This window comes from Rahnella aquatilis CIP 78.65 = ATCC 33071, from assembly GCF_000241955.1.
In the GTDB taxonomy this organism is placed as follows: domain Bacteria; phylum Pseudomonadota; class Gammaproteobacteria; order Enterobacterales; family Enterobacteriaceae; genus Rahnella; species Rahnella aquatilis.
The window spans coordinates 572276-629946 of the sequence record NC_016818.1; the positions used below are offsets into that span (position 1 = coordinate 572276).

39 protein-coding genes and 1 pseudogene (2 of these 40 running past the window's edge) are annotated in these 57671 nt (G+C 52.5%); 12 read left to right on the forward strand and 28 right to left on the reverse strand.

The window, feature by feature from the left end; all coding sequences use genetic code 11:
* The 3 genes from treC to treR form a co-directional block, all read right to left on the reverse strand.
* On the reverse strand, positions 1 to 551 hold the beginning of the coding sequence (gene treC, locus RAHAQ2_RS02660; protein ID WP_014333740.1) for an alpha,alpha-phosphotrehalase. 1093 nt of this gene lie to the left of the window's left edge; only the first 551 of its 1644 coding nucleotides appear in the window; the start codon lies at positions 549 to 551; its stop codon lies off the left edge, out of view.
* A 22-nt stretch (positions 552 to 573) separates the two neighbouring features.
* Positions 574 to 1992 (reverse strand): PTS trehalose transporter subunit IIBC, encoded by a 1419-nt coding sequence (treB, locus tag RAHAQ2_RS02665; protein ID WP_014333741.1) that lies wholly within the window; start codon positions 1990 to 1992, stop codon positions 574 to 576.
* 125 nt (positions 1993 to 2117) lie between these two features.
* Positions 2118 to 3074, reverse strand: coding sequence for a trehalose operon repressor TreR (gene treR, locus RAHAQ2_RS02670; protein WP_014333742.1), 957 nt, complete (start codon positions 3072 to 3074; stop codon positions 2118 to 2120).
* Between the two features lie 343 nt (positions 3075 to 3417).
* Between treR and mgtA the strand changes: the two genes are divergently transcribed.
* The 4 genes and pseudogenes from mgtA (at position 3418) to RAHAQ2_RS25675 (ending at position 8497) form a co-directional block, all read left to right on the forward strand.
* On the forward strand, positions 3418 to 6120 hold the full coding sequence (mgtA, locus tag RAHAQ2_RS02675; protein WP_086935261.1) for a magnesium-translocating P-type ATPase: 2703 nt from the start codon (positions 3418 to 3420) through the stop codon (positions 6118 to 6120).
* Between the two features lie 242 nt (positions 6121 to 6362).
* Positions 6363 to 7014: pseudogene (locus RAHAQ2_RS02680) on the forward strand (hypothetical protein).
* A 636-nt stretch (positions 7015 to 7650) separates the two neighbouring features.
* Positions 7651 to 8109 carry an IS200/IS605-like element IS1541D family transposase gene (gene tnpA / locus RAHAQ2_RS02690; protein ID WP_014333746.1) on the forward strand — a complete coding sequence of 153 codons (459 nt, stop codon included), beginning with the start codon at positions 7651 to 7653 and terminating at the stop codon, positions 8107 to 8109.
* Positions 8110 to 8341: 232 nt separating this feature from the next.
* Positions 8342 to 8497, forward strand: a complete 156-nt coding sequence (locus RAHAQ2_RS25675; protein WP_156105442.1) for a hypothetical protein — start codon at positions 8342 to 8344, stop codon at positions 8495 to 8497.
* A 42-nt stretch (positions 8498 to 8539) separates the two neighbouring features.
* Here RAHAQ2_RS25675 and sstT read toward each other — a convergent pair whose 3' ends face one another.
* The 5 genes from sstT to RAHAQ2_RS02715 all read right to left on the reverse strand — a co-directional run bounded on the left by sstT (position 8540) and on the right by RAHAQ2_RS02715 (position 13564).
* A complete protein-coding gene (gene sstT / locus RAHAQ2_RS02695) occupies positions 8540 to 9751 on the reverse strand; it encodes a serine/threonine transporter SstT (RefSeq protein WP_014333747.1) in 1212 nt (403 codons plus the stop codon).
* A 135-nt stretch (positions 9752 to 9886) separates the two neighbouring features.
* Positions 9887 to 10855: a TerC family protein gene (locus tag RAHAQ2_RS02700; protein ID WP_014333748.1), complete on the reverse strand. Its 969-nt coding sequence runs from the start codon at positions 10853 to 10855 to the stop codon at positions 9887 to 9889.
* 410 nt (positions 10856 to 11265) lie between these two features.
* Positions 11266 to 12012, reverse strand: coding sequence for a glutamine amidotransferase (locus tag RAHAQ2_RS02705; protein WP_014333749.1), 747 nt, complete (start codon positions 12010 to 12012; stop codon positions 11266 to 11268).
* 26 nt (positions 12013 to 12038) lie between these two features.
* Positions 12039 to 13025, reverse strand: coding sequence for a Gfo/Idh/MocA family protein (locus tag RAHAQ2_RS02710; RefSeq protein WP_014333750.1), 987 nt, complete (start codon positions 13023 to 13025; stop codon positions 12039 to 12041).
* A 32-nt stretch (positions 13026 to 13057) separates the two neighbouring features.
* Positions 13058 to 13564 (reverse strand): M48 metallopeptidase family protein, encoded by a 507-nt coding sequence (locus RAHAQ2_RS02715; RefSeq protein ID WP_014333751.1) that lies wholly within the window; start codon positions 13562 to 13564, stop codon positions 13058 to 13060.
* A gap of 170 nt (positions 13565 to 13734) precedes the next feature.
* Here RAHAQ2_RS02715 and rlmG point away from each other — a divergent pair, with 170 nt between their 5' ends.
* The gene (gene rlmG / locus RAHAQ2_RS02720) at positions 13735 to 14886 is read left to right on the forward strand and encodes a 23S rRNA (guanine(1835)-N(2))-methyltransferase RlmG (protein ID WP_014333752.1); all 1152 of its coding nucleotides are present in this window, start codon (positions 13735 to 13737) and stop codon (positions 14884 to 14886) included.
* 88 nt (positions 14887 to 14974) lie between these two features.
* Here the strand turns inward: rlmG and tssJ are convergent, their stop codons facing one another.
* The 13 genes from tssJ to RAHAQ2_RS02785 form a co-directional block, all read right to left on the reverse strand.
* Positions 14975 to 15514: a type VI secretion system lipoprotein TssJ gene (gene tssJ / locus RAHAQ2_RS02725; RefSeq protein ID WP_014333753.1), complete on the reverse strand. Its 540-nt coding sequence runs from the start codon at positions 15512 to 15514 to the stop codon at positions 14975 to 14977.
* Complete coding sequence (tssG, locus tag RAHAQ2_RS02730) at positions 15501 to 16583, reverse strand: type VI secretion system baseplate subunit TssG (RefSeq protein ID WP_014333754.1); 1083 nt, start codon at positions 16581 to 16583, stop codon at positions 15501 to 15503. Before tssG ends, tssJ begins: the two co-directional genes overlap by 14 nt.
* On the reverse strand, positions 16547 to 18310 hold the full coding sequence (tssF, locus tag RAHAQ2_RS02735) for a type VI secretion system baseplate subunit TssF (RefSeq protein ID WP_014333755.1): 1764 nt from the start codon (positions 18308 to 18310) through the stop codon (positions 16547 to 16549). Before tssF ends, tssG begins: the two co-directional genes overlap by 37 nt.
* An 8-nt stretch (positions 18311 to 18318) precedes the next feature.
* A complete protein-coding gene (locus RAHAQ2_RS02740; protein WP_014333756.1) occupies positions 18319 to 21654 on the reverse strand; it encodes an ImcF-related family protein in 3336 nt (1111 codons plus the stop codon).
* Positions 21651 to 22796 (reverse strand): hypothetical protein, encoded by a 1146-nt coding sequence (locus tag RAHAQ2_RS02745; protein ID WP_014333757.1) that lies wholly within the window; start codon positions 22794 to 22796, stop codon positions 21651 to 21653. Before RAHAQ2_RS02745 ends, RAHAQ2_RS02740 begins: the two co-directional genes overlap by 4 nt.
* A gap of 5 nt (positions 22797 to 22801) precedes the next feature.
* A complete protein-coding gene (locus RAHAQ2_RS02750) occupies positions 22802 to 23071 on the reverse strand; it encodes a PAAR domain-containing protein (RefSeq protein WP_014333758.1) in 270 nt (89 codons plus the stop codon).
* A gap of 102 nt (positions 23072 to 23173) precedes the next feature.
* Positions 23174 to 24280, reverse strand: coding sequence for a putative type VI secretion system effector (locus RAHAQ2_RS02755; RefSeq protein WP_014333759.1), 1107 nt, complete (start codon positions 24278 to 24280; stop codon positions 23174 to 23176).
* 45 nt (positions 24281 to 24325) lie between these two features.
* The gene (locus RAHAQ2_RS02760) at positions 24326 to 25435 is read right to left on the reverse strand and encodes a putative type VI secretion system effector (RefSeq protein ID WP_014333760.1); all 1110 of its coding nucleotides are present in this window, start codon (positions 25433 to 25435) and stop codon (positions 24326 to 24328) included.
* Between the two features lie 12 nt (positions 25436 to 25447).
* Positions 25448 to 28213 carry a T6SS effector BTH_I2691 family protein gene (locus RAHAQ2_RS02765; protein ID WP_014333761.1) on the reverse strand — a complete coding sequence of 922 codons (2766 nt, stop codon included), beginning with the start codon at positions 28211 to 28213 and terminating at the stop codon, positions 25448 to 25450.
* Positions 28210 to 29241 carry a DUF4123 domain-containing protein gene (locus tag RAHAQ2_RS02770; RefSeq protein ID WP_014333762.1) on the reverse strand — a complete coding sequence of 344 codons (1032 nt, stop codon included), beginning with the start codon at positions 29239 to 29241 and terminating at the stop codon, positions 28210 to 28212. Before RAHAQ2_RS02770 ends, RAHAQ2_RS02765 begins: the two co-directional genes overlap by 4 nt.
* A 12-nt stretch (positions 29242 to 29253) precedes the next feature.
* Positions 29254 to 31626: a type VI secretion system Vgr family protein gene (locus tag RAHAQ2_RS02775; RefSeq protein WP_014333763.1), complete on the reverse strand. Its 2373-nt coding sequence runs from the start codon at positions 31624 to 31626 to the stop codon at positions 29254 to 29256.
* Between the two features lie 157 nt (positions 31627 to 31783).
* On the reverse strand, positions 31784 to 32416 hold the full coding sequence (gene tssL / locus RAHAQ2_RS02780) for a type VI secretion system protein TssL, short form (RefSeq protein WP_014333764.1): 633 nt from the start codon (positions 32414 to 32416) through the stop codon (positions 31784 to 31786).
* 559 nt (positions 32417 to 32975) lie between these two features.
* Positions 32976 to 35012 (reverse strand): NADPH-dependent 2,4-dienoyl-CoA reductase, encoded by a 2037-nt coding sequence (locus tag RAHAQ2_RS02785; protein ID WP_014333765.1) that lies wholly within the window; start codon positions 35010 to 35012, stop codon positions 32976 to 32978.
* Between the two features lie 395 nt (positions 35013 to 35407).
* On the opposite strand from RAHAQ2_RS02785, the gene RAHAQ2_RS02790 reads away from it, so the two are divergent.
* A complete protein-coding gene (locus RAHAQ2_RS02790) occupies positions 35408 to 36274 on the forward strand; it encodes a crotonase/enoyl-CoA hydratase family protein (protein ID WP_014333766.1) in 867 nt (288 codons plus the stop codon).
* A 29-nt stretch (positions 36275 to 36303) separates the two neighbouring features.
* On the opposite strand, the gene pdeR is transcribed toward RAHAQ2_RS02790, so the two are convergent.
* The 4 genes from pdeR to malT form a co-directional block, all read right to left on the reverse strand.
* A complete protein-coding gene (gene pdeR / locus RAHAQ2_RS02795; protein ID WP_014333767.1) occupies positions 36304 to 38322 on the reverse strand; it encodes a cyclic di-GMP phosphodiesterase in 2019 nt (672 codons plus the stop codon).
* 282 nt (positions 38323 to 38604) lie between these two features.
* Positions 38605 to 40902: a beta-glucosidase BglX gene (gene bglX, locus RAHAQ2_RS02800; RefSeq protein ID WP_014333768.1), complete on the reverse strand. Its 2298-nt coding sequence runs from the start codon at positions 40900 to 40902 to the stop codon at positions 38605 to 38607.
* A gap of 381 nt (positions 40903 to 41283) precedes the next feature.
* The gene (locus tag RAHAQ2_RS02805) at positions 41284 to 41568 is read right to left on the reverse strand and encodes a YjcB family protein (RefSeq protein WP_013573866.1); all 285 of its coding nucleotides are present in this window, start codon (positions 41566 to 41568) and stop codon (positions 41284 to 41286) included.
* Between the two features lie 252 nt (positions 41569 to 41820).
* The gene (gene malT / locus RAHAQ2_RS02810) at positions 41821 to 44547 is read right to left on the reverse strand and encodes an HTH-type transcriptional regulator MalT (RefSeq protein WP_014333769.1); all 2727 of its coding nucleotides are present in this window, start codon (positions 44545 to 44547) and stop codon (positions 41821 to 41823) included.
* Between the two features lie 322 nt (positions 44548 to 44869).
* Here malT and malP point away from each other — a divergent pair, with 322 nt between their 5' ends.
* The 4 genes from malP to RAHAQ2_RS02830 all read left to right on the forward strand — a co-directional run bounded on the left by malP (position 44870) and on the right by RAHAQ2_RS02830 (position 51247).
* Positions 44870 to 47272: a maltodextrin phosphorylase gene (gene malP, locus RAHAQ2_RS02815; RefSeq protein ID WP_014333770.1), complete on the forward strand. Its 2403-nt coding sequence runs from the start codon at positions 44870 to 44872 to the stop codon at positions 47270 to 47272.
* A gap of 9 nt (positions 47273 to 47281) precedes the next feature.
* Positions 47282 to 49372, forward strand: a complete 2091-nt coding sequence (gene malQ, locus RAHAQ2_RS02820; protein WP_014333771.1) for a 4-alpha-glucanotransferase — start codon at positions 47282 to 47284, stop codon at positions 49370 to 49372.
* 200 nt (positions 49373 to 49572) lie between these two features.
* Positions 49573 to 49914 carry a helix-turn-helix domain-containing protein gene (locus RAHAQ2_RS02825; protein WP_014333772.1) on the forward strand — a complete coding sequence of 114 codons (342 nt, stop codon included), beginning with the start codon at positions 49573 to 49575 and terminating at the stop codon, positions 49912 to 49914.
* Positions 49904 to 51247, forward strand: coding sequence for a type II toxin-antitoxin system HipA family toxin (locus tag RAHAQ2_RS02830; protein ID WP_014333773.1), 1344 nt, complete (start codon positions 49904 to 49906; stop codon positions 51245 to 51247). Before RAHAQ2_RS02825 ends, RAHAQ2_RS02830 begins: the two co-directional genes overlap by 11 nt.
* A gap of 121 nt (positions 51248 to 51368) precedes the next feature.
* Here the strand turns inward: RAHAQ2_RS02830 and malG are convergent, their stop codons facing one another.
* From malG to malE, 3 genes are all read right to left on the reverse strand, one after another.
* Entirely contained in the window at positions 51369 to 52259 is an 891-nt protein-coding gene (malG, locus tag RAHAQ2_RS02835) for a maltose ABC transporter permease MalG (protein ID WP_014333774.1), read from the reverse strand.
* Between the two features lie 13 nt (positions 52260 to 52272).
* Complete coding sequence (gene malF, locus RAHAQ2_RS02840) at positions 52273 to 53817, reverse strand: maltose ABC transporter permease MalF (protein ID WP_014333775.1); 1545 nt, start codon at positions 53815 to 53817, stop codon at positions 52273 to 52275.
* Positions 53818 to 53888: 71 nt separating this feature from the next.
* The gene (gene malE / locus RAHAQ2_RS02845; protein WP_014333776.1) at positions 53889 to 55088 is read right to left on the reverse strand and encodes a maltose/maltodextrin ABC transporter substrate-binding protein MalE; all 1200 of its coding nucleotides are present in this window, start codon (positions 55086 to 55088) and stop codon (positions 53889 to 53891) included.
* A gap of 366 nt (positions 55089 to 55454) precedes the next feature.
* Between malE and malK the strand changes: the two genes are divergently transcribed.
* The gene (gene malK / locus RAHAQ2_RS02850) at positions 55455 to 56564 is read left to right on the forward strand and encodes a maltose/maltodextrin ABC transporter ATP-binding protein MalK (RefSeq protein WP_014333777.1); all 1110 of its coding nucleotides are present in this window, start codon (positions 55455 to 55457) and stop codon (positions 56562 to 56564) included.
* Positions 56565 to 56590: 26 nt separating this feature from the next.
* Positions 56591 to 57671, forward strand: partial view of a maltoporin gene (locus RAHAQ2_RS02855; RefSeq protein ID WP_169314500.1) — the 5' portion only. The gene runs 218 nt beyond the window's last position; the window shows 1081 of its 1299 coding nt (coding positions 1–1081); the start codon lies at positions 56591 to 56593; its stop codon lies off the right edge, out of view.

Genomic DNA, 57671 nt, shown 5'->3' on the forward strand with positions numbered 1-57671 from the left:
TTCAGAGCCTCGCGCACCGGCGGGTATTCCCAGTTGAGATCGGCCTGCTCGGTGGCGAACAGATGCAGATAATACTGACCGCTGGTTTCATGCCACTGCCAGGCGCCGCCACCGAATTTGGATCGCCAGTTATTCGGTGGTCCGCCTTCAGCCGCGCCGTCACGCCAGATATAAAAAGGCCGGAACGGACTGCCCGCATCCTGCGACTGCCGGAACCACTCGTGATGCGTCGAGGTGTGATTAAACACCATATCCATCACGATGCGGATCCCGCGCTGATGTGCCTCAGCGGTCAGCCGTTCGAAATCTTCCAGCGTGCCGTAAGCCGGGTCAATCTCGCAGTAATCCGCCACGTCGTAGCCATTATCAATCTGTGGCGACAGGTACATCGGCGTCAGCCATATCGCATCAACGCCGAGGGTTTTCAGATAATCCAGACGCTGTGTAATGCCGTTGATATCACCGGTGCCGCTGCCCGTGGTGTCCTGGAAACTCTTTGGGTAAATCTGGTAAATCACGCCGTTTTTCCACCACGGCAATTCGCTGTTCATTCCATTTTCCTTCTTGAATGACTTACACCACTGCCAGCTCACCCCGACGGGCTTTTCGCTGATAAACCAGCACGGTCAGAATAACCGGCACCACAATCGCCACCAGCATGGCCAGCGCGTAAATACTCCAGAACTGCGGTTTGATGGACAAAATGCCCGGCAAACCGCCGACGCCGATGCCGTTGGCCGTGACGTGGAACAGGCCGCAAATCAGACCGGCACAGGCGGAGCCAATCATCGCGCACAGCATCGGGAAGCGGTATTTCAGGTTGATCCCGTACATGGCCGGTTCGGTTACGCCGAGGAAGGCGGAGATGGCGGCAGGGACGGAAATCTCACGTTCGTTGTGTTTACGACTGACGATAATCACCCCGACCACGGCGGAGGCCTGCGCAATGTTGGAGAGCGCGATCAGCGGCCACACCGGTGTTCCGCCGGTGCTTTGCACCATCTGCATGTCAATGGCGAGGGTGGTCTGATGCACACCGGTAATGACCAGCGGCGCGTAAAGGAAACCAAACAATGCGGCACCGATTGGCGCGAGGCTGCCGGTCATGATGAATTTCACCGCGAAGGCCACGCCGTCGCCCACCATGCGACCAAACGGCCCGATCAGCGTGTGCGCCAGGAAGACGGCAATCAGCAGTGAACTGACCGGCACAATCACCAGATACAGATAATTAGGCACGATGCGTTTCAGGCCATTTTCGATCATCGCCAGCGCCATACCGGCGAGCACGGAAGGAATAACCTGCGCCTGATAACCGACCTTTTCGATGGTGAACCAGCCGAAATTCCACACCTCGGGGATTTGCTGACCGAGGTTGTAAGAATTCATCAGTTGCGGCGACACCAGCGTGATACCCAGCACAATGCCGAGGATTTCGGTACCGCCCATTTTTCTGACCGTCGACCAGCAAACCGCCACCGGCAGGAACATAAACACCGCTTCGCCGAGCAGCCACAGGAAATCGTAAATCGACTGCCACAGCGGGTGCATCTGCGCCAGCGTCTGGCCGTCGCTCATCGGGATTTCACCGATGACGTTGCGGAAACCGAGAATTAAACCGCCGCTGATCAGCGCCGGGAGCAGCGGGAAGAAGATTTCCGCAAAGTGCGAAATGCTGCGTTCAAACCAGCTCATATTCTGGCGGGCGGCGATTTTTGCCTGCTCTTTGCCCGCCTGACTTTTACCGGTGCTGGCGAGCAGCACTTTGTAGTAATCGTCCACTTCCGGCCCGATCACCACCTGGAACTGTCCGGCATTGGTAAAGCAGCCTTTGACCATTGGCAGGGCTTCGAGGCCTTTCGGGTCGGCTTTAGACGGGTCATTGAGGACAAAACGAAGACGCGTAATACAGTGAGTCACCATCGCGATATTGTCGCTGCCGCCGACAAGGGCGATCAACTGATCAACATCCTGTTGCTTAACTTTGCTCATGGGAAGTGGCCTGTGATGTGCGTGAGTGTAGGGTACGGTTCAAGCATAGCGAAGGCGGCGGGAACTTGTCCGGGAACGTTCCCGGTTTTGCCGGGATGATCACAAAGTTTCTGTATAGCGGCAGATCAGAAAGCGAGTTTTCCGGGAATAATCAGCTGTCTCACGCTTGCGGAACCGCTGAGCTGCGCCAGCAATTGTTTTGCCGCCGCTTCGCCGCCCGCCCCATAGCCGAGTTCCACCGAATACGATTCAGGAAACAGGAAATGCAGCAGCGGGTTGTTGCCAATACCGCACACCTGCACGCCACGTATTTGCTGTTGTTGCAGGTATTTTTGGGCGCCGATAGCGATAGTGTCGGACGCACACACCACTGCCTGAATGTCATTTTTCAGCAACTGCGGGATCAGGTCGAAGCCGCTCTGATAGGTCAGTTCACCCAGCGCAATGTGTGGCGTCAGGCCGTGCTCTTTACAGAAAGCCCGAAAGGCCGCACTGCGGCGCTGGCCGGTAGTGGTGTCTTGCGGCGAAACACCGATAAAGCCAATCTCGCGGATATTCTGTGCCAGCAGTTTTTGCATCAGCAACTGTACCGCGCCCGCATCGTCATAACACACCGAAGACAACCCCGGCATATCGCGCGCCAGCACCACCATTTTGTCCTGCCACGGCGTCAGCATTTGGGCTGAAAGTCCGGTGAAACCAAACAGCACAATGCCGTCGATATTGCGCTGTTTCAGCACCTGCAAATGCTCTTTAACGCGCTCTGCACTGAACTGGCTTTCCAGCACAATCGGGTCGTACCCTTGCTGATAAAACAGCGGCAACATGGCGCGTACTGCCAGATTTTCCGAAGGGGAATCAAGACGCGACACGATGATCGCCACAATTTTATCGCTGAACCCGCGCATCGCCCGCGCCGATTTCGACGGGCTGAAATGCTGTTGTTCGATCACCTGCAACACCCGTTCCCGGGTTTGCGGGCTGACGTTGCCTTCGTTATTTAAAACGCGGGAAACCGTGGATTTTCCGACACCGCTAAGGCGGGCAATATCATTAATGGTCAGGCGATTTTGCTGGGTCATGTTTTAAGGTGAATGAGGGTCAGGTTTAAATTTGGTTGTAGTTAACCGGCGTATACTGCGCTCGCCGGAGATGAAGTGCGCGTCATCCGTGTCGTTACCCTAACGGATTTTTATACCCGTTGCGTATGAATTTCCAAACCGTTCCTTACCGGAGGTGAAAACCCATGGAACCCGACCCCAATTCAGTAGGTCCGTTGTGATCCGGTAAGCACCCGCATTTTTGCTGCTGCTTGCCGTGACTTTACCTGGCAGGCAGTGGCGCACGTCTTTTCGTTCGCCCTGTTTTTAATAACCCTTTTGCCATGCTCATGGCGGCTTCGCCGTGGGCGCAACAAAGGTGCGAATGATGTTCAAAAATTTCACTTCCCGGCTGCTCAGTGCGCTCAGCCGTAATTTACCGCGCCGCTTAGTCCGCCGCGATCCGATGCTGGAAAACGTATCTGCCCGGGCAGCGCAGGCGATCCCTGCTGCGATGTCGGCGCATTGTCAGGCCTGTGCCCGTGCCACCGAAGATCAGTTGTATCTGCAATTCGCCAGTCATCCGGAAGGGCTGACGGCGCACGAAGCCGACGCGATCCGCGAAGTTTCCGGTCTGAATCAGACCGGCGATCAGCAACCGGCGCCGTGGTGGCGGCATTTGTGGCACTGCTACCGCAATCCGTTCAACCTGCTGCTGACCGTGCTCGGCCTGGTATCTTACGCCACCGACGATTTAACGGCAGCGCTGGTGATTGGCGCGATGGTGTTTATTTCCACTTTCATGCATTTCATTCAGGAAGCGCGTTCCAATAAAGCCGCTGATGCACTGAAAGCGATGGTCAGCAATACCGCGACCGTGCTGCGCAGTGACGCGCAAACCGGGCGCAGCGAAACGGTGGAAATCCCGATCAGCCAGCTGGTACCGGGGGATCTGCTCAAGCTTTCTGCGGGGGATATGATCCCGGCTGACCTGCGCATTCTGTCTGCCAAAGATTTGTTTATCAGCCAGGCGGCACTGACCGGTGAATCCCTGCCGGTGGAAAAACACGCCTGCGAGAAAAAACCGATTGCGGCTGATCCGCTTGAACTTAACACCCTGTGTTTTATGGGCACCAACGTGGTGAGTGGCACGGCGATTGCGATGGTGATCGCCACCGGCAGCAAAGCCTGGTTCGGGCAGCTTGCCGAACGTGTGGTGCAGGAAGACACGCAGCCAAACGCGTTCCAGGCCGGGATCAGCAAAGTCAGCTGGCTGCTGATCCGCTTTATGATGGTGATGACGCCGGTGGTGCTGGTGATCAACGGCTACACCAAAGGCGACTGGTGGGAAGCGGCGCTGTTTGCGCTCTCGGTGGCGGTCGGGCTGACGCCGGAAATGCTGCCGATGATTGTCACCTCGACGCTGGCGAAAGGCGCGGTCAAATTGTCCCGCCAGAAAGTGATCGTTAAACGTCTGGACGCCATCCAGAACTTTGGCGCAATGGACATCCTCTGCACGGATAAAACCGGCACACTGACACAGGATAAAATCGTGCTTGAGCGCCACACTGATGTGCTCGGTGAAACCAGCGACGACGTGCTGCATCTGGCATGGCTGAACAGCCATTACCAGACCGGCCTGAAAAATCTGCTGGATGTCGCCGTGCTGGAGGCGGGCGATGCAGGTACGGCGCATAACTCACTGAAAATTGATGAAATTCCGTTTGATTTCGACCGCCGTCGCATGTCTGTGGTGGTCGCCGAAAACGACCAGAATCACCGCCTGATCTGCAAAGGCGCGCTGGAAGAAATGCTGTCGATTTGTACGCTGGTGCAGCTCAACGGTGAGATTGTGCCGCTGACCGATGTGTTGCTGGCGCGTATCCGCCGCATTACCGACGATCTCAATCAGCAGGGCCTGCGCGTGGTGGCGGTGGCGCATAAAGTGATGCCATCGCGCACGCAGGGTTATGGCGTGACCGATGAATCCAGCCTGATCCTTGCCGGTTACATCGCGTTTCTCGACCCGCCAAAAGAAAGCACCGCACCGGCGCTGGACGCGCTGCAACGCAAGGGTGTGACGGTGAAAATCCTCACCGGCGATAATCCGCTGGTGGCGCGCAAAGTCTGCAAAGATGTGGGGTTACAGGCCGATAACGTGCTGATCGGCAGCGATATTGATGCCATGGATGACAGTCAGTTGCTGCGGGTCGCCCGTGATACCACGGTGTTCGCCAAACTCACGCCGATGCACAAAGAACGCATTGTGCGCGTGTTGCGTGGCGAAGGGCATGTGGTCGGGTTTATGGGCGACGGCATTAATGACGCCCCGGCGCTGCGTGCGGCAGACATTGGCATTTCGGTGGATTCGGCGGTGGATATCGCCAAAGAAGCGGCGGATATCATTTTGCTGGAAAAAAGCCTGATGGTGCTGGAGCAGGGTGTGACAGAAGGGCGCAGAACCTTCGCCAACATGCTGAAATACATCAAAATGACCGCCAGTTCTAACTTCGGTAACGTGTTCAGCGTGCTGGTCGCCAGCGCCTTCCTGCCGTTCCTGCCGATGTTGCCGCTGCATCTGCTGATTCAGAACCTGATTTACGATGTGTCTCAGGTGGCGATCCCGTTTGATAACGTGGATGAAGAACAACTGGCAAAACCGCAGCGCTGGAACGCGGGTGATATTGGCCGCTTTATGGTATTCTTCGGGCCGATCAGTTCCGTGTTCGATATCCTGACATTTAGTCTGATGTGGTGGGTGTTTAAAGCCAATACCGTTGAAGCGCAAACGCTGTTCCAGTCCGGCTGGTTCATTGAAGGACTGCTGTCGCAGACGCTGATCGTGCACATGATCCGCACCCGCAAAGTGCCGTTTATTCAGAGCCGCGCCTCCTGGCCGCTGTGCATCATGACGCTGATGGTGGTGATCACCGGTATCGCGCTGATCTACTCGCCGGTGGCCGGATTCCTGCAACTGCAGGCGCTGCCGCTGAGCTACTTCCCGTGGCTGATCGCGATCCTGGCAGGCTACATGGTGCTGACCCAGTGCGTGAAAGGCTGGTTCGTGCGCCGTTACGGCTGGCAATAAGGGTTTCGCGTTAATCATAAAGGCGGTGATGGTTAACGCAGTCACCGCCTTTATTTTATATGTTTCGTTTAAAGAAATTCTAATAAGTGTGTATTTTACACAATAAGTGAACTTTCAAATAACGAAAATCAAGAACAAGTAATGTCAGTTTTCCTGATCTCCATTGTAAGTAAAAAATCTAGTGCGTACGTGTATAATGCAATACCAATATAATGGGAATGAATCACAACTAAGGGATTAATATGGCTGACATTGATGATATAGCCACGCGCATTGCTGGGATTATTCTATCCCCCGAATCAGTAAATGGCCTCATAAACGGTGCGTTCACCGTGCCGCTTGATATGGGCTATATGGTATATGGCGTGTTTGATACAGACTCACGGTTCAGGCGTGAAACAGCTAGAATTAGAATAGCTGGCGCTATAAGAAACGATATCTTGAATTATGACCCTATCATAGATGTGATTAAGATAATTTTTACTAAGTTTAACCTCTACGTTACCGAGACAGAGCAGGACAATATATAGAGGCGTAATTACATCATTTGTGGGAAGGATGGGGACTAATACAATCATGGCTATGATAACGGCTGCAGTATTAGAAAGAGTTTCTTTTATCTCAGCTACATTTAAATCGAAACCCATAGCTGTATTAACTGGAACGTTGTTAATTGGTGGTATGACTGAGCGCTCAATACGAACCTCTGAACGGTTGGAGGCTGAGAACCCAGAAATATATAATTTATTGAGCCCCAAAGACTATGATCTCCTTTACTTCTTATTTGAGCCATCCGTTCAACCTTTTGTAGATGCAATGCATATCAGAATGACGCAAGGCGAACCTGCATTCAGAAAAATAATTGATTTGGTGAGGAAGGAAATAAATGCCTAAAAACGGGGTATTTTTTAAACTCTTCAGGATGGTGCTTACTGCAATCGAAAAAGTAGTTGCATTTATAATTTATTATTTATTTGAATTCGCATTTGCACCATTGATTATATTTGGGACAATACTTTGCATTATGTACATCGAGCCGTGGCCGATAAAGTTTGCAGGTATAGGAACTTGGCTCATATTTCTATACGTCTTGTACAAAGTGATTGATAAAATCACAGGCAGAGACAAACGTGATAATTAACTTTATAAGGATATAACATGTCAATTCCAGCTTATTTATTTCTAACGCGACGGTAATATCATACACAAGGACGGATGGAATGAGAGAGCCACAGCGTAGCGTTGCCAGCCAAAGCTCCTCCTCGGTCAGTTGGAGGGGCTCGTAATCGGAGTTGAGTTATGTCGATGGAAATAAGCTTTGATAAACTTCATTGAAAATAAGACAGCTAAAATAATAAATGGGCGTGGTATCCGCCCATTCGTTATTGTCTATAGAAAACCCCCAGCTAGGCTGGGGGTTCCGTAAAGCTTCCAGCTTTGAGCCGGATATAAAAACCCCTTTTGATTTGTTAAAACACCTTGCGGTCTGGCAACTGCATTGGTCAAACAAGAAATCAAAAGGGGGTCCCAATGGGGGACGAAAAGAGCTTAGCGCACACCCGATGGAACTGTAAATATCACATAGTTTTCGCGCCTAAATACCGAAGGCAGGTCTTCTACGGCGAGAAACGCCGTGCAGTAGGGAGTATTTTAAGAAAACTGTGTGAATGGAAAAATGTGCACATTCTGGAAGCAGAATGCTGTGCAGATCACATCCATATGCTTGTGGAAATCCCGCCGAAGATGAGTGTATCGAGCTTCATGGGGTATCTGAAGGGCAAAAGTAGTCTGATGCTATATGAACAATTTGGTGATCTTAAATTCAAATACAGGAACAGGGAGTTTTGGTGCCGAGGGTATTATGTAGATACAGTGGGTAAAAATACATCGAAGATCCAGGAATACATAAAGCACCAACTGGAGCAGGATAAACTAGGGGAACAGTTATCAATCCCGTATCCAGGGAGCCCGTTTACGGGCGGTAAGTAACGAATTTGGATGCAAATGTCAGATTGCTATGCGCCTGTTAGGGCGCGGCTGGTAACAGAGCCTTACAGGCGCATATGAAAAACCTCCGGCTATGCCGGAGGATATTTATTCCTGATTAATGCTATGACTTTCGCGTATTGTTTAGATCGTTACGACGGTTCACCCGGGTGTTAATCAGCAGGGTGATGATCAGAATCGAGGCGATCACGCCCAGCGATATTCCCACCGGAATGTGGAACACATCGAGCAGGGCCATCTTGATACCGGTGAACAGCAGGAACGCCGGCAGGCGCAGGCTCAGCTGGATGATGCGGCGGCGATCCATGACGAACTGGTGATCGCGATGGTGTATCCGCTGGAGGTGTTGCTGAACGGCGTGAAGCCGTAAGGCAATGCACCGGGCGGCAGGGGCTGCCCGGTGCAGGAAGGATCAGTTTTTCTGACAGGCTGCGGCGGTAAACAACACGTCGGTGGAAGAGTTCAGCGCAGTTTCCGCTGAATCCTGCAAAATACCGATGATGAAACCGACAGCCACCACCTGCATGGCGATGTCATTGGGAATGCCAAACAGGCTGCATGCCATCGGGATCAGCAGCAGCGAACCGCCCGCCACCCCTGACGCGCCACAGGCGCACACTGCCGCCATCACGCTCAGCAACAGCGCCGTCAGAATATCCACTTCAATACCCAGCGTCGTGACTGCCGCCAGCGTCAGCACTGTAATGGTGATCGCCGCGCCCGCCATATTGATGGTGGCACCCAGCGGGATCGACACAGAATAGGTGTCTTCATCCAGCCCCAGTTTGCGGCAAAGGTTCATGTTGACCGGAATATTGGCGGCAGAACTGCGGGTGAAGAAGGCGGTGACGCCACTTTCACGCAGGCAGGCGAAGACCAGCGGATAGGGGTTTCGGCGGGTTTTCACCAGCACGATCAGCGGATTAAATACCAGCGCCACCAGCAACATACAGCCAATCAGCACAACCAGCAGATGTGCATAATCGTATAACGCGCCAAATCCGCTGGTGGCCAGTGTTTCGGCGACCAGACCGAAAATCCCCAGTGGCGCAAAGCGGATCACCACACGGACAATTTTGGTGACGGCCACCGAGACATCCGTGACCAGATTTTTCGTCGTATCAGCAGCCTGACGCAGCGCCAGTCCAAGGCCAATCGCCCAGGCCAGAATGCCGATATAATTCGCATCGATCAGGGCGCGGAACGGGTTAGACACAATGCTCATAATCAGCCCTTTCAGCACCTCCGCAATCCCTCCCGGCGGCGTGATTTCGACGTTCGCGACTTTCAGATCCAGCGTCGAAGGGAACATAAAACTGACCACGACGGCAATCAGTGCCGCCGAAAACGTCCCGAAGAGATACAGAAACAGGATCGGACCCAGCGACGTTTTACGGCCTTTGGGATGATTGGTGATTGAAGCGGTAACCAGCACTAACACCAGCAACGGTGCGACGGCTTTCAGCGCGCCGACAAACAAACTGCCGAGCAGGCCCGCCGTTTTCGCCACTTCCGGCGCCAGTGCCGCGAGGATGATACCGGCGATTAAGCCGACCAGAATTTGCATCACCAGACTGCTGTCGGTGAAGCGTTTTAAAAATGACGGAGAGGATGGTGTTTGCATGATTTTCCCTTTTTTATACGTTATCACCGTTCGTGTCCTGAACGGCGAAGCAGGAGACTAGCAGAATCTAGCTCAAAAAATAACGGGCGCTTGTTAGCGCCCGCCTGATGACATTATTTTGCGATCGATGCCCGCTTATTTTTTGGATTTTGCGAGGTCAGCCCGACGGTTCACCCAGGTGTTAATCAGCAGGGTGATGATCAGAATCGACGCGATCACGCCCAGCGATATTCCCACCGGAATGTGGAACACATCGAGCAGCAGCATCTTGATACCGATGAAAATCAGGATCACCGCCAGACCGTATTTCAGCATCGAGAAACGTTCTGCCACGCCTGCCAGCAGGAAGTACATCGCACGCAGGCCGAGGATCGCGAACAGGTTAGACGTCAGCACGATGAACGGGTCGGTGGTCACCGCGAAAATCGCCGGGATGCTGTCGACCGCAAAAATCACGTCACTCAGTTCAACCATGATCAGCACCAGCAACAGCGGGGTGGCGAACAGAATACCGTTACGGCGCACGAAGAATTTCTCGCCCTGCAACTCGTCGGTCATGCGCATTTTGCTGCGCAGCCAGCGGATCATCGGCTTTTCGCCCACTTCGCCGTCGTCTTCTTTCGCCAGCGCCATCTTGATACCGGTGAACAGCAGGAACGCGCCAAACACGTACAAAATCCAGCTAAATTGCCCCACCAGCCAGCTGCCGGCGAAAATCATGCCGGTACGCAGGACGATGGCGCCGAGCACGCCGTAGACCAGTACGCGGCGTTGCAGGCTGGCAGGAATAGAGAAGTAACTGAACAGGATCAGCCAGACGAAGACGTTATCCACCGCCAGCGCTTTTTCCAGCAGATAACCGGTCAGGAACATCGTGGCCTTGGCGTCTGCCACCTCACGGCCAAACTCGCCGTTGAGATACCACCAGAAGCCGAAGTTGAACAGCAACGACAGGCCTATCCACACCAGCGACCACAGCGCGGCACTTTTCATACTCATGGTTTGCGCGCCTTTGCGACCCTGCAACAGCAGGTCGAACGCGAGCATAATTATCACTACCACGGCAAAAGAGCCCCACAACATCGGGTTGCCTACGGAGTTCATCATTGCGTCATCCTCGAAAAAACATCAAAAAAAAACGGCCAGCGTCGGAAGACGTTAGCCGCTCATTTTTGAGCTGTGAGCAAACCTCGCCTTCCGGCAAGGTCTCACTTACAACCCGTTTCCCCTTCATCTTTCGAGCCGCAGGGTTGTTGGCTGCGTTCGCTCACCCGAATCACTGACCTGTGTCAGCTCATCGGGATTCGTTCGCTTGCCGCCTACCTGCAACTCGAATTATTCGGGTAAACATTAATTAGTGGGTTGCCCCGGTAACCGGGTGGCTGAGACGGCGCTTAAGCGCGGGTCCAGGCACCGTAATGACGATTATCCGGCGAAGAAGTTACTCCCCTTTGCAGCTCGCAAATTAATGCAAAATGTGTCCGGTGTCAAACATTCAGAAACATTTTAGCGCATTAACCTGCCAGGGCCTGGCGCTTGCCGAGTGCGCCAACAAAGGAAAGCAGCAGGCTGCGGCTGAGCGGCGTTTCGCTAAGTTGCTGAGCCTGATGCGCAAAATCGACATTATCGTCTTCGGCGATGGACCCCAGCCAGGACAGATATGTCTTCATGACCGCCAGACTGAATTCAGGATGGAACTGTGTGCTGATGGCGTTCGGGCCGTAGCGCAGGATCTGATGCGGATCGTGCTGCGTTTTTGCCAGCACCGTCGCTGTCGCGGGCGGGGTGATGACGGTTTGCAGGTGGATCAGATTGGCCGCGAACTGTGCGGGAAGCTGCGACACCAGTGGATCAAGATGCCCGTCCGGCGTCAGCGTCACCTCATGGGTACCGACTTCAATACCCTGCGGATGGTAATCCACCTCGCCGCCCAGCGCGTATGCCATCAGCTGATGGCCGTAGCAGGCACCAAACATCGGTAATTCCTGCAACATGCCCAGCCGTACCCAGTCCGCCGCTTCTTCGCTCCATGCCAGATGCTCGGTAACCATGCTGCGCGAACCGGTAATGATCGCCCCGCAATAGTTTTCCGGCGGCAGCGGGCGCTCACCCGCCTGCAAATCCACAATCACCACCTGCTGCGCATCGATATCGCCCTGACGGATAAACATCTGCGGAAAGTTATCGTGCGCACGACGGATAGGTTCCGGCGCGTGGCCGGTCTGTAAAATTAACAGCGGTTTCTGGCTGGGTGCAATCATCTGTTACTCCCGATTTTTACTGAACATTAAGGCTGGTTATCGGCCGGGAACACCACGCCGGTCTGACGGCGGATTTCCGTCAGCACTTTGGCGGTGATACGCGAGACTTCCAGCCCCGGATGCGCGACAAACTGGCTGTCGACCAGAATCGCAAACGTTTCTGCTTCATACAGCATGGTGTTGATGTGCTGGGGCTGGGTCAGATCCAGCTTCTGGCTGCCGCGTGGTGTCAGACTCAGCGTCTGGCATTCAGACAGTTTTTCCATCTGCAATGTGCCGTCTTCGCCCTGGATCTCACTCGGCAAATGGGAATCACTGATTTTGGAATGATGGATCACCACTTCGAAATCATCAGCATAAGACAGGATTACGGTGCCCTGACCATCAACGCCGCTTTCCAGCAAGGTCGCGGTGGCTTTCACCGATTCCGGTTCGCCAAACAACGAAATGGCACTCGCCAGACAGTAATAACCGATATCCATAATCGAGCCGTTAGAAAACGCCGGGTTAAAGGTATTCGGGTTTTCACCCGCCAGATAGCGCGGATAACGTGATGAATACTGGCAGTAATTCAGAATGGCTTTACGCAGTTTACCGATACGGTTCAGCGCGCCTTTCATGTGCAGGAAGTTCGGCAGATAGGCGGTTTTAAAGGCTTCGAACAGCACCACGTTGTTCTCTTTCGCGCAGGCGATCAGGCTTTCGGCTTCGCGCAGATTGGACGCCAGCGGCTTCTCGCAAATCACGTGCTTTTTATGGCTGAGGAACAACAGGGACTGCGGGTAGTGCAGGGAGTTAGGGCTGGCGATATACACCGCATCAATCAGATCAGACGCCGCCATTTCTTCAAGAGAATCAAAGTAATGCCCAACCGGATAATCCTCACCCAGCTTTTTAGCGCCTTCCAGCGTGCGGGAGTAAATCGCGGTCAGCTTCATTTTACCGCTCTCGTGTGCGGCATCAATAAAACGCTGGGTGATCCAGTTGGTACCAACAACCGCAAAACGAATCATATGTATTCCGTATAGATAAGTGGAGATCTCATTTAGGTGTATAACTTACCGAATATTTCCAGATGCGTCAGATACATGCGCGTGTCGAACTCTAACTGATGATAGTCAGGCGTCATATGACAGCACAGGCTGTAGAACGCTTTGTTGTGTTCTTTTTCTTTCAGGTGCGCGAGTTCATGCACCACGATCATTTTCAGAAACGCTTCCGGCGCGCTTTTAAACACCGTCGCCACCCGGATTTCCGCTTTGGCTTTCAGCTTGCCGCCCTGAATACGGGATATCGCGGTATGCAGCCCCAGCGCGTGCTTCATCACGTGGATTTTATTGTCATAAGCCACTTTGCTTAACGGCGATGAACTGCGCAAAAATTGATTTTTCAGGTCCAGCGTATACTGATAAAGCGATTTGTCGGTGGTCAGCTCGTGCGGTTCGGGATATCGCGTCAGCAAGACGTTACCCAAACGTTCCTGGTCGATTAACTGACGCACCTGAGCCTGAAGCGACTCCGGATAGCCTTGCAGATAGGTCAATTCAGGCATAACTGTTTGCTTTGTCTCTTATTGCCGGGGAAAAGATGCCGTACCGGTCAGTGCAGTTTTTGCAACGATCGCGCGGATCAGGCAGATAAACCCCTTTTTAACTGAAAAAACGTTTTACTGATAGACCAAATTAAGGGATAAACAGCGCAAATTGAATACGAGGAGGGCCAATGAGCCAATTTGAAACCGAAACCGGTGGTCAGTTATTGCAACTGCGTCTGGAACGTTATCCGCTGGAAGAAGCGGCAACGCAGTTACAGGCATGGGAAGCGGCCGATGAATATCTGCTGCAAAACCTGAACACCGAGGCGCTCAACGGCCGTCCGCTGCTGATTTTCAACGATGCGTTCGGCACACTGGCCTGCGCATTGCAGCCGTATAATCCGACCAGCGTCAACGACTCCTTTATGAGCCAGCTGGCGATGCGCCACAACCTGCGCCTTAACGGTTTTGACGAAGACAGCGTGGCGGCACAAAGCAGCCTGGTGCCGTTGCCGATCAATCCGGGCCTGGTGATCATCAAAGTGCCAAAAACACTGGCGCTGCTGGAACAGCAACTGCTGGCACTGCGGGAAGTGGTGACGCCGGACACCCGGATTATCGCCGGTGCGAAAGCCCGCGACATTCATACGTCAACGTTGCAGCTGTTCGAGAAAATCCTCGGACCGACCAAAACCAGTCTGGCGTGGAAAAAAGCCCGTCTGATCCATTGCGAAGCCACCTTGCCTGCGCAAACTGCGGAACCGGTAATTTCTGAATGGGCGCTGGATGACAGTGAATTCCGTATCTCCAACCACGCCAACGTGTTCTCACGCGGCGGTCTGGACATCGGTGCACGTTTCTTCATGCAACATTTGCCGGAAGGCATCGAAGGGCGCATGGCGGATTTGGGGTGTGGTAACGGCGTGATCGGCATGACCGCACTGGCGCTGAATCCCGATGCACAAATGCTGTTCGTCGATGAATCCTATATGGCAGTGGAATCGAGCCGTATTAACGTCGAAAACAATTTGCCGCAGGATGTCAGCCGCTGTCATTTCGAAGTGAACAATATGCTGGCCGGTGTTGAACGTGAAACGCTGCACGCCGTGCTGTGTAACCCGCCGTTCCATCAGGGCACCGTTGTCAGCGATGACACTGCCTGGCGCATGTTCTGCGATGCCAAACGTTGCCTGCAAACCGGCGGCGAACTGCGCATCGTTGGCAACCGCCATCTGGATTACTACCAGAAGTTACGTCGTCTGTTCGGTAACTGCACGACGATCGCCACCAATCAGAAATTCGTGATTTTGCGTGCTGTGAAAACCGCCGCACATCACTGATCGCTAAATAGCAGACATGAAAAAGCCGCTGATCGGCATTGCGCTGATCGCGGCTTTTTTTCGTCTGCTGGTGCCCTGGTATTGGTCTTTATTCTTTTTCTGCTTGTAGCTGCAACACGTTTCCTTCCAGGATTATTTTCAGGGGGGCATCGGGAATGAGTTCTTCCCGTTGCAAAACCAGACGCCAGGAGTCTTTCTGAAGGTCGGGTGTTCTGAAATGTGCAACCACCGCGACATACATCGCTTCTTTTTCTATCGGCATATTCAGCGTGGCACCGCCGTCCGGGCGTACACGGATGTCTTTCCCCGCCAATATGTCGTCTTTAAGCACGGTACTGGCCTGTGTCAGCAAAGTCTGATAATCCGTCTGATCAAAGATCTTTCGGTCTTTTAGCTGATATATCCAGACGTCAGTCGCCAGTGAGGCACCTTCTTCGTCGGGATTGACTGAGGCCCGGGCGATAAAGTCCAGCTTCAGTGTTTTAATTTGCTTATAGAAAATGGCCTGGGTCATTGCAGATGTGCCATCCGAAATGGATTGTGTCAGTCCGCATCCGCCGGTCAGCCCTGACAAGAACACAAGAGTCACCACTGCCGGATATCGCCACAGGGAATTAAAAGCAGACATTTATCACCTCACGGGTCTTAAGATTGGGCTTCAGCCCCTGATAGTCACTCAACCGGATGGTGAGGGTGGCGTTCAGCGGGACTTCAGATGATGTGGATGCGGAACGCATGACGGTGGTGTAACCCAGTTGCCCTCTGAATCCACCGTCAGAAGAGGTGTGTAATCGGGCGGGGGGCAGGATGTGACGCGGCAGCGTCAGCAGAATACGGGCATCAACCCGCCATCCCAGATATACCCGTAACAAAACGAGTAAATCCTCCGATAACTGACCTCCCGGCAACCACGCCTGCGCCTCTGCCGGATTTTCCGTATAGAGTTGCAGTTCGAACATACTGTTGACCTCTTTGGCTGAATGACCGAGCACCGGCCGCAGGCCCAGCGGCGTTTTATCACCAAAACGCAGTGGCTTAATGGCAATTGTGCGCGGATAGTGAAGACGAACGCTGGCTGTTGTCTCTGAAGACAACAAATCAACCAGTGCGATGACACCTTCCGCCGTACGGGTTGGCATCCGCATATTGCTGAGTAATGCCAGAAAGCGGGACACCGGAGTGGCAATGTTTTTCGCTGTCCCCGGAATGCCCAGACCCATGAGTCCGAGCAGGCGCTGTGATGTCTCATCGGTGCCTCCCGCCTCGAAGCTGGCCGGATATGAGTATTTTCGCCATACCCGATAGAACTGGGTCATGATGCGGTGATTAAAGATATCCAGAAATTCCTCGACTGCTTCATGTCCTTCACGGCGCTGAGCGATATCATCCAGGTAGCTGGTGGGCAGAGGGGAGTCGACGCCATACAACCCCAGGAAAGTGGTTCTGACGGTGGGAGGACGTTCAGGGTGATCCCGATCGCACTCAAGTGCTTTTAACTCACTGACCGGAAAGCCCATGCCCGGATGGGGGCGAAAACGTATCAGATCATCTTTCGGGGAACTGGTACTGCCAAGCGGCGGGCGTCGGGGGGAGGATTGTTCAATCAACTGACAAAATCGGTAAAAGTTGGTGTAAGGCAATTTGTCGCCCATATCCCGTATCAGCCGGGAATATACTGGCTGTGGTTCTCTTTCCATTGCAGGCATTTTCCTGAGGGTTGAACGATAAGCGTGAGCCGGTTAAACAAATGTATATCGGCATAAAGAGCCAGGAAGCGGTTAAGTACCTCACCAAAAAGATAAATATCCCCTTCACCGTAAAACCCCGGCGATTCCACAGTGACTTCAATGTCAACGCCACGCAGCAATAAACCTTTTTCAAAGCGTTGTAACCGGAAGTGTTCGACCTTCACGATGGCATCCAGACGGCGCCGGTTATCTTCACTTTCTGTCCAGTCATAGAGCGCCAGTGTGTTACGCAAAACTTCAGCGTTATCCATCATTGATAAAAAATGGGTGCCGAGATGACTTAAAACCCGCCAGTGGAACCGATCACGGTTTGGCGGATAGGCTGGCATGGTCGGGGGGCAAAGATTGAGTATGTTAAGCGGCACTGGCAGGGCCTGCGTGGTGGCATTCAGTAATGTGCTGCGCAGTGCCAGGCGGGGCAGCTGTCCGTTTGTACCGGTCAGGCTTAAAGTCAACGTCTCGTCGGCTATCTGACGTTCCTGTTCGAACCCGTCACCGCCTAAAATCAGCCAGGTTTCATGCAGCCCGGTAACGCCCGGTTTGACGCGGGTGTGATAGTAGCGGGCGGGTAAGTGACGGCGCAGCGTACCGCCATGGTATCGAAAAGTACGAAAAGGGGTGTAAACCTGCGCATGCGTGCGTCTGGATGAAGTGACATTATCGACTGAAAATATCTCGGTACAGGCCGGCTGCTTGCACAGAGGTTGTAACAGATAGTCGGTTTCCTGATTGCTGATACTCAGCGGTTTGGCATCAAGAGAGAAAAGATTGATCACTGGAACACAGTGCAGCCGTAAGTGACTGGCATCCAATGAGAAGTCAGAGGGGAAGGGGCTGTCGAGAACGATGTCCACTTCAAACCCTGCCAGGGTTGCGGGCAGTTCAACCCGTTCAAGCCCGCAGAGGGAAACGAACATAAATTTCTCACGGAAGGTAAAATATTCCAGCAACTGTTGATAGCCGCAACAGGTCGCATCGCCTCGTTCCCAAAGATTGGCCAGTTCTCCTAATCCTTCTGCCTTAAAATGTAATGTGACCGGTTGCCTGTCGACCTGTCCGGGCAGGCGCAGGTAGCATTTTCTCACCTGATGCGTCAGCGCCAGCAACAATGCGCAGGCTAACGGAGCATCGCCGTTCAGATAGAGCGGCAGGGAGGTAAGATCAACAGACTGCCAGTTCGCCAGCCGGCTGCAGCTAAAACGCAGACGGATAATGTGCTGTCCATCGGGCTCCATTGCCAGCGAGGCGTGTGACAATATCAGGGGTTGCAACTGTAAATCACGTGTTGTGCGGTAGCGGCAGCGGGTACCCTCCGTGCCAACAGGCTGCGATATGACTTCAAAATGCGCGACAAGTGTTTCCGTCATTTTCATCTCCTGCCAGGCCGGAGCCAGTTCCACTATCGAGAGCGAAGGGATAGTTCTCAGATAGTGCGGCCAGAGCATACTGACCAGGCCTTCGGTGAGTTCCGGCAGGTCATCGTCAAGCTTTTCCCGCAGGCGTCCCATTGAGAAAGAGAAGCCCTGAAAGAGTCGCTCTACGGACGCGTCAGCACTGCCAGGCGTCATCAGCCCTATTTCAGCTGCGCGGTCAGGATGTGCTGTGGCAAACTCCTTGGCGGCTTCCCGCAGATAGCGCATTTCAGCATCGAAATATCGCAAAGTTAAATCTTCCATGAGAATCCTTAATCTGGTGTGTCGGAGCCGGATTGGTTATCACCGGCATCATTTGCAGTGGCTGGCGGAGGAAGGAAAATTGACTGCGGCATTTTGAATCCTTTCAGCGCCAGTAACGCCAGCGGGCCTTCTCCTGCCTCGGTTCGCATCAGATAGTTAAGAGGTAAACCGTCTGGCGCTTTCCATACGAGTCTGAAGGTGCTGGAATCGATTTGCGTCACTTTTGCTTTTTCCAGCAGGCGGATAAATCCCCAGATCCCCGGATAATCGGCATACAGACGGGTGCCTGCCCGGACGCTTACCCAGCTTAAGGTTACGCGGGGTTTCCATTGGCTGTCAGGCCAGTTGAAGGGCTGCCAGCTTTCCATCTGGTTAAAGTATTTCAGGTTTTGCTGATCGAGGGTCAGCTCGGTTTGCATCACGTCTTTGGCCGGTTTGGCCATCAGTTCAAAGTGCAGGCTGGCGTCGCCATGAGTGAACACCACATCGGCAAGTTCGGAAAGCTGATTCAGCGCCTGAAGGAATTCCGGGTCAAAATGTAATCCCTGTGCGCTGATAACGTCCGGTTCCCAGTGACGTCCCTGACGTTTAATCACGCCATTGAGATTGGTGGTGATAAAGCGCGCAATACGTCCGGTGTCGTTGCGAAGATATTGTGACATCAAGGCCAGAGAGACTTCACTTTGCACGGGGGCAAAGGGGTAACGGCCATTAAAATCGGCGCTCCAGTCCTGAACAATGGCGTTTCGCCACTGTGCATTAATACTTTCTGCGGTGGGGGTGAGCACTTGTTGCCAGGCCTGTTCCATCGGCTGAACAAACATAGCCTGGCCAAATCCGCTCCATTCCTGACCCAGACTGGCGGCAACCAGACTGCCGTAATCGCGGGTATCGGTGACATCCACCGATTTTCCCTGAAAGACGGTTTGTGCCAGTGCCTGGGTCATTGCCTGCGGATCAGCGGTATTGGTCACCTGTTGTAACCTGAGACGTACGCGGGTTATCCGGGTCAGGAAACTTTGCAGACTCAGTGAGTTATAGCCATCGCCGCCAGCATTGCTGTTCATTAATGTCAGTAAGGGCGTGAAAGTATCATCAAGAGGTCCCTTCGTGTTTTTATCCCGCTGATCAATGGCGGGTTTTTGATCTGCATGAATCAGATTCTGCGCGGATTTGACCAGTGATTCGGTCAATGCTTCGTTCTGCCGCCCCGTTTTTCCCTGATAATCCAGCGTATTTAACAGGGCGACCAGCGGCGATTGCCTGATGTCAGCCAACAGCGTCAGTTGATCGATGGCATCAGATAATGTGTCAGCACGACGCCAGTGAATGCTGTTCAGAAAACCGAGCCATGCACCGGAGAAATCTGCAAAGTAGCGCTCAGTCAGCCGTGCTTTCAGCGCCTGCGGTGAGATATCTTCTTTGACAGGGTGCTTGTTATCATTTAACACCCAGTCAATTTCATCCCTGCGGGTATTGACCACGTCATCAATAGCGGGCTGTACCGCCTCTTCCCAGGCCTTGCGGGTGAACATACCCGGAACCACACTGTCGGTGCTGAACAACGGGCGGGCAGAAGTATCACCCACCATATCTTCAAGGTGCATGTCGGCATAGTGACGGGCAACCTGTAGCAGCATCTTCTGATATAGCGAAGCTTCCGCGTTTCGCATGCCAATCTGGCGTAACAGCAAGGTGCGCACCTGACCCACCATCGCTTCATCTTGCGTGATTTTCCACTGCGGATGCGCAGACAAGTTCTGGGCATAAAAGCTCAGCAGTGAAGGGCCGTAATTACGCCATACCGCGTCACTCACGCCGTTGCGTTGAGGCCACTGTTTCATCATTGTCGTGGTGAAGTATTGCGCGTCCATCTTCTCAGGGCGGGCCATCATCAGATAGGCTTTGAGCTGATCATAGGCTTGTCGGGCCATCAGGCCGCGCTGCGGACTATCGGGGGGCAGACTCAGCAATGCGTTCATCTGTTGTGTCAGTTTGCTTGCGGCGGCGTCACGAATAAATGTGTTGTTAATCTTCAGATAATGCGGCCACAGCGCGGCAAGAAGTGCCTCGTTTTGATTCATGCCAAAACGTAAATACCAGGGCGCGCCGTGGACTGCCCGGTACTGCAACTGGCCTATTTTCCGTTGCAGCTCTTGCAGGTTCATCAGGCGTTTTTCCAGCGGGATAGCGGGATCAGATATCCTGACGGTGAGGTCGACGCTTTCCCTGAGTACGGCACGGTTAGCCGTAAACGACAGCACGGCAGCGAAACACCAGAAAATTAATAATCCGGCAAGGGAATAACGCAGACCTTTTGCCCAGGGGATGCCTATACGTTTTGCCCGCACAGAGGACAAGTCATTGAGGATCCCCTTCCAGCTGGCATCAGGCAGCCAGCGAAATTTATCGACGCCTTCGACGAAGCGTAATGGCTGACTAAACATGATGCCGCGTAAAGGGGCGGCATACGGGCCCGATAATAACGGCGCAAGGGTTGCGCGCAGGCGTGCAATTTCCCCGTTCAGTAACTGATGTGAGAGGCGTAACATGAAATCGTCGGCGGGCTTTTGAAGCACCTGCTGAGTCCCCTGTACCGTCAGTTGTGATGTCAGTTCCCGCAGCGCTTCTTCCAGCATTTGCGGCGTACTGTTTGCGGGTAACAAGCATCCGATGGGTTGGGTTTCACGGGACGCCGGGGGCGATTCGCTATTTTCAATCTGCCAGACATAGAGGGGAACCTGCCAGCCGAGTAATTTCGCGCGATCACGTAACTGACGTGCGGCGGTGTCGGCCAGCGAAACCTGCTGATGACGGGCATCACATACCCAGACGATGGCCTGAGGCGGGCGGCGGCGTAATTTGCGCAGCGCCGCAATACGGTTGCTGTCTGATGCTGAGGTGATGTTACCGCCCCATAACAGTACGGTGCCATCGGCTTCAATCCACTGTTGTGAAATCAGTTCGGGGGCAATCATCCCCACAAGCCTGGATTGACCGACCAGAACAACTAACCGGACTTTCGACCGCCAGAAGCGTCCATAACGATGGCGCAGATAATCACAAAGCTCTTCTGTATAAGGGGATTGTGTTTCGCCGTCAGCAGCAGAATGCGTTTCTTTTTTCGATACGGGGCTCCGGGCGGGCGGGGGCCGACGTGAGTTGCGATAAATAGCCATCACTGCGAATAACAGTGCCATGCCCAGCGCCCAGATCAGACTGCGCAGCAACGGGCTGAGCCCCCAGCGTTCGCTAAAGAAATACAAAACCGCGGCGAGAATCGCACCAAATACCATCGCCAGCAAACTGGCTCCGGAAGGGCGGGATGCAAAGGGATTAATCATGAAATGTCTTCTCCGGGAGAGACAGTCGCAAATACCAAAGCGTCAGCCTGCGACAGAACCAATGATTGCGGTGCGTAACGGTATTCGGCCATCAGCATCATGAGGGTTATCGTAAAATAGTCAGTGGCAGGGCCGGGTTTTCCCAGCCAGTACGGGATGAACTGTTGTTCTGGCACAGGGGGATTGGATGCCGGATTTTGCACGCGCAGTTGCCTGCAGCGTTTAAGCGTCAGGATATTCTGTGCGGCAATAGCGGTTTGGTTGTACCACTGGTCTGAAACGTTCATCGCCGGTGCCTGATATTTCAGGAACAAACCGGCGTTATGTTCAGCTTCCTCTGCTGTGCCTGTCACAGGCCGGTGCAGGCGACAGCGTGACCTCACCGAACCTGACCCATTGGCAGCAATTAACCATGCGATAGCACCGTCGGTGTGGATCCGGGGTTGATCATTTTCTGGCCACTGGAAAAATATCAGTAACTTAGCGTTGCTATTACCGTCATTTAGCCACTGCGTCGTCTGATCAGCCCAGGGCTTTGTCACGGCACCACTGAAGAAATCAGAGACTGCTGAAAGTGATAAACCCAGTTTTTCCCATGTCAGGGCGAAGGCCCGCCGGGCCGCTTCGTCATCGTTGCAGGGTAAATAAACGTCAAGCGGGTTCCGTAGCATTCTGAGGGAAGCGGCTAAGGGAGCCAGTAATTCTTCGAACAGATACAGAAGGGGAGGGCGCGATGGCAGTGAAAATGCCACCTCATTGTTCACTAATGTCCGGTGTTCAAAAGGGTGCGGGATTTCGGCGGGGAATATGTAGCTGAAATCCAGAATATTCAGACCTGATTGTGCCCATACCTGCCATTTTTCCTGATGCCATTCATTTTGCTGCTCCATGCTTTCGGCGTGTTCCGCATTAACGCCGTAACTGAACAACCGCCAGCCGGCAATACCCAGAAACAACACGGTGACGGTAATCACTGCGCCAAAGGTTAGCAGTAAAATCCGCGGATCTTTAAGCCAGTACCACAGGCCGCATCCGGCAGCAACGCAGAGCATCACCAGCAAGGAAACACCACGCCACCATCCGTTCCACTGAAGGGGGGCCGGATGTTTGACGACATACGGTAGCGGAATATCCCAGGACATTATCCTTATCCTTCAATATAGGTAGTGGGTAGGCTGCTCAGTACTTTGCAGCCACAGGCACAGACGGCTTGATCGAAAGCCACTTGTTTGCCGTCTGAGAGCCATGTGGGTGTGGTACTCACAATACGATTGACGCCATGACCTAAAAGAGGACAAATGACGACATCGCCAATTAACGCGGCAACAATGCCTTCAATAATCATGGTGGATGAAGCAGACATTACAACGCCACCACTGGTCAGTTTATCGCCCAGCCGTATAATTCCTTTTGGCATGATATTTTTCTCTGTTTATATGTTGGGAGTCAGAAAGGGTAAATTATTAACAATTGTCAGGGTTGTTTTAGGGGTAGTAATGAACATCAAAGTTACCTGATTTTAAGTGAGGTTATCTTTTTCTGGGTAATAGAAAACATCAAAGATTCCTTTATCTAATGTTTGTATAATTGCAGATGGTACCTTTTCATTTCCTGATTGGTTGTTGGTTTTTTTTATTTTTTTAATCTTATGTCTGGAGTATTTTGCAAGATTAAGTGTTTCACCGTTAGAGATTTCTAATACGTTGCAAATTTTCTCGAATAATTCACCTGGAGCACGATTTTCATTTTTTATTCCTCTGGTTATAAAGAAAGTGGTTGTGAATGTGAGAAAAAATATGGTCAATAAGGCATAGAAAAATTTCTCTAAAGTTGGAAATTCGAGGAGACACAAGAATATAAATATTGACGTATAAAAAATCCCGGTTAAGACTGTAAATTCTTTAACGTTTGAGTACTTTCTGCCAAAGTGACAATTTTGTGTGGTCGAAATTATCCGTGTCTTTGGGTTAGCAACAGCGTACATACGATATTCATTATTTTCCGGCATGGCAGCTATTTCTACATAGTCTCCTACCTGCATATTCGAATGGCGTAACCATCCTGAGAAGACTCTGCTATCTACTTTCCCAGTGACGTAAATACATTGACTTTCTTTTCTCCTGCCGTCATTAAATCGGGCATGAGGCGCATCCCCGGCAAAAAACTGTAATAGTAATAAAAGTGAAGCCCCCTCGTTATCCCGTTTAATTTTCTCTTCGGCGCGGGCTTTTTCGGTACTGTATTCACTGAAGTCAAAGTAACCAATGACCTTTTTAATTGAGAGTTCTTCGACTATTCCGCTGATTTTAATTAAAGGTTTGGTTGGGGGGAGTTCAGGTAAGGGAGGGAAGCTATTTTTCTCAGCTTCGACTTGCCGGAGGTATTCTTTTGCCCTGATAAGGCTAAGTCGGGTCTCCTCTATAAATATTCTGCTATACATTTGATTAGCTGGATCCTCTTTGGAACCCGGGCGGTTCATTTCGTCATATTCTTTAATTTTTCTAGTTCTGTTTTTTATGTAAAGTTCTAAACTAACAAAACATCCCTCTAATCGGTCTAAATCTTTAAATTCACTTCTCAGGCAACTGGTGTAGTTGACCAGTCGTTCATCTGTTTCTTTTTCCATTAATTTATCCTTTATCAATTACATTGACATGGTGATGTCAAATTACTATTGATTGGCATTATCTTTTACTGGGTAATAGTAAACATCGAAACCACCTTGTATTATTATTTGAGGTGTTGAAACAATCCCTTTTTCAGGTTTAATCCATTCACCTTTTTCTTGTTTATATTTTATTTTCTCTCTGGTGAATTTATCTAGATCTAAAGTATTTCCATTAGGTATGTTTAATGTCGCACAAATTCTTTCAAAGAGATCGCCAGGTGCTCGAGCATCGTTATTCAACCCCCGGAATAAAACGAAAGAGAATCCTCCAGTAAGGGACAGGTAAATTAGCACGGCATATCCCCATTCCTCGAGGCTCAGGGAGGCAAAAGATGCGTAAATAAACACCATAAAGAAAAAGAAAATCCCCGTTCCTTTTATAACGTATCTGATGCTAAATCGATTTTTTCCGGCATAACATCCGGTAGTGACCGATATTGTTTCCAGTTGAGGTTTAGCCGCAGCATAGATTTTAAAGCCATCATCTTCTGGCATTGCAGCCATTTCTACATAATCACCTACCTGAATATTGGTTTGCTTAAGCCAGCCTGAAAAAAATTTCCCGTCAACTTTTCCTTCAACATAAATACATCGTGATTCTTTTCTCTTGCCATCATTAAACCGCGCATGGGGCGCATCCCCGGCAAAAAACTGTAACAGTAATAAAAGCGAGGCACCCTCGTTATCGCGTTTAATTTTCTCTTCGGCTCGTGCTTTCTCGGTGCTGTATTCACTGAAATCAAAGTAACCAATGACCTTTTTAATTGAGAGTTCTTCGACTATGCCGCTGATTTTGATTAATTGCTTTGTTGGGGGGAGTTCAGGGGGAGTAGGGAAAGAATTAATTTCTGCCTGAACTTGCTTTAGGTATTCCTCTGCCCTGATAACACTTAGGCGTGTTTCATCTATAAACATTCTCTTATATGCTTCCGGCGAAGACTCTTCTTCCTGGATTGGATTTTTCATTTCATCGTACTCGTTAATTTTTTCAGATCTATGTTCGATGTAAATATCTAGGCAATCGAGTGATACTTCAAGTCGTTCTAGATCTCTATATTCGCTTCTTAGGCAACTAGTGTAGTTGACTAGTTGCTCATCTGTTTCTTTTTCCATGGAAGTATCCTGTCAATATTTCAGTCGAAAATGGGTGTTAATATCCTGTTGGCGTTTTCTTCTCTCGTCTTCTGCTTTTTTAATTTCTTCTTCAGAAAGAGGTAGGTTAAATACTATCTGCATAGCAGTATGTAATAATTCTTCCTGTTTTTGTACTAACGCAGATATGTCGTATGCAGTTAAATACATTGTATTATGATTATTTGATTTTGTTCCGAACACGGTTTGTTCACACCAGTCCTGAATTTCATTATCAGTCCACATTTCGTATAGCATCTGAGCGAAAACTATAGCAACCATCACCTGCCAGGTTGACATAAACCCAACTAGTCTTGTTACTCCTAATCCTATTCCTTCAGTAGCTGTCGATAAAAGTGTAAACTTAAGTCCTTGTTTGCCCATCGCAGCCAGTACTTTGTTCTTACTGAGCAAAATGTCATTGATCGTACTGAGAGCAAATGCTGTATCTGAAGAAAACTTTGCAAATGAAAGAACGACTGACCATGAAACCCAACCTTTCTTTTCCCCTTTGTCAAAAATATCACGGATATCCATAATAACCGTGAGTCCGGCCGCAACGCTCCCCAATGAGGCTGCTCTCATTTTCCAGATATTTGCCTTAATCTCAATTTCAATGACGTTCCTGTATGCTTCTTCAATCATGGCTGCGAGTGAACTGCCTGCAAATAACAAAGGGATGCTTAGTGCCGTTATATCTTTAACAGATCCCTTACTGCTTTCTGCCAGGCTTAATGCCAGTATTGAATACATTATTATGCCCAAAGATTTAATGCGAAATAACTTTATCGTTTCTTTACCTTTGACACTCTCATTGAGTTTATTATATTTATTTTTGAATTCATCTAAGTCGCTAAGGTTTTTATCAATCTGACTCAATTTATTATCACGGATCTTCTGTATATTCTCCCTCGCCTCAGCCGTGAATATACTCTCTCCCGCAGGATGGGCGATTGCGTCATTCATCATTTTGACTAGCTGGTCTTTTGCAACGCCGGAATCCAAAAGAAATAATGCCCTGAGCGCTTTACCCTGAAAGGTATCCACCACGGTGCCGGCCAGTACCTGATTGGTCATGGTGGTGAGGGCGCGGTCACCAAACCCCATAATCCTTTGTGTCAGGGATTGCGCCTGGCCGGATGACATCATGGCGGTTAATGCCCTGTCCACGGCGTCAGCATAAACTCCCAGGTTATTGAGGATAAACTGCGTATCTGTTTTTATTTGCTCACCTGCCGAGGGCGCTTTCTGGCTTTTTATCTGTGCCAGTAACGGATTGACGGAGGTCATGACCGCCGGGCTGTTAAAAAACTGATAGCGCCAGAGCAGGTTCTTATTGTCCAGCGTGGAATAGCTGTCAGCCCACGTATTAATCTGCGCCTTTCCCGTCTCACTCAGATTTATCGACGCCAGCGCGTAACCGACCATTTCCCGGTAATTAAGGTGGTCCTGAGTCAGGTCAGAGTTGAAATCGTCAATGCAGGCAATAAACAGAGGATGCTGTAACCACAGCAGGCGCAGCCCGATAAGGATGCCTGTTTTTTCCTCTACGGTACGGGTCAGTTCCCCGTAAGCGATTTCAAAATCCGTGATCCAGCGCTGTTCAAACTTATCCGCGTATTTCTGCCAGGCTTTGTTCACTGCATTGAGTTTCCATTTCGCCCGGCTTTCTGCGTATATTTTTTCCAGTTCTTCATAGGAGGGCGTCGTCCCCTTCAGGTCGAATCCGGCCCCGTTCAGCACCGTTTCAATACTGTGCCGTGAAGCCTTCTCCGGGAAGGTCTGGTCAAACTGCTGTTCTTCAGCCTGTCTGATGACCCGCTCCAGCCCTTTGATATCGTAATAGGTCGCAAACTCCACGCCCAGCTCATCGCGGTAGCGTTTATGCATCAGCGTCATGTCATCACACCAGCTGGTCAGCTCATGCGCGATGCCAATCGGGTCATTGACTGCCATGATAAGCGGTTTTACCGGCGTGCCGTCGGGTAACGTGCCGCGCGATGCTAAAGCGGTCAGGGTCACGCTTTCTTTTCCGGCACGTTCAGTGCTCCAGGGGTAAAGCGTGGTGCGCGGACGAACAGCATCGGCCGCAAAAGTGTAAAACGGCGGGGGGTCGGGTATGTCGCTGATACTGGAAATGTTGCTGATACGGGAAATATCAGTGGAAAAAGGTAACTTCCCGGCGGGACAGGCAGGCCCCGGCGGCTGATAATCAAGTACGGTTTGCAGGGGCGCCTGCGTGGCCTGTGCAATGCCTTTTTCCTCTTCGGGAGCGGTCCATTGCCAGGGTTCTACCTGCTGCATACGCGCCTTTCGTTTACCGGCATCAGTGGCATAAATGTCCAGCAGGGCCGGGTTCCATTTAGCCGGTGTATAAGCCAGCCAGAGCGTGCTGGTGAGAGCCAGCTTATCCAGCACAATGAATTCAATATTGGCGGATTTATGGAAACCTCTTTCGCAATCCGACGTGTATTTGGGCTGTGCGGAAAGGGCGTCATTCTGCTTCCACAGTCCGCCATCTGGCGTGATGCTCCAGGTTTCCCAATGTGCATCGGCTTCGTACCAGACGTATAAAAAACCGGCGCGCATGGCGCGTAAACCGTAGTCATAACCGGTGGTTTTAGGGAAATCGATTTCAGGTTTAGCCCATCCCGGCAGTTTAGGGGAGAGTGAGTCCGGTATCGGGGCATAACGCACCGGCAGGATGGCCGGGCCGCCCGGCTGACAGCGGGGACAAATTACGACTTCAGGCTGACTCATGACAACAGCTCCTTGTTTTTGTGCGTGGCGGCAGTTAAGTGCTGACATTCATCCGCCAGCCGCTGCCAGTCCTTTGATGTGAGTGCGCAAATGCGCTGGCGATAGCGTATATCGACCGGCTGAGTCTCTGTGGATAGCAGATATTGAAACTCAGGGCTCAGATCGATGTGCGGGTGATAGCGCAGGACGTGAAAGGCAAATAATGCGCGCTCATCAAAGGTGGTAATGACGGGCGAATGGGCAATGCGTTGCAACGCGAGTTCTGCCATGCTTCGTAATGCAGCCTCGCTCCTGCGTGAATCGTGCCTGGTCAGATCGCGGTATTGCCTGAGCGCCTGATTAATGATCCCGACGCGTTCCAGCATTGCATTGTCATTTTCCTGCAAGGCCAGGGAGAAGGTCAGCAAAGGTTGCGGGGATGTGGTGTGTCGGCGGGAAACAAGCCGGCCGTCGCCGTCCGGGAAATGCCACCCTGACAGGATGCCCAACATGCGCTGTTGCTGGAAACTACTCAGGTGCGGCCATAGCGTGTTATTCACTGCCGGATCAAAGTAACGCAGCAAAATATTGCCGCCTTCCTTCAGCTTTTGTACTGCAGTACTGCCTAACTGACGGGCAACAACGCTGGCAGGCTGCATGCTGGTCAGCCAACCGCACAGGGTGCGACCGCAACCGGCCATCAGTTTTGCCGGATCGATTTCCTGCAGTGACCGGATGATACTTTCCTGCAGCAAGGTTTGATCCTCTGGCCGGGTGAGGTCGAGTGTTATCAGCCACGGGTAATAAGATTGTGGTATTGAGGCATGCCGCAAGGCGACGGGTTCCGGGCGGCGTTCTGTCAGGGTGATAAGCCAGGGAGACGTAATGTTAAGTTCCAGTTTCGCCGGATCAATCAACAGAAATACGTTTTCTCCGTTTCGGAGCAGATGTTCACTCAGTTCGTTAAAGATTGTTGTCGCTTGTTGTTTAATTGCCGTATCGCCGTAATCAAACAACACCTTTTCTTTGTCATATTCCAGAGTCGTCATTTCATTCATCCTTTAACTCAGGCTTACCGTCGGTCCCTGACCCGCCGCCGCTTCGTCTATCATCGAAGCGCAGTGTTCCGGTAATTTCAGCGATGCATTCTGGCTGTCCGGCCCGACTTTTTGCAGCGTGGCACTTTTCACCGACACACTGCCCGGCCCGCCGATTTCCACGTTACCGCCTTTGATGCGAATAAAACCGCCGCCGCATTCAAGCAGCAGTTCGGTTTTGGCTGAAACAGTCACTTTGCCGTCGCTGCTGGCGATCGACATGTCTTTCTTCGAGAACATATCCAGTGCATCACTTTGCGCCTGGATCTGTATCCTGCCGGCGGCGGCAAACATTTTGATGCCCATGGCTTTGGCGAACAGACTGAGAATTTCCCCTGAGGCGATACGCAGTTTTTGCGCGATGCTGATATCGGCATTCTTGCCTGCTGTGGCAATCAGGTTTTCACCGGCGGAGAGTTGCAGGCTGGCTGGGGTAACTTGCGCGATCCCGGCGGGTGCAGAGAGAAGCAGGGCGCGCTGTTGTAATTGTTTAAGCGTGTCATTCATCAGGCTGGCCTGTTTTTCGATATCGGCCAGCTCTGCTTTGGCCATTTTCGCGGCGGTGTGAAGGCTGATCGCTTCACGATGTGCCGCTTCCAGTTCGTCAAGCGCTTCATGCATATCGAGAACTTTTCCCTGCGCCTGAAGCTGACCGTCGGCACTGATAAAAATACCTTTGGCGGCACGGATGGCACCCCAGTGATCTGTTCGCAGTTCGAACCCTTCACCACGCTGTTCTTTCTTGTTATCCACCAGGTGCCCGATACTGACCTGACTTTTACCGTATTCCGTGGCGACTTTGACATGCTCTTTACCGCGTTCGTCATCGAGCCTGAGTTTGTTGTTTGCCGGCGTGCGCAGTACGTTTCGTTTATAGTTTTCAATAGTCACATGATCAGGGTGGCGGGAGTCGTGAAGGGCATGAGCGATATACGGCTTATCGGGATGCCCGCCGTCGAAGGCTACAGCCACTTCCGTCCCTGCCAGCAAAACCAGATGTAACCCGTAAGTATCCCCGGCATAGGCACGGGCCAGACGTATCCACGGGCTTTCATAGCCATCTTTCCAGGTATCGAGGTCAAAGTTGAAATTCAGGCGATAGCGGCCATCTTTATCGATATGGCTGTAGATGTCGTTCGGGCTGATACTGGTGATACGTGCCGGTAAGGTGCCGATTATTTTCGGACGCGCCCGCAACGCAGGACGAAATCCGACGGTTTCACTGTATGGAATGCCGGTGAAAGTCACCTGATAGGACGTGCTTCGTGATGCGCGGGCAACGGTTCCGGTGATCAGAATGCCTTTCCCGTAGGCCTTCGGAATAATGCCGTCGATTTCTAACATTTGCCCCGGTGCCAGTCGGGTAGCGTTGGTTTTACCCCATAGCTGATGCTGATCGTTCAGGTCACGTTCATGGCGCAGAAAGGCATAAAACCCGGCGCTGTCCGGTTCTGGTTTCTGTACGCCGCCTGTTTTCAGAAAGCCTTCGGCATAGTGATAAATATTGCCAGTGGTGGTTTTATCCTCTGACACCACACTGTTTTCCACCGTCAGCGTATTTGCTGCATCGCGATAGTTGTAATCCTTTACCCTGACGGCACTTTCGACGATCTGATGCAGTGCTGACAAAGACCAGACGGACTCTGCGGCGTTATCGTTCATGCCCGAGACATCTTTCACCGGCAGTTTGACATCAAACTGGTAGTACTGCTGGGCATCGCCAAATATCACCACTTCTTCCCTGAGGCGGTTGTCCATTTCGAAAGTAAACCAGATCCCCACTTCGGAAAGCAGGCGGCGGATAAAGTCGAAATCGGACAGTTGCCACTGGGTGACTAACTCACGACGCGGATAACTCTGGCTCAGACGAAACTCAAACTGCCAGCCCTGATAACGGTGATTATCCCGCAAGATTTTTTCAACGATTTCCGGTACTGACATGTTCTGATAAATGGCGCAGCGGCGTGTGTGGTCGAGCAGGACCAAATGTGGTTCAAGGGTCAGGCGGTAGTGTGCTTCATCGCGGGATTCTGACAAGCGGGCAAACTGAGTGATAACGCCGTGCACCGTGCGTTGTACCTGTGGCGGCGTGAAAATATTGAATGCTGTGGCCGGTAAGGATTGCATGATGAACGAGGCGTCCTGCATCAGAATAGTCTGCGGATCGATGTCCTGAATCACGCTGGTGACGTCGACGACATAACGGTAGGCCCGGCTCAGATGTTCTCTGGCGACAAAAGACTCAACATCGAGGGGGGCAGTACTGTTGTGTACGGCGAGCTGATAGCGGTTTAGGGAGCTGACAATGTTCAGTGGCGTTGAGGAGGCAATATCCATTTCTGAATTCCTTAAGTGTGATAAACGTTTCAGTAAGATGTCGACACGCTACCGCCCCTAGCCGTAAACCGAGGCCCATGAGGTCGTGTCTGCCCGATGTTCTGGTGACGGACCCCGGGGCATTTTCCGGTCCGTCGGAAAGGTGAAAATCAGCCGCCTATCTTTCGGGTAGCCACTGATGTAATAACTGTTCCAGTTGCAGGTTCAGCCCTCCGCTCAGAAGCAGCGTTATCAGCAGCAGTCCACATCCGATTAACCAGGGAGAACGCAACCAGCCACCGCGCCTGATAAAGCGGCGGTTTATGATTACCGGCGTATTCAGAGGGAAATCAAAGTCAGGAACTAATTCGTTGAGTTCATTGAGAAGTGCCTGACGGGCAGGGGTTGGCTTATCGCGATAGATGCCCTGAAATCCGAGCGCCAGTGCACGTTGAAAACACGTCAGGACGCGGATATCGGGCGAAGGCTGCTGCAGTACCTGACGAATGCGGTCATACAGCTCTTCGCCAGCCTGGAATGTCTGAAAGAAACGAACTTGCAGGGGCTGATTCTGCCAGACGACACGTTGACGGGTATTTCCTGAAGCGGATTCATCAAGCAAAGCACATTGTGTGTAAGTGATATGATCAATATTCTCAACCGAGATATTTTGGTCTTTAAGTGCTTTACGTACCGCATCAACCTGAATAATGCCCTGCTGATAAAAAGGTTCCCCTGTCGGCTGATCGTTTCGTCTTAGCGATATAACCAGTAACCAGGTGCCCTGAAGCAATCCATCAATAGATGTCATGAGTGAATATATCCGTGAGGTTAAAAATAAGACCGGCAATAAAATTAACCTGTCAGGGATTAAGCTTATAACGACACAACAGGGAGGGATATAAAAATGAATATGGCCTGTTTAATTTAATTCATGAATGTTCAGAGGGTTGCAGGGAGAGGTTTTGCGTCCGGCCCCCTTCCGGCGTGGCCTGTAGCGATGTTGTTTTGTCATTCAGGCCTGTGCGTGAAGTTTTTCAGACACACGGGTGCGCTGATTTTCAGATAATTAGTACCGCCTTTATAATTTTCAACTCAATAATTTTCAATATTTACATTCGCTGGGTGAATGATTTAAATTATCGGGCGGTAACCGGGTTAGTAAATACAGGATAAATTATTTTGGTATTTCGTGATGTTTTTATCATGATTTTTAATTTTTTTTAGACTGTTAATAGAAACGCGTTAATAGAATTAAGTCAGCGTTTTAAACATCCGGAATAATTATGTTTGAATGTTTTTGCCCGTGGATATGAAAAAGCCGCTGATCGGCATTGCGCTGATCGCGGCTTTTTTTCGTCTGCCAGTGCCTAAATTTTCAGTGCCAGCCGCGTGCCCTGATCGATAGCGCGGCGGGCATCGAGTTCGACGGCCACGTCTGCGCCGCCAATCAGATGTACGGTTTGACCGGCCGCCTGCAGCGGCTGATACAGTGCGCGCTGCGGTTCCTGCCCGGCGCAGATAATAATGTTATCCACTTCCAGACACACCGGTTCGCCGTTCATCATCAGATGCAGCCCGGCATCGTCAATGCGTTCATAACTGACACCACTTTGCATTTTCACGCCACGTTGCAGCAGACTGGTGCGGTGGATCCAGCCGGTGGTTTTTCCCAGCCCTGCGCCAACTTTAGTGGTTTTGCGTTGCAGCAGCACGATGTCCCGCGCCGCGGGTTCCGGCTGTGGCCCGATGGGTGACAGACCGCCGCGATATGTCAGGCTCTGGTCGATTCCCCATTCGTGGCTGAAAGCCTGAGGGCTGAGACTCGACGACGAGCCGCTGTGGCTCAGATATTCGGCGGTATCAAAACCAATACCGCCCGCGCCAATAATCGCGACACGCTGCCCGACCGGTTTTTTATCCCGCAGCACGTCCAGATAGGTCAGCACACTCGGGTGATCAATACCGGCAATATCCGGCAGGCGCGGTGAAATACCGCAGGCGAGGATCACATCGTCGTAGCCGGTGAGCTGGCTGGCATTCACGGTTTCCCCCAGACGCAGTGTCACGCCCAGTAATGTCAGCTGACGCGCGTAATAACGCAGCGTCTGATAAAACTCTTCTTTACCGGGGATCTGTTTGGCGATATTAAACTGCCCGCCGATTTCATTGTGTGCCTCAAATAACGTGACGTGATGCCCGCGGCTGGCGGCGGTGGTGGCAAACGCCAGTCCGGCAGGCCCTGAGCCTACCACGGCCAGACGCCGGGTGATTAGCGCGCGGGTGACCGGTAACTGCGTTTCCCGACAGGCGCGCGGATTCACCAGACACGAGGTAACTTCCCCGGCGAAGATCTGATCGAGACAGGCCTGATTACAGCCGATGCAGGTGTTGATTTCATCAGCCCGTCCCTGCGCGGCCTTTTCGACAAACGCCGGATCGGCAAGGAACGGGCGCGCCATCGAAACCATATCCGCACAGTCTTCGGCGAGGATTTTCTCCGCGACCTCAGGGTCATTAATACGGTTGGTGGTGATCAGCGGGATCCCGACTTTGCCCATCAGTTTTTGCGTCACCCAACTGAACGCCGCGCGTGGCACCATGGTGGCAATGGTCGGAATACGCGCTTCATGCCAGCCGATGCCGGTATTGATCATGCTCGCCCCCGCCTGTTCGATGCGCTGCGCCAGTGTTTCGACTTCCTGCCAGTCCGAGCCTTCCTCGACCAGATCCAGCATGGATAAGCGATAAATAATGATGAATTCCCGGCCGCAGGTTTCACGCACACGACGCACGGTTTCGGTAGCAAACCGCATGCGGTTATCAGCAGAACCGCCCCAGCGGTCCGTGCGCTGGTTGGTGCGCGCGGTGAGAAACTGATTAATCAGATAACCTTCTGAGCCCATGATTTCCACACCGTCATAACCCGATTCTTTCGCCAGCCGCGCGCAGCGGGCGAAATCCGCCAGTGTGGATTCAATTTCCTCTTCACTCAACGCATGCGGCGTAAAACGGTTGATCGGTGCCTGAAGGGCAGAAGGCGCGACGGGGTGAGGTTGATAGCTGTAGCGGCCCGCGTGAAGGATCTGTAACGCAATTTTGCCGCCAGCAGCATGAACCGCGTCAGTCACCACCCGGTGATGTGTGAGGTGTTCCTGTTCGGCGAGTACTGACCCGCCCTGATACACCACGCCCTGCGCGTTAGGGGAGATGCCGCCGGTGACAATAAGCCCGACACCTGCCGCAGCACGTTCTGCATAAAAGGCCGCCAGACGTTCAGGCCCGTCCTGCCGTTCTTCCAGCCCGGTATGCATGGAGCCCATCAGCACGCGGTTTTTCAGCCGGGTAAAACCTAAATCCAGCGGCGCCAGCAGGTGCGGATAAAACAGCGAAGCGCGTTCAGTCATGGAATTCTCTTAAGTGGTCGGATGAGATGAGTTCAATTTAGCTGCTGGCAGAACAATTGGAAAGTCAGTGTGCAATGACTGTGATATGTATCACCCTGAGGAATTCGCTAAGCGTTAATTAACGATGATGCATATTTTTCGTCGCGCTTTATTACGGGGTAAAGGGGAATTTGAGGACGGAAAAAAGCATCAGATAGCAGGAGAAATACTTATTTCTGTGTTTTTACATACTCAGGTCTTATTACAGGTTGCTTATTTTTAACCTTTTTTTAAGGGGTTGCAGTCGTTAGGATTATTTTTATAAAACGATATCGAATCGATTCAGTTCGGGTTAGAGCTGGACTAGGCTGAAGCTGCTTCACCCTAAAAATTCAATTCTAATCTGGATATATACTATGAATCTTATTGACCATACAGCCTGCCGCCCGTTCACCGAAGCCGGGCATTTGTCCCAGATTGCAGCCTATTATGAAGAAGGCCGTAATGTCATGTGGATGATGCTCAGGTCTTATCCACGGCCCTGTTTTAATCAGGAACTCATTGAGGACATCATGGCGCTGACTTATACCGCAAAAGCGTCGGGACTGCGTTTCGATTTCTGGGTCACCGGTTCTCTGGTGCCCAATATGTACAACGTGGGAGGTGATCTGAGTTTCTTTGTTGATTCCATCGTCAATAACAAACGTGAGGCGTTACGCGCTTACGCCAGATCCTGTGTGGACTGCGTACACGCCGCCGCACGCGGGTTTGATGTGGGGGCGATCAGTTTGTCGATGATCGAAGGCACGGCGCTTGGCGGCGGCTTTGAGGCCGCACTGGCGCACCACTATGTGCTGGCGCAGAACACGGCACGGATGGGGTTTCCTGAGATCGCGTTTAACCTTTTCCCGGGAATGGGCGGTTACTCGCTGGTGACACGCAAGGCGGGGATGAAGCTGGCGGAGGAACTGATTTCCAGCGGCGAGTCGCATACCGCCGAATGGTTTGAAAGCCGCGGGCTGGTGGATGTGTTGTTCCAGCCGGGGGAAGCCTTCAACGCCACACGCACGTTCATGGATGTTTTGCGGCCCAAGCTCAACGGCATCCGGGCGATGATCCGCGCACGTCAGCGTGTGTTGCAATTATCGCGTTCAGAACTGATGGATATTACGGAGGATTGGGTGGATGCAGCGTTTACGCTGGAGGAGAAAGACCTGAGTTATATGGAGCGTCTGGTCATGCTGCAAAACCGGCATACGGCATCATTGCGTAAAACCGGCTAGCAGCAGGCAGAGACAGCCCGTCACTGGCGCTATTTCTGTTTTGCTTTGTGTTTAAAAACATGGGGTGAAGCAATCATTTTTTCCTCAAGCCAGTGCTCCAGCTCACTCGCGGGCATTGGCTTGGCGTACAAAAAGCCCTGTTTGCTGTCCACACCGATTTCGTCAATCAGCTTCTCTTCTTCCGCCGTTTCCACCCCTTCCGCGACCACCGTCAGTTGCAGCGTTTTTGCCACCGCCACAATCGCCCGCACCAGCGCCTGAGACACCGGGTTGTCATTGATTCCACGGATAAAGCTTTGATCCAGCTTGATGCAGTCGAGGGGGATCCTCGCCAGTTGTGACAGTGAAGAATAACCGGTACCGAAATCATCCAGATGCACCTGCGCGCCCAGTTTATGCAACTGGTTAATCATGGTAACCGCTGCACCTTCGTCTTCCACCAGGCAACTTTCTGTCAGCTCGAAATCCAGCAGACAACCTTTCATGCCAGCTTTTTTCATGGCATCCGATAACGTCGTGATGAATGAAGCGTTATTGAGCTGTCGTCCGGAAAGATTCACCGCCACACGCAAATTCAGCCCTTTTTTCTGCCATTCCGTCGCCTGACGGGTTGCCGTTTCAATCACCCATTTGCCGATTGGCGTGATGAGACCGGATTCTTCGGCATAAGGAATAAAGCTCTGAGGCTGGATCAGACCGCGTTCCGGAGAATGCCAGCGCAGCAGCGCTTCCACGCTTTGCACATTGCCGTAAAGCGACACTTTCGGCTGATAGTGTAAGACCAGTTGATCTTTCTCAGACAAGGCTTTGCGTAAATGAGTATCTAACCACATGTATTCAGAGGCTTTCTCATTCATACCTGATGAGAACACACAGTGTACATTTTTGCCTTTTTCCTTGGCTGCATACATGGCAGTATCGGCGTTTTGCAACAGTGTGTCTCCGTCGGTACCGTGTTCCGGGCAAATCGCGATCCCGGCTGAACAGCCGGTATACACTTCAATCAGTCCGATACGGAACGGCAAAGTAAGCCTGCGCAGAACCCGCTGACTCAGCGCTTCCAGCGTTTTTATCTCAGCATGCGTGCTGAGAATAATGAATTCATCGCCGCCGAGCCGCGCCAGTTTATCGTCAGGCGACAGGCAATCCTGAATGGCATCAGACACCGCCCGCAGCAGGTGATCACCAAACATATGCCCGTAGGCGTCGTTAACTTTTTTGAAGTTATCCAGATCCAGATAAATCAGCCCGACTTTGTTTTCACCACGCTCGAGGAGTGCTCTGGCAAGGGATTCCTGCAAGGCATTACGGTTAGCGAAACCGGTCACCAGATCGGTGTTTGCCAGCACGCGCAAACGCTCCTGTGCCTTGCGTTCGTCGGTGATGTCAGAGCCGGAGCAAATCAGATATTTTTGCTGTTTGCCGCTGCCGCTGTGGACGAATTTATTGCGAAACAGGAACAGGCGCTGGCCTTTGACGGTATTGATCCAGCGTTCCACTTCATAAGATTGCTGGTGCTGAAAAAAGCCAGTGATGTTCTGACGTGAGGCCAGACCTTCTTCCATTGACATGAATAAGTCATAGGCACTTCGCCCGATAACATCTTCTTCGCGCAGGCCGGTATATTCTTCGCTCAGGCGGTTAAAACGGTGGACTTTGCCTTCCTGGTCAATAATGACAATCACGGAGTTGGCTTCGGAAACCACCTGCTCAGCAAAGGTCAGTCCGACTTCAAGGTCATGCGCGACAGACTCGGTGTCATGATAAGCGGAGGCCGTACCGGCCCAGGCTTTGCTGTCGATTTTCCGCCCGACAAGATACAGACGCACGGGGGATCCGAACAGGGTGATATCCAGCGCAAAACTTGAGGTGATCCCGGTCAGTTGCTTTATTTTCCCTGCCTGCCACTGCGTCAGAGGGATAGCAATATTGACAACGCCTTTCTCTGCGGATAACTCCAGCGCATTACTGTCTGAACTCAGTCGCCAATAGGGGCGCGGTGTACCAAAATGCAGGTACAGAAGGGAAGCATCTTGAGAGTCGACCATGAATGTTTCTCCGCAAAGAACGCTATACGCCGCCAGTGTGGCGACAGTCGACAGTCAGCACAGACGGAGCTTACTCTGTTCAGCACACCCGCAGCGCTCCGTAAAAAAATGGATAAGGGCGGAATGGCGTAACACATTGAATTTAAGGTTAGCAACTGTCCGTTATATAGCCAGTAACCGGACAGAAATTACTGCTCAGAACAGGCGGCCTCCGTTGCCGGAATACCGCCTGAGAGAGAACGTTTATGATTGTGTTCCGGGCCCGGTTTCAGGCCCGGAAAGTTATTTCAGCAGGAAACTGGTTTTTTTCACATCCTGAGAATCTAACCCCACGAATACATTGAACTTTCCGGGCTCAGAAGCCCATTTCAACTTGTCGTTGTAGAAACGTAAATCTTTTTCAGTGATCGCAAATGTCACGATTTTCTCTTCGCCCGGTTGCAGGTTGATTTTCTCGAAGTTTTTCAGCTCCTTAACCGGACGACTGATCGACGCCGTAACATCCTGCAGGTACATCTGGACGATAGTCGCGCCGCTGACTTTGCCGGTGTTTTTCACCGTCACGCTGGCGGTCAGCGGATGTCCTGCATCCATCGTGGTGGAGGACAAATTCACGTCAGACACACTGAAACGGGTGTAGCTCAGACCATAACCGAACGGGAACAGCGGGCCGTTGGTGATATCAAAATAACGGGTGGTGTATTTATCCGGATGCTGCGGATTAAACGGGCGGCCGGTATTAAGCACGCTGTTATACAAAGGAATTTGCCCGACAGAGCGCGGGAAGGTCATCGGCAGTTTGCCTGATGGATTGTAATCGCCAAACAGTACGTCGGCAATCGCATGTCCGCCTTCGGTGCCGCTGAACCAGGTTTCCAGCATGGCGTCAGAAATTTCGTTTTCCCATGACAGGGTCAGCGGGCGGCCATTCATTAACACAACAACCAGCGGCTTACCGGTGGCTTTCAGTGCCTTAAGCAAATCCCGCTGGCTTTGCGGAATGTTGATATCGGAACGGCTGGAGGCTTCATGCGCCATGCCTTGTGCTTCACCGACGACAGCGACTACAACGTCAGCTTTTTCTGCGGTTTTCACTGCTTCGTCAATCATATCCTGTGGTTTGCGCGGATCGTTGATCACCTGTTTCTCGTAAGAGTTCAGGAAATCGACCATAGCCTGATCGTCAGTGACGTTGGCACCGCGGGCATACAGGATGGTGCCTTTATCACCGAGCACATCTTTCATGCCCTGCAACACCGTGACTGCCTGCGCCGCTTTACCGGCCGCCGACCAGCTGCCCATCACGTCACGCTTGCTGTCAGCCAGCGCGCCCACGACGGCAATCGTGCCTTTTTTCTGTAACGGCAACGTTTGATCGTTATTTTTCAGCAGCACCAGCGAGGTACGCGCCACTTCGCGCGCCTCCTGACGGTGCAGGCGGCTTTCGGCGTTAGTGTCAGCCGGGTCGCTCGACGGCGGGCCTAAATGACGATATTCATCGACAAACAGTCCCATATCCCATTTCGCCGCCAGAACATCACGCACGGCGCGGTCAATATCTTTCTGGCTTACCAGACCGTCGGCAAGTAACCCTTTCAGGTATTTACCATACATATTGTCGGCCATGTCCATATCGACACCGGCTTTCAGCGCCATCGCGGCTGCCTGACGATCGTCTTCGGCTACGCCATGTTTGACCAGCCCGCCAATGGCACCGTGGTCGCTGACGGTCAGGCCTTTGAACTGCCAGTCGTCGCGCAGAATATCTTTCAGCAGCCAGGTATTCGAGGTGGCAGGAATGCCGTTAATGCTGTTCAGCGCCACCATCACGCCGCCAGCACCGGCATCGACTGCTGCTTTATACGGTGGCATGTAATCATTGAACATGCGGGTCAGGCTCATGTCCACGGTGTTGTATTCGCGGCCGCCTTCGACAGCGCCGTACAACGCATAGTGTTTGACGTTGGCCATGACGGCGTCAGGGGCAGAGGGATCTTTACCCTGATAACCGGTAACCATTTCATGCGCGAGGCGTGAGGTCAGGTAGGTATCTTCGCCGAAACCTTCAGAAACACGGCCCCAGCGCGGATCACGGGTGATATCAACCATCGGTGAGAACGTCATGTTCAGGCCATCAGCCGCCGTTTCCAGTGCGGAAATGCGTGCGCTGGTGGCAACCGCCTGCATATCCCAGCTCGCCGCCAGGCCGAGGCTGATAGGAAAAATAGTGCGCTGCCCATGCACCACGTCATAGGCATAAAACGGAGGGATTTTCAGGCGGCTGTATTGCACCTGATCCTGCATCCGGCGGATATCGGGTTTTGTTACCGTGTTAAACACGCCACCGACTTTACCGGCGCGGATGTCAGCCATGATGGCTTCTTTTTGGTATTCAGGCCCCACAGTGACCAGATTCAGCTGACCGATTTTTTCATCAAGGGTCATTTTTTTCATCAGATCGGCAATGAACGCGTTGCGCTCTTTCACCTGATCCTGAGGTATGCCCGTTGTTTCAACGGCGAGAGAAGAAGCAGAACTTACCAGTAACACTAACGCGCCAAGCATGTGATGCGTATTCATCGGAATTCCTTCAGCCATAAACAGGGGAGCCAAATCAGAGAAAATTCAGCAGCCTGAAGCAAACAAAGCAATGATCATTCTATGAAAAGTATAGAGTGAGAATCTAATACGTCCGTTCAACTATTAGCAATGAATAGTTTAGGCGTTATCACACTCTCTTTTTACCTTTCGGGACATCCCGCAATTTACAGGTAATCAGAATGATAGATACAAAAAGACCTTCGATGCATCCCGCAAATTTTTATATTTAGGATTAAATGACGTCTGGCTGAACAAATAAGCATCAAAAGTACGGCGAGGGGAACGCGCGGGAATAATAAAAAGGGCAGAACATGCGGCTCTGCCCTTTAACAATCTGGAATATCCCTTCAGGACATCGGATTAATAGTAGTAAGACATATCGGTCGGGGTTTTGCTCATGACGTCAAAGAAAACGTCCTTGGTGTTTGCCCAGAATTGCGCGACGGCAACGGCGTTGTAGCTCATGCCCATCAGGCTCATGACAAAGAAACAGGTCACGGTCAGGCCGATACCGCTGCATACGAATGCCATCGTATTGCGGCTGGACTGGCGGCAAACAATATTAAGCTGGCTGGTGCAGAACATCAAAAAGGCGCTCAGTAATTCCCAGCGCATCATTAAAATCCCGGCAGTTAATGTACCCATCGATAAAATCCTTACTCACTACAGCCATTTGCACGAAGCCAAAATCAGCCGCAAGGCGGCGACAACGGGCGGGCAATGGGCTTTACTGAAGAAATGGTGAATTACAATTATGTGACGACGGTCACATTATATCACCGGATTTTATTTTTGAGCAAAAAATGTTCGCTAATGAAAAATAGGCATAACACATCAACTTATTTTGATGATGTGTTATGAAAAGCGGATAAATCGCGACGTGGTTTGAAGAAATAATCAGGCACCGTAACCCATCACTTGTAACAGATGCTGAGCCTGTTGCACCGCTTCCTGCCGGTGCGCGACACCCAGTTTCTGATACAGATTACGGATATGTGTTTTGATGGTCGTCGATGCGACATCCAGCTCACCGGCAATCTGGTCATTACTGTAGCCGGAGTAAATCAGCCCCAGAACCTGCCATTCGCGCTGCGTCAGCGGGCTGGTGCGGATAAGTTCCGGCACCTGCGGATGGGTCAGCAGTTTATTCACAAAGCCTTCGTCGAAATGGGCAAACTTATGGCGGTGATGCTGGTTAATTTCGCGCAAAATCTGCTGGGCGCGGCGCTGTTCCAGCTCCGGCAGCAGATTAAGCTGGATCAACTGGCGCAGTTGTTGCGCCATCATTTCCCCTTCGATGACGAAATGGCTGACAAAGCCGGTGCGGTTCGCCAGCCCGAGCGCTTCAATCAATACCTTCTGAGCATCACTTTTGCGCCCGGTTTGCCAGTAAAGTAAGTTACTTAGCAGCAAGTTGCGGTTCAGATCGCTGGTCAGGCGCAACTGGCGGGCATTCTGATTGAGCTCATCCAGAACCACTTCTGCTTCATCAAACTGTTCCAGCAAAATCTGTACGCGGGCGATATTGCGCCACTGACCTTGCTGGAAATGGTTATCCGCCATGTCCGGTTTACGCGCCTGTTGCAGCCACTGGCGTGCCGCGTTTTTATCGCCAATCATCTGCCAGTAAATCACCCGCGGCTTATCGGTATTGGTCAGCCAGTCGATATGATACTGACCCGTTTTCAGCAATGCCTCGCAGCGCTGTAAATGGTGATGGGCGTTATCGAGCTGGCCGCGTGCCAGCGAACATTTCGCCAGCATCGCCAGGCATTGCAACTGCTGCTGTGGCTGGAAATTGCTCAGCACGTTGAGCCCTTCACGCGCGGCTTCTTCCGCATCGTCGAGCCGCGACCACGACCACAGCAGTTGTGAACGTAAACGCAGTAAAAATTCGTGCATGGGCAACTGTTCGAGATGCTGTTCGCGCACCAGTTCAAAAGCGCGATCCTGCATCTCAAACGCGGCCTGCAAAAAGCCCTGAGCAATCAGAATTTCACTCTGTTGCAGCAGCGCCCATAAGGCGTAGTGATAGGCTTCATAACGGCGGGCGATTTGTTCGGTCTGCTGCATCAGCGGCAGTGCGCGGGTGAGATCCCCTTTGCAGTGCTGAATTTCACCGGTCACGGAGGTGGCCACAATGCGGCTGTAATAGCTTTCATAAGGCAGATAGCGCAGGGCTTCGGCGGCCAGTTTTTCCGCCTCATCCTGACGTCCGTCGTTGATAGCCACCTGCGCTCGCAGGGCATCAAACTCGGCCGCCAGCGTCTGTTCCATCACGATATTATGCTGTTTCATTTCACTTTCAGCGCGGGCCAGCAACACGTCAACTTCGGCATAACGGTGCTGACTTTGTGCCAGCCACGCCTGCAACAGCACCAGTTTAGGATTCTGAATCAGCCGGTCATAAGGCAGAGCCGCCAGACATTCTTCCAGCAACGCCAGTTCGCTTTGATTAAACAGCGCCCAGGCATGCTGCAGCAAAATATCGCGCAGCAGATTGGTGTCTTCAGCACCCAGCGCATGATGAATCGCTTCGGCCGGGAAACCTTGTGCCAGCCAGCCTTCGGCGGCAGCGCGGTGAATGGCAGGCAGCTCGGATGCCAGTTCCCACTGACAGCGCTGACGCAGGAAGGTGGCAAACAGCGGGTGGAAGTTAAACCATTCGCCGCTGTCATCCATACGGTTGATGAATAATCCCTGACGTTCCAGCTCTTCCAGACGTTGCTGGCCATTTTCGCTGCCGGTCAGGCGCACAATCAGTGCATCGTTCATTGAGCGCAGCAGCGAGCAGCGCAGGAGGAAATCACGCGTCGGTGCATCGACGCGATCCAGCACTTCATCCACCAGATATTCAGAAAGATGGCTGGCATTCAGCCCGGCCAGTTTGCGTGCGGACTGCTGCGTCGAATGCTGTGAGGAGTGGGAAGACTGCCGCGCCGATAAGGCAATCAGCTGCAACGCGGTGGCCCAGCCTGCGACTTCGTCACACAGCCGGCTGCTGTCTGCCTGATCAATCGGGTCTTTCAGCCGGTTGTCGAAAAATTGCTGTGTTTCCGGATGGGTAAATGCCAGATGCGAGGCATTGAGTTCCAGCAGTTGATCCCGCACACGCATATTGGCGATGCCCAGCGGTGGCAGGGTGCGTGAAAGCACCACCAGTGACAGATTCTCCGGCTGATGGCGCAGGAAAAAACGCATCCCTTCATGAATGGCGTCATTGGAAATCAGATGATAATCGTCGATCACCAGCAGCAGCGGGCTGTGCCAGTCGGAAAGTTCCACAAAAAGCTGGGCAAACAGCGCCGGTAAACTGGCGTACTGATGCTTGAGGCTCAGCGCCTCGCTTTTAACGCAATGCCCGCCGCAGGCCTGCTGCACTGCAGCAATCAGATAGCTGGCAAAGCGCTCCGGCTGATTGTCGCTTTCATCAAGAGAATACCAGCCCAGATCGCTTTTACCTGCTGCCCAGTGTGCCACCAGCGTCGTTTTTCCATAGCCTGCCGGACTGGCGACCAGGGTCAGACGATAATTGGGCGCAGTCGAGAGCTTCGTCAGCAGACGCTCGCGAACCACTGTATTTTGCTGCCGCACCGGGCGGCTCAATTTTGAAGGGATCAGCATTTTTTTCGATTCTTTTGACAGAAGGACAGAGGGGGCGTTATTTATTTCACAGCGTGTAATTAATCACTTTTTCTAAAGTCCTCCTTTGAAACATTGATTGCAAGAATGTTACGTTTTTACATGCCGTTAAGTTGCTCTGCATCACACTTCTTAATACAAATTTTCAGGCATCTGCCCTGACCCTCCCTCTCCTCCGGCTACGCCCCGTTTCTCCTCCCTGTCTAATCTTCAACGGGATGATGCCGCTCACCGACACACGCGTCAGCATAGTGATAATCAACCCCAGACTTTCCCTACAAATTCCCGGATAAAGAGGCATGAAATGCAGGTGACTTTGGATAAGACGCAGTTTTCAGCCGCGCTGAAACGCCAGTGGCAAGGGTTCGGTTTGCAGCAGGCACAGGATATGACACCGCATCAGTGGTGGCAGGCCACCAGTGCCGCATTATCTGAACAACTGAGTGCGCAGCCCGCGCCAAAAGCAACAAAACAGCCGCAACGGCACGTTAACTATATTTCGATGGAATTCCTGATCGGGCGCCTGACCGCAAACAATCTGATTAATCTCGGCTGGTACGATACGGTCAGTCAGGTGCTGAAAGAGCAGGGTGTCGGGCTGGCCGATGTGCTGGAGCAGGAAACCGATCCGGCGCTGGGCAATGGCGGATTAGGCCGTCTGGCTGCCTGTTTCCTCGATTCCATGGCGACCGTCGGGCAACCGGCGACCGGCTACGGGCTGAACTATCAGTACGGTCTTTTCCGCCAGTCATTCAGCGAAGGCAAACAACAGGAAGCGCCGGATAACTGGCATCGCGAATGCTATCCGTGGTTCAGCCATAACAGTTCGCTGTCGGTCGATGTGGCGTTTGGCGGCAAACTGACGAAAAACGAAAAGGGCGCAGAACAGTGGCATCCGGCGTTTACCCTGCGGGGTGAAGCCTGGGATCTGCCGGTGGTCGGGTACAAAAATGGCGTCACTCAGCCACTGCGTTTGTGGCAGGCCACTGACGTGCATCCGTTCGACCTGACGCTGTTCAATGACGGTGAGTTTCTTCAAGCCGAGCAAAAAGGCATTGATGCCGCCAAACTCACCAAAGTGCTTTATCCGAATGATAATCACCAGGCCGGTAAACGCCTGCGCCTGATGCAGCAGTATTTCCAGTGCGCCTGCTCGGTGGCCGATATCCTGCGCCGCCATCATTTCCTTGGCCGTAAAATTGAGGATTTACCCAAATTCGAAGTCATCCAGCTCAATGACACGCACCCGACCATTGCCATTCCTGAACTGCTGCGTATTTTGCTCGACGAACACCAGCTTGAATGGGATGCGGCCTGGGCGATCACCCGCCAGACGTTCGCGTACACCAACCACACGCTGATGCCGGAAGCGCTGGAATGCTGGGATGAAAAGCTGGTACGCAGCCTGCTGCCGCGCCATTTCTCGCTGATCAAAGCCATCAATGCCCGCTTCAAAAAAGTGGTGGAAAAACAGTGGCCGGGTGACAAAGCCGTATGGGAAAAACTGTCGGTCCATCAGAACAAGCAAGTGCGGATGGCGAATCTGTGCGTGGTCAGTGGTTTTGCGGTAAACGGCGTGGCCGCGTTGCATTCCGAACTGGTGGTCAAAGACCTGTTCCCGGAATATCACCTGCTGTGGCCGAATAAATTCCATAACGTGACCAACGGCATCACCCCGCGCCGCTGGCTGAAACAGTGTAACCCGGCGTTGTCATCACTGATTGATGACACCCTGAAAACGGAATGGGTGAATGACCTCGATGCGCTGAAAGGGCTGGAAAGTTCTGCCGACGACAAGCAATTCCGTCAGCGTTATCAGGCCATTAAGCGTGAGAACAAAATCAAACTGGCGCATTACGTGAAACAGGTGATGGGACTGACCCTCAACCCTGACGCCATTTTCGATGTACAGATCAAACGTCTGCATGAATACAAACGTCAGCATCTCAACCTGCTGCATATTTTGTCGCTGTACCGGCAGTTGCGTGATAACCCGGAAATGGATCTGGTGCCGCGTGTCTTCCTGTTCGGCGCGAAAGCCGCGCCGGGTTATTACCTGGCGAAAAACATTATCTACGCTATCAATAAGGTCGCGGAAAAAGTAAATAACGATCCGCTGGTGCGTGACCGCATTAAAGTGGTGTTTATCCCGGATTACCGCGTGTCCGTGGCTGAACTGATGATCCCGGCAGCCGATGTTTCCGAGCAGATTTCGACTGCCGGTAAAGAAGCGTCCGGTACCGGCAACATGAAACTGGCGCTGAACGGCGCACTGACCGTCGGCACGCTCGACGGTGCGAACGTTGAGATTGCCGGAGAGGTCGGAGAAGACAATATCTTCATCTTTGGCCATACCGTCGATCAGGTCAAAGCCTTGCAGGCGAAAGGCTACGATCCGCTTAAAATTCGCAAGAAAGACAAACACCTGGATAAGATCCTCAAAGAACTGGAAAACGGCTTCTTCAGTCATGGCGACAAGCAGGCGTTCAGCCTGATGCTCGACAGTTTACTGGGCGGCGGCGACCCGTATCTGGTGCTGGCTGACTTTGCGGATTACTGCGCCGCACAGCAAAAAGTCGACGCGCTGTACCGCGACCAGGATGAATGGACGCGCAAAACTATCCTCAACACGGCCCGCGTAGGGATGTTCAGTTCCGACCGCTCGATCCGCGATTATCAGCAGCGGATCTGGCAGGCGAAGCGATAAGGAGCCCGCATGGAGAACAAAGCACTGGAGCAGGCTGCCAGGGAGGCGGGGATCTCCTCTGGTTTTATTAACGCGCACGGCAAACAGCAGGCAATCGCCCCCGAGACCAAGCGTGAACTGTTATCGGCGATGGGCTGGGTGGCGGCGAACCGCCGCCCGGTTGCCACGCCGGTGCCCCCGGTCAAAGTGTTTGTCACCGGCAGCCGTCTGGCATTGCCGGTCGGCGGTGAAGGTGAATATGCCTGGACACTGAAACAGGAAAGCGGCGCGACGCAAAAAGGGCGGATCAGCGGCAAAATGACGCTGGCGCTGCCGGGTAAAATTCCTGCCGGTTATCACCAGCTGACGTTGACGCAAGACGAGCAACAGTGGGATTGCCGGATCATTGTCGCGCCGAAACGCTGTTACGAACCGGATGCGCTGCTGGCCGGTAAAAAACTGTGGGGCGCCTGCGTGCAGCTTTATACGCTGCGCTCGGAAAATAACTGGGGCATCGGTGATTTCGGCGATCTCAATCTGATGCTGAAAAACGTCGCCGAACGCGGCGGCGCATTTGTCGGGCTTAATCCGATCCACGCGTTGTATCCGGCCAATCCGGTGGCAGCCAGCCCCTACAGCCCGTCATCCCGCCGCTGGCTGAACGTGATTTATATCGACGTCAGTGCGGTAGAAGATTTCAGGCTGAGCGACGCGGCGCAACAGTGGTGGCATCAGCCGCTGACGCAACAGCGTTTGCAGGCGGTGCGCGCCAATGACTGGGTGGATTACGCTAACGTCATGCCACTGAAATTAGAAGGATTACGGCTGGCTTACGCACACTTCCTGGAGCGTAAGGCGCAGGATCCGCAGGTGAAATCCCTGCGCAATTTCGTCAAACAGGGCGGCGAAAGCCTGTATCTGCAGGCCGCATTTGACGCACTGTACGAGTATCTGGCGAAAGAAAGTGATGTGGCGCTGGGCTGGAACCGCTGGCCGGAAAAATATCATGATGCCCGTGGCCCGGCTGTGCGGGCATTCTGCGAACAACATGCGCAGGATGTGGAGTTTTATCTGTGGCTGCAATGGCTGGCGGAAACCCAGTTTACGCAGTGTTATCACACCAGCCAGCAGCACGAGATGCCGATGGGGCTGTACCGTGATCTGGCGGTCGGCGTGGTCGCAGGTGGATCCGAAACCTGGGGCGACGGCGAACTGTATTGCCTGAAGGCCTCGGTGGGTGCACCGCCGGATATTCTCGGCCCGCTCGGCCAGAACTGGGATCTGCGCCCGATGGATCCGCATGTAATGGTAAGGCGCGGCTATCAGCCGTTTATCGATCTTCTGCGTTCCAACATGACCAGTTGCGGCGCGTTACGTATCGATCATGTGATGACGTTACTGCGCTTGTGGTGGATCCCGGCTGGTGAAACGGCGGATAAAGGCGCGTATGTGCAATACCCTGTGGACGATCTGCTGGCGATCCTGGCGCTGGAAAGCCAGCGTCACCGCTGCATGGTGATCGGCGAAGATCTGGGTACGGTACCGGTCGAGATCGTCAGTAAGCTGCGCGAAAGCGGCGTGTATTCCTACAAAGTGCTGTATTTCGAGCGCGACGAGGAAAACAATTTCCGCGCGCCGCAGTCGTATCCGGTGCAGGCGATGGCGACCATTACTACGCACGACCTGCCGACGCTGCGCGGCTACTGGCAAAGCGACGATCTGGCGCTGGGCAAATCCCTCGGTTTGTACCGCGACGAGGCTGTTTTAGAGGCGTTGTACGCTGACCGCGCCCGCGCACGTCAGGGTTTGCTCGATGGCCTGCATCATTACGGTTGTATCCCGCAGAAAACCGGGCATAAAGCCGCGCTGATGGAAATGACGCCGGTACTGAACCGTGGCCTGCAACGCTACGTTGCCGACAGCGCCTGCGCCTTGCTCGGCCTGCAACCGGAAGACTGGCTGGACATGAGCGCGCCGGTCAATGTGCCCGGCACCAGCGACGAATACCCGAACTGGCGCCGTAAGCTTTCCCACACGCTCGAAGAGATGTTCGCCGACGAGCAGGTGAATAAGCTGATTAAAGACCTTGATAAACGCCGCCGGAAAGTCTCGGTAAGCTGAGGTTTAAAAAGGAAGTGAAAAAGGGAGTGCTGCCGTGAGGGAGTGCTCCTTTTTTATTTGTACTTATAAATCAACCAATAACAAACCCCGGATATAGACTGCGGTCAGGCTTTCCGCAGCACTTCAAACTTTATCTTGCTTAGTTTCCATTGCACCTTAAAGTAATCACTAATGACATAATGTTTATTTTAAGGTGCAATATGAAACGTTCTCAATCTTTGCTGGTATCGGAAAATCTTTTGCAGCAACTCCGCGAAATGGGACGTTTGCTTGCTGAAAGCCGGATTGCGCGAAAGATGACACAATCCGAAGCAGCGGTGCGAGCTAACCTTGGCAGAAATACTGTCAGCAGGATTGAGAATGGAGATACAAGTGTCGCAATAGGACAAATTCTGCGTTATCTCGATGCCATTCGTCCGGGGGTAACTTTGGCCGACCTCTTATCAGGGGAAGACAATGTCGTACATTCGATGAATGAGAAAATCAGACCTCAGCGCGCCCGTGCATTATCCGAGAGGGAACTTAAAGATTATGACTTCTGAAAGCACATTACTGGTTCACGCCTTTTTACCCGGAGCCTCACAAGCTGTTCCGGCAGGAAAACTTAAAATGACTGAAGCGGGAGCCGAAGTACTCTCCTGTAGTTTCATTTACGGTTTGAAGTATTTGAAAAGAAACGGCGCGATTGAAATTGATCCGATATCGTTGAATTTTCTGAATGGCCGGGATGTTTCCCGAATGGAGCTTTTCCCTGCCAATATCTCATTATTTGGGGGGATCCGCGATGCTGCACCAGACTCCTGGGGGCGGCGGGTGATAGAAGCTAAAAACCGGATGCCAGCCAATTCTTTACCAGAGTCTGTTTACTTGCTGGAGGCAGGCGCTAATCGGGTTGGTGCTCTGAATATTACCGCTGATGGTGAGGCCACCAGAGCACTGACTCAATCCAGTGATATTCGCTCGCTTGGGTATATTCAGGATGCATTCGACCGTGTTGAACAAGGGCTTCCGGTACCGGCAAACTTACACAATCTTCTTGATGCAGGTTCAAGTATGGGGGGAATGCGTCCAAAAGCTACCCTTTTGGATGATGACGACACACATTGGCTGGCCAAATTTTCATCCCCAAATGATCGTGGGCTTAACATTCCTACGGTGGAAAGAGCAACGCTGGAGCTGGCACGTGCTGCCGGCCTGCATGTTCCCCCTACACAATTGAAAGAAGTGGGTGATAACCATTTTGCCATGCTGATAAAGCGCTTTGACCGGGTGGGGAGTGGTGAGTTTGTCGGACGACGCCATTTTAATTCCGCGCTGACATTCATGGACTTACATGAGATGGACTCGCCGAAAAGCAGTTATGCGGATATGGCTGATGCCATGAGAATGCATCTGAACGCAAAGTTTCTTCAGCAGGATTTAACTGAGCTGTTTAAGCGCATGATATTTAACATTTTAATTAACAACGACGACGATCATTTAAGAAATCATGGTTTTATTCTGATGGATGAACCCGCTCAGTTTGCAGTTTCTGCGTGTCAGGAACCCCCGCAATCTGTTTCTCTGGCATGGCGTCTCAGCCCTTTATATGACGTTGTTCCGCGCCCAAGTGGCACTTATTCTCGTCTTCTTCATTTAGGTGTGGGCCAGTTTGGCCGGGAAGCCACGTTGATTAATGCGGTTTCCTGGTCTGAGCGTTTTGGCCTCAGCCGCCAGCTGGCTATCAATGAAATTGATTCTGTGTGGCAAGCGGTTCGCGAATGGCGAAATTGTTTCGAGGAATTTGCGGTAGGCGGGCAGGATATTGATTCGGTAAAAAGTGCCTTCAGGCATATTCGTGAAATCGGAGGAAAAGAGCTTGGGCTTTGCGATTAAGTCTTATAAATGATTGAGTTCATTGTTAGAATTCAGAGGATGTAATAAAAAAAGGCGGCTTATTCAGCCGCCCAAGACACAGGGAATTGATCAAGTATTACAAAGCGCATTAGCCTTACCGTTAACCTTTCACACCGCCCGCCGTTAAGCCGCCGACCAGCCAGCGTTGAGCAATCAGGAATACGGCCGTAATCGGGATGGCGGACAATATGGCGGCTGCCGCAAAATCGCCCCACAGGTAGTTTTGCGGGTTCAGATATTGCTGCATACCGACCGCCAGGGTGTAGCTGTTCACATCGCGCAGCAGTAAAGACGCCACCGGTACTTCGGTAATGGCCGCGATGAATGACAGAATAAATACCACCGCCAGAATCGGCACGGACAGCGGCAGCAGCACCAGCCGGAACGCCTGCCACGGGCTGGCACCGTCCAGCGCGGCGGCTTCTTCCAGCGAGCCGTCGATGGTTTCGAAATAGCCTTTAATGGTCCAGACGTGCAGGGCGATACCGCCCATATACGCAAAGATCACACCGCCGTGGGTATTTAGCCCGAGGAACGGCACGTACATGCCAAGGCGGTCAAACAGGGCATATAACGCCACCAGCGACAGCACCGCCGGGAACATCTGGAAAATCAGCATCCCTTTGAGCAGCGAGCTTTTACCGCGAAATTTCATGCGGGCAAAAGCATAGGCGCAGGTGGTGGACAGGGCGACGATGCCGACGGCGGTGATCCCGGCGATTTTGACTGAGTTCCACAGCCATAGCATGACCGGGAACGGCGGCGGCGTGATGCTGCCGTCGCTGTTGGTGACCGCGATGCCGAGCGCCAGTTTCCAGTGATCCCACGACACCTGATCCGGGATCAGGCTGCCGGTGGCGAAGTTACCCGGACGCAGCGAGATGGCGAACACCATCAGCAGCGGAAACAGGATCAGCGCCAGAAAACACAGCAGTAAAAGGTGCGTGATCAGTAATCTGACTTTCTGCGACTTAGGTTTAACCATGGGCATTGTCTGTTTCTCCTTAGTCGAATTTCATGCGTGAGGCTTTCAGGTTCACGACAGCCAGCGCACCCACCAGCAGGAAGATCAGCGTGGCAATCGCTGCCGCCAGCCCGAAGTCCTGTCCGCCGCCGCCTTCGAAGGCGATGCGGTAGGTGTAGCTGACCAGCAAATCGGTATGACCCGCTGGCGTGGTGGTGCCGAGCATGTCCGGCCCGCCGTTGGTCAGCAGCTGGATCAGCACGAAGTTATTAAAGTTAAACGCGAAGCTGGCGATCATCAGCGGCGTCAGCGGTTTGATCAAAAGCGGCAGCGTGATGCGGAAGAAGTTCTGCATCGGCGTCGCGCCGTCCATTGCCGAGGCTTCGTAAAGATCATCCGGGATCGCTTTCAGCAGGCCCATGCACAGGATCATCATGTACGGATAACCCAGCCAGGTGTTGACGATAATGATCATGCTTTTGGCGGTCCACGGATCGCTGAACCATGCCGGTTTGATGCCAAACAGCGCGCTGAGCATCAGGTTAATTTCGCCGAAGCTCTGGTTGAATAACCCTTTGAAAATCAGAATCGAAATGAACGCCGGGACGGCATAAGGCAGGATCAGCAGGATGCGGTACGCCGCTTTGCCTTTCAGCTCTTCCCACTGCACCACACAGGCCAGCACCATACCGACCGCCACGGTGAGCACCACGGTCAGCAGCGCAAACACCACGGTCCAGACGAAAATCGACAGGAAGGGCTTCTGGATCCCTTCGTCATGCAATACGCGCAGGAAGTTGCCCCAGCCGATGCCGACGGTAAAGCCGGGGCTGAGTTTTTCTGCCTGCCATTCGCCCTGCGCATTCACTGCCTGATAGAAACCGCTGTCCATATTCGGGCGGTAAATCGTGCCGGTTTGTGCGTTGGTCAGTTGCTTCTTATCTTCACCCAGTTTGTACAGCGGCTGCGTGCCGGAGAACTGGCGCAGGGAACTCATGCGCAGTGTTTCGCCGTCGGGTAATTTTGCTGAGATCAGACCGAGGGCCAGACGGTTTTGTGTTACCACCCGCAGCCCGGCTTTTTCAGCCGATGGCGCGGTTTGCGGCAGCATGTCCAGCGTTTGCGGTGCCTGAGCATCGAAAGCAAAAGGCGGAGAAACCAGCGTTTCGCTGTTATCCGGCGACGTCAGCGCCAGTTGCCATTTATCACCGGCAGGGTAGAGCGCAAAATTCAGCGCCTTGCCGCCCTGGAATTCCCGCCCCATCAGAACAGACTGTGCCCGTTCAAAGGTCAGCTGGTTGGTACTGCTGTAGTTGGTGAAGGCAATCGCGATGGTGCAGACCAGCGGGAACAGCACAAATAACAACATCCCGGCCAGACCGGGGTAGACATAGCGCCACGAATAGGCGCGGCGGTTGCCATAAATGTATAAGCCGACGCCGGAGAGGATCAGGGTCAGAATGGCAAAAAGAGTTTCGCCCTGCGCATACATCAGCACGATCAGATAACCGGTCAGGCAGGCGAGCAGGGCGATGATCAGCCATTTGAACGCATTACTGAACGGCCGTTTTTTGGCTCTTGGCATAAGGACAATCCTTGTGGTGGCGGTGCGCAACCCGTGAGTTGCGCACCGTTCATTAAGCTAATGCTTTGGCATTACTTGGTAATGCGGGTTTCTACATCTTTCAGGGCTTGCGGAACGGTCTGACGACCATTCACCGCATTGATGATGGCGCTGCGTTCTGCATACCAGAAGGCGCTCATCTGCGGGATGTTTGGCATGATTTCACCGTTCTTCGAGTTCGCCATGGTGGCGGCAATGCGCGGGTCTTTTTCCAGTTTTTCCTGATAAGACTTCAGCGCCACGGCACCCAGCGGTTTGTCCTTGTTCACGACAGCCAGACCGTCGTCGGTGATCAGGTAGTTTTCCAGGAACTCTTTCGCCAGTTCTTTGTTCGGGCTGGCGGCGTTAATACCGGCTGTCAGCACGCCGACGAACGGTTTAGACGGCTTGCCGTGGAAGCTTGGCAGCAGCGTTACGCCGTAGTTGATTTTGCTCTTGTCGAGGTTTGACCACGCCCACGGGCCGTCGATAGTCATCGCAGTCTGGCCCTTGTTAAAGGCGGCTTCAGCAATGGAGTAATCGGTGTCGGCGTTGATGTGTTTGTTTTTCACCAGATCGATGATGAATTGCAGACCAGCCTGCGAACCTGCGTTATTCACGCCGGTGTCTTTGATGTTGTATTTGCCGTTTTCATATTTGAACGCATAACCGCCGTCAGCCGCGATGATTGGCCAGGTGAAGTACGGTTCCTGCAGGTTCCACATGATGGCGCTCTTGCCTGTGGCACGCAGTTCTTTGTCCAGCGCCGGGATTTCTTCCCAGGTTTTTGGCGCTTCTTTAATGATGTCTTTATTGTAAATCAGTGACAGCGCTTCAACCGCCACCGGATAACCGATCAGCTTGCCGTTGAAGGTGACCGCATCCCAGGTGAACGGGAACAGTTTGTCTTTAAAGGCCTGGTCCGGGCTGATTTCAGCCAGCAGGCCGGATTGTGCGTAGCCGCCAAAACGGTCATGCGCCCAGAAAATGATGTCAGGGCCGCCGCCGGTAGCTGCCACTTGCGGGTATTTTTCTTCCAGCTTGTCCGGATGTTCTACCGTGACTTTAATGCCGGTGTCTTTTTCAAATTTCTTACCGACTTCCGCCAGGCCGTTATAGCCCTTGTCACCGTTGATCCAGATGACCAGCTTTCCTTCTTCTATCTTGGCGAACGCGGAAGATGACAACACCAGCGTAGCCAGCGCCGAGAGTGCCAGTGTGTGTTTAACAATCTTCTTAATGCTGAGGGTCATAATCCAATCCTTTTGTAGTCGGTTTTTTTATCGTCTGAGACGGAAAAGACAGGGTACGACGCCAGTGTGGATTCAACCCGTCAGCGCTTCATCATCCCCCCCTCTACGCCCCCGCCTCTCAGAATGTGATCCCGCCGACACTCTCAGGCGTTATGTGGTTCATCACTCAAAAATATGGTTCGTTTTTTGCCATTCAGATCACGAATTTGATTTTTGCTGTGAACTTTCATCCGGTTGTGGGAAACCTTCATCCTCCCTGCTCCTCCCCCATGAAAAACTTTGTTACGGATGATTACGGTAACCGGCTAATCCTTCACTCTCCGTTGCATTGAGTTTTCTCGCTGGCAGCAAGTACAGGAGTTCAGGATGGCGAGCGTTTCCCTTAACAGCGTGTACAAAGCCTTTGGCGACACCGTGATTTCCAGCGACATCAATCTGGAAATAGAAGAAGGCGAGTTTGTGGTGTTCGTCGGGCCGTCCGGCTGTGGTAAATCCACTCTGCTGCGCATGATTGCAGGTCTGGAAGACATCACGTCCGGTGAATTAAAGATTGGCGATAAACGTATGAACGAAGTGCCACCGGCCGATCGTGGCATCGGCATGGTGTTCCAGTCTTATGCGCTTTACCCGCATCTGTCCGTGGCAGAAAACATGTCTTTTGGCCTGAAGCTGGCCGGCGCCAAAAAAGCCGAGATCAACCAGCGGGTGAATCAGGTTTCCGAAGTATTGCAACTGGCGCACTTGCTGGACCGGCGCCCGAAAGCGCTGTCCGGCGGACAACGTCAGCGCGTGGCGATTGGCCGTACGCTGGTTGCCGAGCCGACGGTGTTCCTGCTCGATGAGCCGCTTTCTAACTTAGATGCCGCGCTGCGTGTGCAAATGCGCATTGAGATTTCACGCCTGCATAAGCGCCTGAAACGCACCATGATTTATGTGACCCACGATCAGGTCGAAGCGATGACGCTGGCCGATAAAATCGTGGTGCTCGATGCCGGACATATCGCCCAGGTCGGTAAGCCACTCGAGCTGTATCACTATCCTGCCAACCGCTTTGTCGCCGGCTTTATCGGCTCGCCAAAAATGAATTTCCTGCCGGTGAAAGTCACTGGTGCTGAGCCTGCTCGCGTGCAGGTTGAGTTGCCAAACCGCCAGCAAGTATGGCTGCCGGTGGAGGGGAGCGATGTAAAAGTCGGCAGCAACCTGTCACTGGGTATCCGTCCTGAACATCTTCTGCCAAGCGACGTCGCTGAAGTGACGCTTTCCGGCGAAGTGCAGGTCGTCGAGCAACTGGGTAACGAAACACAGATCCACATCCAAATTCCGGCAATTCGTCAGAACCTGGTGTACCGCCAGAACGACGTGGTGCTGGTAGAAGAAGGTGCAACATTCGCCATCGGTTTGCCGCCACACCGCTGCCATCTGTTCCGCGAAGACGGAACGGCATGTCGGCGGTTACACCCCGAACCTGGTGTTTGAAAGCACGCGATCCCCTACAGGAGAAAATGATGATCACAATGCGTAGTTCTTCCCTGGCGCTGGCAGTGGCTGCTGGCATCCTTTCTACACAAGCAATGGCGGTAGATTTCACAGGTTATGCCCGTTCGGGTATTGGCTGGACCGGCAGCGGCGGCGAACAGCAATGTTTCAAAGCAACAGGTGCAGACAGCAAATACCGTCTCGGTAACGAATGCGAGACGTATGCAGAGTTGAAACTGGGTCAGGAAGTGTGGAAAGAAGGGGATAAGAGCTTCTACTTCGACACCAACGTGGCGTATTCCGTTTCTCAACAGAACGACTGGGAGTCAACCGATCCGGCTTTCCGCGAAGCAAACGTGAAGGGTAAGAACCTGATCGAATGGCTGCCGGGTTCCACCATCTGGGCCGGTAAGCGTTTCTACCAGCGTCATGACGTTCACATGATCGACTTCTACTACTGGGACATTTCAGGTCCTGGTGCGGGTCTGGAAGATATCGATCTGGGCTTCGGTAAACTGTCTCTGGCCGCCACCCGTAACACCGAAAGCGGCGGTTCGTACGGTTATATCGCTGACCAGCGTGACGAAGTGCCAACCTCCAACGACGTATTCGACGTCCGTCTGGCAGGTCTGCAAACTAACCCGGGCGGCGTGCTGGAGTTAGGTGTGGATTACGGTCGTGCCAATGCGCGTGACGGTTACACACTGGCTGACGACGCCACCAAAGACGGTTTCCTGGTCACCGCAGAACATACGCAAAGCATCTATAACGGTTACAACAAGTTCGTGCTGCAATATGCGTCTGATTCCATGACCGATCCGGGTCAGGGCGCGGCGAACGGCCACTCCAATGGTGCCGCCATCAACAACAACGGCAGCATGGTACGTGTGCTCGACCACGGTGCGATCGACTTCAACGATACCTGGAGCCTGATGTACGTGGCGATGTATCAGGACGTTGACCGCGATAACAATAACGGCACCACCTGGTACACCGTCGGTGTTCGTCCGATGTACAAATGGACGCCGATCATGAGCACCTTGCTGGAAGTCGGTTACGACAACGTGAAATCCCAGCGTACCGGCGACAAAAACGGTCAGTACAAAG

Coding starts and splice junctions, on each gene's coding strand:
- treB (WP_014333741.1), bottom strand. CDS start 1,992: ATGAGCAAAGTTAAGCAACAGGATGTTGATCAGTTGATCGCCCTTGTC.
- treR (WP_014333742.1), bottom strand. CDS start 3,074: ATGACCCAGCAAAATCGCCTGACCATTAATGATATTGCCCGCCTTAGC.
- mgtA (WP_086935261.1), top strand. CDS start 3,418: ATGATGTTCAAAAATTTCACTTCCCGGCTGCTCAGTGCGCTCAGCCGT.
- tnpA (WP_014333746.1), top strand. CDS start 7,651: ATGGGGGACGAAAAGAGCTTAGCGCACACCCGATGGAACTGTAAATAT.
- sstT (WP_014333747.1), bottom strand. CDS start 9,751: ATGCAAACACCATCCTCTCCGTCATTTTTAAAACGCTTCACCGACAGC.
- RAHAQ2_RS02700 (WP_014333748.1), bottom strand. CDS start 10,855: ATGAACTCCGTAGGCAACCCGATGTTGTGGGGCTCTTTTGCCGTGGTA.
- RAHAQ2_RS02705 (WP_014333749.1), bottom strand. CDS start 12,012: ATGATTGCACCCAGCCAGAAACCGCTGTTAATTTTACAGACCGGCCAC.
- RAHAQ2_RS02710 (WP_014333750.1), bottom strand. CDS start 13,025: ATGATTCGTTTTGCGGTTGTTGGTACCAACTGGATCACCCAGCGTTTT.
- RAHAQ2_RS02715 (WP_014333751.1), bottom strand. CDS start 13,564: ATGCCTGAATTGACCTATCTGCAAGGCTATCCGGAGTCGCTTCAGGCT.
- rlmG (WP_014333752.1), top strand. CDS start 13,735: ATGAGCCAATTTGAAACCGAAACCGGTGGTCAGTTATTGCAACTGCGT.
- tssJ (WP_014333753.1), bottom strand. CDS start 15,514: ATGTCTGCTTTTAATTCCCTGTGGCGATATCCGGCAGTGGTGACTCTT.
- tssG (WP_014333754.1), bottom strand. CDS start 16,583: ATGGAAAGAGAACCACAGCCAGTATATTCCCGGCTGATACGGGATATG.
- tssF (WP_014333755.1), bottom strand. CDS start 18,310: ATGGAAGATTTAACTTTGCGATATTTCGATGCTGAAATGCGCTATCTG.
- RAHAQ2_RS02740 (WP_014333756.1), bottom strand. CDS start 21,654: ATGATTAATCCCTTTGCATCCCGCCCTTCCGGAGCCAGTTTGCTGGCG.
- RAHAQ2_RS02745 (WP_014333757.1), bottom strand. CDS start 22,796: ATGTCCTGGGATATTCCGCTACCGTATGTCGTCAAACATCCGGCCCCC.
- RAHAQ2_RS02750 (WP_014333758.1), bottom strand. CDS start 23,071: ATGCCAAAAGGAATTATACGGCTGGGCGATAAACTGACCAGTGGTGGC.
- RAHAQ2_RS02755 (WP_014333759.1), bottom strand. CDS start 24,280: ATGGAAAAAGAAACAGATGAACGACTGGTCAACTACACCAGTTGCCTG.
- RAHAQ2_RS02760 (WP_014333760.1), bottom strand. CDS start 25,435: ATGGAAAAAGAAACAGATGAGCAACTAGTCAACTACACTAGTTGCCTA.
- RAHAQ2_RS02765 (WP_014333761.1), bottom strand. CDS start 28,213: ATGAGTCAGCCTGAAGTCGTAATTTGTCCCCGCTGTCAGCCGGGCGGC.
- RAHAQ2_RS02770 (WP_014333762.1), bottom strand. CDS start 29,241: ATGACGACTCTGGAATATGACAAAGAAAAGGTGTTGTTTGATTACGGC.
- RAHAQ2_RS02775 (WP_014333763.1), bottom strand. CDS start 31,626: ATGGATATTGCCTCCTCAACGCCACTGAACATTGTCAGCTCCCTAAAC.
- tssL (WP_014333764.1), bottom strand. CDS start 32,416: ATGACATCTATTGATGGATTGCTTCAGGGCACCTGGTTACTGGTTATA.
- RAHAQ2_RS02785 (WP_014333765.1), bottom strand. CDS start 35,012: ATGACTGAACGCGCTTCGCTGTTTTATCCGCACCTGCTGGCGCCGCTG.
- RAHAQ2_RS02790 (WP_014333766.1), top strand. CDS start 35,408: ATGAATCTTATTGACCATACAGCCTGCCGCCCGTTCACCGAAGCCGGG.
- pdeR (WP_014333767.1), bottom strand. CDS start 38,322: ATGGTCGACTCTCAAGATGCTTCCCTTCTGTACCTGCATTTTGGTACA.
- bglX (WP_014333768.1), bottom strand. CDS start 40,902: ATGAATACGCATCACATGCTTGGCGCGTTAGTGTTACTGGTAAGTTCT.
- RAHAQ2_RS02805 (WP_013573866.1), bottom strand. CDS start 41,568: ATGGGTACATTAACTGCCGGGATTTTAATGATGCGCTGGGAATTACTG.
- malT (WP_014333769.1), bottom strand. CDS start 44,547: ATGCTGATCCCTTCAAAATTGAGCCGCCCGGTGCGGCAGCAAAATACA.
- malP (WP_014333770.1), top strand. CDS start 44,870: ATGCAGGTGACTTTGGATAAGACGCAGTTTTCAGCCGCGCTGAAACGC.
- malQ (WP_014333771.1), top strand. CDS start 47,282: ATGGAGAACAAAGCACTGGAGCAGGCTGCCAGGGAGGCGGGGATCTCC.
- RAHAQ2_RS02825 (WP_014333772.1), top strand. CDS start 49,573: ATGAAACGTTCTCAATCTTTGCTGGTATCGGAAAATCTTTTGCAGCAA.
- RAHAQ2_RS02830 (WP_014333773.1), top strand. CDS start 49,904: ATGACTTCTGAAAGCACATTACTGGTTCACGCCTTTTTACCCGGAGCC.
- malG (WP_014333774.1), bottom strand. CDS start 52,259: ATGCCCATGGTTAAACCTAAGTCGCAGAAAGTCAGATTACTGATCACG.
- malF (WP_014333775.1), bottom strand. CDS start 53,817: ATGCCAAGAGCCAAAAAACGGCCGTTCAGTAATGCGTTCAAATGGCTG.
- malE (WP_014333776.1), bottom strand. CDS start 55,088: ATGACCCTCAGCATTAAGAAGATTGTTAAACACACACTGGCACTCTCG.
- malK (WP_014333777.1), top strand. CDS start 55,455: ATGGCGAGCGTTTCCCTTAACAGCGTGTACAAAGCCTTTGGCGACACC.